This is a genomic window from Streptomyces sp. NPDC032198, from assembly GCF_040636975.1.
Taxonomy (GTDB): domain Bacteria; phylum Actinomycetota; class Actinomycetes; order Streptomycetales; family Streptomycetaceae; genus Streptomyces.
The window spans coordinates 1-57671 of sequence record NZ_JBEZVL010000019.1 but is presented as its reverse complement, the minus strand read 5'-3'; the positions used below and the strand labels follow the sequence as shown (position 1 = coordinate 57671).

Genomic DNA, 57671 nt, shown 5'->3' with positions numbered 1-57671 from the left:
CGTCGAGCACCTGGGGCTCACCCAGGGCGGAGACCGGGATCTTCGCGTCGCCCGCGACGAGCGAGCCCGCCACCACGCGGATCCGGGGGGAGCCGTACGAACTGGTGACGACCGCGGCGACCGCCGTCCCGGCGACCAGGCCGCCGAGCAGCGGCAGGGTGCCGAAGGGGAGCATGATCAGCGCCATCGCGACGCCGACCAGGAGCGAGACAAGCCACCAGGAACGGGGCGCCGTCAGGCGTTCTTCGTAAGGCTGCATGTATGCAAGCTTGGCACGATGAGCTGTGTGCGCGGACTCGCGGGTAAGGTCTGCGGCTGTGAGTGGTACTTCAGCAGCTCTGACGCCCCCGGCCGACGCAATAGCGCCCGTCCGCCACCCCGACGCGCCCGCCCCCGGCGAGCTCATCGGAGCCCACTACGAGCACTGTTTCGGCTGTGGCGAAGGACAGGCCCACGGGCTGCACCTCGCGGCACGTGCCGGTGAAGGCGTGGGCGTCACCGCCGAGTTCACCGTCCGGGAGGCCCACCAGGGCGCTCCGGGCCTCGCCCACGGCGGGGTGCTCGCCACGGCGCTCGACGAGACGCTCGGCTCGCTGAACTGGCTGCTGCGGGTGATCGCCGTGACCGGCCGGCTCGAGACCGACTTCGTGCGGCCCGTTCCGCTGGGCACCGTGCTCTTCCTCGAGGCCGAGGTGACCGCCGTCGCCGGACGGAAGATCTACTCCCGGGCCACCGGGCGGATCGGCGGCCCCGAGGGGCCCGTGGCCGTCCGTGCCGAGGCCCTCTTCATCGAGGTCAAGGTCGACCACTTCATCGACAACGGCCGTCCGGAGGAGATCCGGGCCGCCATGGACGACCCGGACCAGCTCCGCCGCGCACGTGCCTTCGAGGTGAACCCGTGATCCCCGCAACCCGTCCGGAGCTCGACGTGCTGATCCGCCGCGTCGACCCCGAGGTACCGCTGCCCTCGTACGCGCAGCCCGGTGACGCCGGAGCGGATCTGCGGACCACCGAAGGGTGCGAACTCGCCCCGGGTGAACGGGCGGTACTGCCCACCGGCGTGTCTATCGCGCTGCCGGAGGGGTACGCGGCCTTCGTGCACCCGCGATCCGGTCTCGCCGCCCGCTGCGGTGTCGCCCTGGTGAATGCCCCAGGGACGGTGGATGCCGGGTACCGTGGAGAGATCAAGGTGATCGTGGTGAATCTCGACCCGCGCGAGCGCGTGCGGTTCGAGCGCTTCGACCGGATTGCCCAACTGGTCGTCCAGCAGGTCGAGAAGGTGCGCTTCCGCGAGGTGGCGGAGCTTCCCGGCTCGGCGCGGGCCGAGGGGGGCTTCGGGTCCACCGGCGGCCATGCCGCTGTGGGCGCAGGCTCGGGTGACAAAACGGGTGGGAATCGATACGCATCGGTCGTATCTGACCGGGAAGGACAGTGACGTGTTCGGACGTCGCAAGAAGGACAGTGCCGCCGAGGACGCGGCGGGCGAGGCCGAGCAGGGCGTCGAGGACCGTGACGGTGCAGGCACCGACGACTCGGCCGCGGCGCCGTCGCGCGTGAGGCTCGAGCCCGAGCCCCGTCCCGACGGTCCCTGGGACGTATCGGAAGTCCGCGAGCCCGGCGAGGGCCGTGTCGACCTGGGCGGCCTCTTCGTACCCGGCGTCGAGGGCATGGAACTGCGCGTGGAGGTCGCGGGTGACGCGATCGTCGCCGCGACGGTCGTGCTCCAGGACAGCGCCATCCAGCTCCAGGGCTTCGCCGCCCCCAAGAAGGCGGGCATCTGGGGCGAGGTCCGCGAGGAGATCGCCTCGGGCATCACCCAGCAGGGTGGTGTCATCGACGAGGTCGAGGGCCCCCTCGGCTGGGAGCTGCGTGCGCAGGTGCCGGTGCAGTTGCCGGACGGCACGGGCGGCGTGCAGGTCGTGCGCTTCATCGGTGTCGACGGTCCGCGGTGGTTCCTGCGCGGGGTCATCTCCGGCCAGGGCGCGGTGCAGCCGCAGGCAGCGGGTCTCCTGGAGCAGATCTTCCGGGACACCGTCATCGTGCGCGGCGATGGCCCGATGGCGCCCCGTGACCCGATCGTCCTGAAGCTGCCGGACGACGCGCAGATGGTCGCCGAGGGCACCGTCCAGCAGGAGCAGCAGGAGGGCTCGCGCTTCTCGGGCGGCATGGGCCAGCTCCAGCGCGGACCTGAGATCACCGAGGTGCGCTAGGCGCTTGCGGAACGTGCGCGGGCGCCTGAGGGTGCCCTGACCGCGAGGTGCGGGCCGGTGGGCCGTACTCCCTTCTGGGAGTGCGGCCCACCGGCGTTTTCGCAGGTCGGAGCGGTGCCGAGCGGACAGACGTAAGAGAGTCGTCAAGGGAGCACCGGCGGACGTCAGGGAGCCGTCAACGGCGGTCGTTTCCGGCCACGGAGGAGGTTTGCTCAAGAGGTCAGATCATTCGCATCTCATCTAGGAGCACACGATGGCCGACGTGGCCTTCGTCGTCACCACGATCGCGGTATTCGCGCTGGTGGCGTTCATCGCCAAGGGGGTGGCGAAGCTGTGACTGCCGAGAACATCGTCGGTCTCGTCGTGGCCGTCGCCCTGCTGGGCTATCTCGTCCTCGCTCTCGTGTTCCCGGAGAGGTTCTGAGTACGGATATGAGCCCTGTTCTTGCTGGTGCGCTCCAGTTCCTGGCGCTGTTCGTGGCGCTCGCCCTGGCCTACCGCCCGCTCGGCGACCACATGGCCAAGGTCTACTCCTCCGACAAGCATCTGCGCGTCGAGAAGTGGATCTACAAGGGCATCGGCGCCAACCCGGACGCCGAGATGCGCTGGCCCGCCTATCTGCGCGGGGTGCTCGCCTTCTCCGCCGTGAGCGTGCTGTTCCTGTACCTCCTGCAGCGGCTCCAGGGCTCGCTGCCCGGGTCGCTCGGCTTCAAGTCGATCGACCCGGACCAGGCCTTCAACACCGCCGCGTCGTTCGTGGCGAACACCAACTGGCAGTCGTACTACGGCGAGCAGGCCATGGGCCACGTCGTGCAGACCGGCGGCCTCGCGGTGCAGAACTTCGTGTCCGCGGCCGTGGGCATCGCCGTCGCGGTGGCCCTGGTGCGGGGCTTCGCCCGCTCGCGGACGGGGGAGTTGGGGAACTTCTGGTCCGACCTGGTGCGCGGTGTCGTCCGCATCCTCATCCCGATCTCGGTGATCGGCGCGCTCGTCCTCGTCGCCTGTGGTGCGATACAGAACTTCTCCGGCATCCACGGCGTCGGCCAGTTCCTCGGCGGCAGCCAGGAGTGGAACGGCGGGGCGGTGGCCTCCCAGGAGGTCATCAAGGAGCTGGGCACCAACGGAGGCGGCTACTTCAACGCCAACTCCGCCCACCCCTTCGAGAATCCGAACGGTCTCTCCAACCTGTTCGAGGTCTTCCTCATCCTGGTGATCCCGTTCGCCCTGACCCGCACCTTCGGCCGCATGGTCGGCAGCGTGCGGCAGGGCTACGCGATCCTGGCGACGATGGTGACGATCTGGGTCGGGTTGACCGCCCTGATGATGTGGACGGAGTTCCACCACGGGGCTCCCGCCTTCGATGTCGCGGGCGGCGCGATGGAGGGCAAGGAGACGCGGTTCGGGATCGCGGGGTCGGCGATCTTCTCGGTCGCCACGACGTTGACCTCGACGGGCGCGGTCAACTCCTTCCACTCCTCCAACACCGGTTTCGGCGGCGGACTCGACCTCCTGGGCATGCAGTTGGGCGAGATCGCACCCGGCGGTACGGGGTCGGGCCTGTACGGCATGCTGATCATGGCCATCATCGCGGTGTTCATCGCCGGGCTGATGGTGGGCCGTACGCCCGAGTACCTGGGCAAGAAGATCGGCACCCGCGAGATCAAGCTGGCGGCCTGCTACATCCTCATCACCCCCGCCCTGGTGCTCGGCTTCACGGCGGTGTCGATGGCGCTGCCGACGCCCAAGGACTCGATGCTCAACTCGGGGGCGCACGGCTTCTCCGAGATCCTCTACGCCTACACCTCGGGCGCCAACAACAACGGTTCGGCGTTCGCCGGACTGAGCGCGGACACGAACTGGTTCAACACCACGATCGGACTCGCGATGCTGCTCGGCCGCTTCCTGCCGATGGTCTTCGTCCTCGCGCTCGCGGGTTCGCTGGCGGAGCAGAAGCCGATCCCGGCGACGGCGGGCACCCTGCGCACCGAGAAGCCGCTGTTCACCGGCCTGCTGGTCGGCACCATCATGATCATCACCGGTCTGACCTACTTCCCCGCGCTCGCCCTCGGGCCGCTCGCGGAGGGGCTGGCGTCATGACCACCGACATAAAGAAGCCAGAGGAGCCCGGCTCCATGTCCACCGCCACTCCCACCCGTGCGCCGCACCAGGACGTGCCCGTGGGGCACCCGGACAGCGGCCGTGTCGGCGGGGGTCTGTTCGACCCCAAGCAACTCCTGAAGTCCTTCCCGGACGCCGTGCGGAAGCTCGATCCGCGGGTGATGGTCAAGTCGCCCGTGATGTTCGTGGTGCTCGTCGGTTCGGTGATCACCACCGTCCTCGCGGTCAAGGACCCGGGGGACTGGTTCGGCTGGGCGATCGCGGTCTGGCTCTGGCTGACCACGGTCTTCGCCAACCTGGCGGAGGCGGTGGCCGAGGGCCGCGGAAAGGCGCAGGCGGACACCCTGCGCAAGGCCAAGACCGACACGGTCGCGCGCCGGCTGAACGGCACGGCCGAGGAGCAGGTGCCCGGCACCGGCCTGCGCATCGGCGACCTCGTGGTCTGCGAGGCGGGCGATGTGATCCCCGGCGACGGAGACGTCGTCGAGGGGGTGGCGAGCGTCGACGAGTCGGCGATCACCGGCGAATCGGCCCCGGTCATCCGGGAGTCGGGCGGTGACAGGTCCGCCGTCACCGGCGGCACGAAGGTCCTCTCCGACCGCATCGTCATCAAGATCACGACCAAGCCGGGCGAGACGTTCATCGACCGGATGATCAACCTGGTCGAGGGCGCGGCCCGCCAGAAGACGCCCAACGAGATCGCGCTCAACATCCTGCTCGCGTCCCTCACCATCGTCTTCCTGCTCGCCGTCGTCACGCTCCAGCCGTTCGCCGTCTACGCCGGTGCCGAGCAGTCCATGATCGTGCTGGCCGCGCTCCTGGTGTGCCTGATCCCGACGACCATCGGTGCGCTGCTCTCCGCGATCGGCATCGCGGGCATGGACCGCCTGGTCCAGCGCAACGTCCTGGCGATGTCGGGGCGGGCCGTCGAGGCCGCGGGCGATGTCTCGACGCTGCTGCTCGACAAGACGGGCACCATCACGCTGGGCAATCGGCAGGCCGCCGAGTTCGTGCCGGTGCGCGGGACGACCGAGGCCGAGCTCGCGGATGCCGCCCAGCTCTCGTCGCTGGCCGACGAGACGCCGGAGGGCCGCTCCATCGTCGTACTGGCGAAGGCGAAGTACGGGCTTCGCGAGCGCCACCAGGGCGAGTTGGAGGGGGCCGAGTGGGTCGCCTTCACCGCGCAGACGCGGATGTCGGGCGTCGACCTCGTCGAGGGCGGCGGCGGACGCAAGGTCCGCAAGGGCGCGACCGGTTCGGTCGTCGACTGGGTCACCGGGAACGGCGGCACCGTCTCGGAGGACGCCCGGTCCCTGACCGACAGGATCTCGCAGGCCGGAGGCACGCCGCTGCTGGTCGCCGTCGAGGACGACAAGGGTGCGCGCGTACTGGGCGTCATCCACCTCAAGGACGTCGTCAAGGAAGGCATGCGGGAGCGGTTCGACGAGCTGCGGCGCATGGGCATCAAGACCGTCATGATCACGGGGGACAACCCGCTGACCGCCAAGGCGATCGCGGACGAGGCGGGCGTGGACGACTTCCTCGCCGAGGCCACGCCCGAGGACAAGATGGCGCTGATCAAGCGGGAGCAGGCCGGCGGCAAGCTCGTCGCGATGACCGGGGACGGCACCAACGACGCGCCCGCGCTCGCCCAGGCGGACGTGGGCGTGGCGATGAACACCGGCACCTCGGCCGCCAAGGAGGCCGGGAACATGGTGGACCTGGACTCCAACCCCACCAAGCTCATCGAGATCGTCGAGATCGGCAAGCAACTCCTGATCACCCGGGGCGCGTTGACGACCTTCTCGATCGCCAACGACGTCGCGAAGTACTTCGCGATCATCCCCGCCATGTTCGCGGTGGTCTATCCGGGCCTCGACAAGCTCAACATCATGAACCTGTCGTCCCCGGAGTCGGCGATCCTCTCCGCCGTCATCTTCAACGCGCTCATCATCATCGCCCTCGTGCCGCTGGCCCTGAAGGGGGTGCGCTACCGGCCGATGAGCGCCGACAAGATGCTGCGGCGCAACCTCGGGATCTACGGGCTCGGCGGTCTCGTCGCGCCGTTCATCGGCATCAAGATCATCGACCTGGTCATCTCCCTCATCCCCGGGCTGTAATTTCTGGAAAGCGTGCTGATCGTCATGAACAACTCCGTTTCAAGCACGGCACGGTTGCTGGGCGCGGGCCTGCGTGCCCTGCTCGTGCTGACCGTGATCTGCGGTGTCCTCTATCCGCTCGCCGTGACGGGCATCGCCCAGGGGCTCTTCAACAGCAAGGCCAACGGGTCCGAGATCACGAGCGAGGGCAAGGTCGTCGGCTCCGAGCTCATCGGGCAGCGGTACGACCTGCCGCTGAAGAAGGGCCAGGAGGCGGCGGCGCCCGACCTGAAGTGGTTCCAGCCCCGGCCGTCCAACGGCCTCGGCTCCAACCAGGACGCGGGCGTGAACACCCAGTACAGCCTGATCCTGTCCGGGGCGACGAACCTGTCCGGCGACAACGAGGACCTGATCGCGAACGTCAGGGCCGCCAAGGCCGCCGTGGTCAAGGACAACTCCACGGCCGGCTTCAAGGTCAGGCCCTCGGACGTGCCGGCGGAGGCCGTCACCTCGTCCGGCTCGGGCCTCGACCCGCACATCTCCCCGGCGTACGCGGACCTGCAGGCGCACCGGGTGGCCGCGAAGAACGGCCTCGCCGTGAACAAGGTCGTGAAACTGGTCGACGAGCACACCGACGGCCGGATCCTCGGCTTCGTGGGCGAGCCCCGCGTCAACGTCCTCCAGCTCAACATCGCGCTGAAGGAGCTCGTGGCGCGAAGCCGCTGACGAAGCCCCTCCGCCGCCCCCTTCGTCGACTCTCTGAGCAGGGCCTCTGCCTTTCCCGGCAGAGGCCCCGCGTTTTCGCGTGCACGGCACCGGCAACTTCACGCCTTGACGGAAGCCTGGTCCGTACTTATGGTCTCGGCCCAACACGCGTGTTCAGAAAGGTACTTGAAGTTCACATACGAGAACTTACGAGAATGGATGGCCCTTCGCATGGCTGACACCCCCACACCCGTGCGCCACCGCCGCAGATCCCGCACGGCAGTCCTCGCGACCCTCGCCTCCGTGGTGACCACCCTGGTCGCCGCCCTCCTCGCCTGGCCCGGCGCCGAGCGCGCGGACGCCGCGCCCGGCACCTTCGCGCACCCCGGAGTCACCGTCTCGCGCGGACAGCTGGACTTCACCCGGGAGAAGGTCAACGCCGGCGCCCAGCCCTGGAAGGGCGCCTACGACCAGATGATGGGAAGCAAGTACGCCTCCCTGTCCCGCACGCCCGAGCCCCGCGCGGTCGTCGAGTGCGGCTCCTACTCCGACCCCAACTACGGGTGCACCGACGAGCGCGAGGACGCGATAGCCGCGTACACCACGGCACTCGCCTGGTACATCACCCGTGACGAGCGCTACGCCAAGAAGTCCATCGAGCTGATGGACGCCTGGTCCGGCACCATCAAGGACCACACCAACAGCAACGCGCCCCTGCAGACCGGCTGGGCGGGCTCCTCCTGGCCCAGGGCCGCCGAGATCATCAAGCACACGTACACCGGGGGCTGGGGCAACTCGGGCCGCTTCGCGACGATGCTGCGCACCGTCTACCTGCCCGAGATCATCAACGGCTCCAACTCCAACGGCAACTGGGAGCTGTCGATGATGGAGGCCGCCATCGGCATCTCCGTCTTCATCGAGGACAAGGGGTCGTACGACAAGGCGATGGCGAAGTTCCGTACGCGCACCGCCGCGTACGTCTATCTCGCCTCCGACGGCGACCTGCCGAAGACCGTGCCCAGCCAGAACCTGGACACCCGCGCGAAGATCGTCAAGTACTGGCAGGGGCAGGGCACCTTCACCACCGGGCTCACCCAGGAGACGTGCCGCGACTTCACCCACACCGGGTACGGACTCTCCGCGATCTCCCATGTCGCCGAGACGAGCCGCATCCAGGGCGAGGACCTCTACAAGACCGACGTCGGCGAGCGGCTGCGCCAGGGCCTCGGCTTCCAGGCCAAGTATGAGCTGGGCGAGGCCCCGCCGAGCTCGCTCTGCGGCGGCTCGCTCGACCGGGGCCTCGGGCCCGTCACCGAGGTCGGCTACAACGCGCTCCACAGCCGCCTCGGCCAGGCCATGAGCAACACCCAGAAGCTCACCGAGAAGAACCGCCCCGCGGGCTCCAACAACCTGTTCGTCGCCTGGGAGACCCTGACCCACGCCGACAACCCCAGCTGATCCACACCTTTCGGCCGGGCGCCCGGTGACGACACCGGCGCCCGGCCTCTGCCCCATCAGGGTTGTGTCAAGGAGCGCACCCGGACGCCCCCTGGTCCGTTTTGTCGGAATTGCTGGCCGTAAGGTCGACACTGCGTACAGAGCGGATTCGGGAAGACAATGGGGCCATGGCACGCGGCAAGCTTCGGATATACCTCGGTTCGGCACCGGGCGTCGGCAAGACGTACGCCATGCTGTCCGAGGCGCACCGCCGCATCGAGCGCGGCACCGACTGCGTCGTGGCCTTCGTGGAGCACCACGACAGGCCCCGCACCGAGGTGATGCTGCACGGCCTGGAGCAGGTGCCCCGCAAGGACCTGGACTACCGCGGCACCCTCTTCACCGAGATGGACGTCGACGCCGTCCTGGAGCGCGCCCCCGCCGTCGCCCTCGTGGACGAACTGGCGCACACGAACGTCCCCGGCTCCCGCAACGCCAAGCGCTGGCAGGACGTCGAGGAACTCCTCGCCGCGGGCATCGACGTCGTCTCGACCGTGAACATCCAGCACCTGGAGTCCCTCGGCGACGTCGTCGAGTCGATCACCGGCGTACGGCAGCGCGAGACCGTGCCGGACGAGGTGGTGCGGCGCGCGGACCAGATCGAGCTCGTCGACATGTCGCCCCAGGCGCTGCGCCGCCGCATGGCGCACGGCAACATCTACAAGCCCGACCGGGTCGACGCGGCCCTGTCCAACTACTTCCGGCCCGGCAACCTCACCGCCCTGCGCGAACTCGCTCTGCTCTGGGTCGCCGACCGGGTCGACGAATACCTCCAGCAGTACCGCGGCGAGCACGGCATCCGCTCCACCTGGCAGGCCCGCGAGCGCATCGCCGTCGGCCTCACCGGCGGTCCCGAGGGCCGCACGCTGATCCGCCGCGCATCCCGGATGGCCGCCAAGGGCTCGGGCAGCGAGATCCTCGCCGTCTACATCGCCCGCAGCGACGGCCTCACCGCGGCCTCGCCCAAGGAACTCGCGGTCCAGCGCACGCTCGTCGAGGACCTGGGCGGCACCTTCCACCACGTCATCGGCGACGACATACCGGCCGCGCTCCTCGACTTCGCCCGTGGCGTGAACGCCACCCAGATCGTCCTCGGCTCCTCGCGCCGCAAGACCTGGCAGTACATCTTCGGACCCGGCGTCGGCGCCACGGTGGCCCGCGACTCGGGCCCCGACCTGGACGTCCACATCGTCACGCACGGCGAGGTCGCCAAGGGCCGCGGCCTGCCCGTGGCGCGCGGGGCCCGGCTCGGGCGCTCCCGCAGCATCTGGGGCTGGCTGGTGGGCGTGGGCGGCCCGGCGCTCCTGACGCTGCTCCTGACCCATGTGGACGCGAACCTGGGCCTCGCCAACGACATGCTGCTGTTCCTGACGCTCACGGTCGCCGCCGCACTGCTCGGCGGGCTCCTGCCGGCCCTGGCGTCGGCGGCGTTCGGCTCGCTGCTCCTGAACTACTACTTCACGCCGCCGCAGCACCTGTGGACGATCTCCGACTCCAAGAACATCGTCGCGATCATCGTCTTCGTGGGCGTCGCGATCTCCGTGGCCTCCGTCGTGGACCTCGCAGCCCGCCGCACCCACCAGGCCGCCAGGCTCCGCGCGGAGTCGGAGATACTCTCCTTCCTCGCGGGCAGCGTGCTGCGCGGCGAGACCTCGCTGGACGCCCTCCTCGAACGCGTACGCGAGACCTTCAGCATGGACTCGGTGGCCCTCCTGGAGCGCGCGAGCGACGTCGCCCCCTGGACCTGCGCGGGCCGGGTCGGTGAGGGCCGCATGCTCGACCGCCCCGAGGACGCCGACGTGGACATGCCGGTGGGCGACCACATGGCGCTCGCCCTGTCCGGCAGGGTGCTGCCCGCCGAGGACCGCAGGGTGCTCGCCGCGTTCGCCGCGCAGGCCGCCGTCGTCCTGGACCGCCAGCGCCTGAAGTCCGAGGCGGACCAGGCCCGCACCCTCGCCGAGGGCAACCGCATCCGCACGGCGCTGCTCGCCGCCGTCAGCCATGACCTGCGGACGCCCCTGGCGGGCATCAAGGCCGCCGTCTCGTCCCTGCGCTCCGACGACGTGGCCTGGTCCGAGGAGGACCAGGCCGAGCTCCTCGAAGGCATCGAGGACGGCGCCGACCGCCTGGACCACCTGGTCGGCAACCTCCTGGACATGTCCCGCCTGCAGACCGGCACCGTCACCCCGCTGATCCGCGCGATCGACCTCGACGAGGTCGTCCCGATGGCGCTCGGCGGCGTCCCCGACGGCAGCGCGGACCTCGACATCCCCGAGACGCTGCCCATGGTCTCCGTCGACAAGGGCCTCCTGGAGCGCGCCGTCGCCAACATCGTCGAGAACGCGGTCAAGTACAGCCTCGACGCCGAGCCGGTCCTGGTCTCCGCGAGCACGCTCGGCGACCGCGTCGAGCTGCGCGTCGTGGACCGCGGCCCCGGCGTCCCGGATGCCGCCAAGGACCGCATCTTCGAGCCGTTCCAGCGCTACGGTGACGCTCCGCGCGGCGCGGGCGTCGGCCTGGGCCTCGCGGTCGCACGCGGCTTCGTCGAGTCCATGGGAGGCACGCTGGAGGCCGAGGACACCCCCGGAGGGGGTCTCACCATGGTTCTCACCCTGCGGGCGGCGGCGGGCGGACCACAGGCCCTGCCGGACCTCTCCGCGCACATGACCTCATGACCGCCACCACCGACAAGACCCAGAAGCCCGAAAGGCAGGTACGGATGACCCGGGTGCTCGTGGTCGACGACGAGCCGCAGATCGTACGCGCCCTCGTGATCAACCTGAAGGCGCGCAAGTACGACGTGGACGCGGCCCCGGACGGAGCCACCGCGCTCCAGCTCGCCGCCGCACGCCACCCCGACGTGATCGTGCTCGACCTCGGTCTGCCCGACATGGACGGGGTCGAGGTCATCAAGGGCCTGCGCGGCTGGACGCGCGTCCCGATCCTGGTGCTCTCCGCGCGGCACAGCTCGGACGAGAAGGTCGAGGCGCTCGACGCGGGCGCCGACGACTACGTCACCAAGCCCTTCGGCATGGACGAGCTCCTGGCCCGGCTGCGGGCCTCCATCCGCAGGGCGGAGCCCACCGGAGCGGGCGAGGACGACGTGATGGTGGACACCGAGGACTTCACGGTCGACCTGGCCGCCAAGAAGGTCCACCGCGACGGGCGGGACGTACGCCTGACGCCCACCGAGTGGCATCTCCTCGAAGTCCTGGTGCGCAACACCGGGCGCCTGGTCAGCCAGAAGCAGCTGCTCCAGGAGGTGTGGGGCCCTTCGTACGGTACGGAGACGAACTACTTGCGCGTCTACATGGCGCAGCTGCGCCGCAAGCTGGAGGCGGATCCCGCGCATCCGCGGCACTTCATCACCGAGCCGGGAATGGGTTACAGGTTCGAGCGATGAGTCAAGGGTCAAGGCGGTGCTGAGCGGGCATAAGCACAGATGAGCGCACCCATTGCGGCGCTGTCGGCGCCCCCCGGTACGCTTCCTGTATGAGTGCTGTTCCTGGTTCCGAGAAGCCGGCAGGCCGTTTCCGGCGCATGCTCGACCGGCTGTCCTCCTCCCAGGAGGATCTGGAGTCGGAGGAGCTGCGCGAGGATTCCGCGACGGCTGGATGCACCCGCATCGGAGACTGCCACGACCGCCAGATAGTCACGGTTACTGGTACCTTGCGCACGGTCACCCTGCGACCACGCGCCGGCGTCCCCGCCCTGGAGGCGGAGCTGTTCGACGGTTCCGCGGCTCTGGACGTGGTGTGGCTCGGCAGGCGCTCCATCGTGGGGATAGAGCCGGGGCGCAGGCTGATCGCGTCCGGCCGGGTCTCGATGAGCCGGGGCCGCCGGGTGCTCTTCAACCCGAAATACGAACTCAGACCCCTCGGACGGGAGTAGCCGGTGACGTCCCTCGACAAGCCTGCGGACCAAGGAAGCACGGATCAGGAAGCTGATTCCAGGGCCGTGACCGAGGCCGCGCTCTTCGAGGCCTTCGGCGGCTTGCGGGGCATGGTGGAGACCGTCGTCCCGGGCCTCCTCTTCGTGACGATCTTCACGATCAACAAGGACCTGCACATGTCGGCCATCGCGGCCCTCGCGGTGTCCCTGGTCCTCGTGGCGGTCCGTCTGATCACGAAGGACACCGTCAAGCACGCCTTCAGCGGTGTCTTCGGTGTCGCCTTCGGCGTGGTCTTCGCGATGATGACCGGCAATGCCAAGGACTTCTATCTGCCGGGCATGCTCTACACCCTGGGCCTCGCCCTCGCCTACATCGTCACGGCCATCGCGGGTGTCCCGCTGATCGGCCTGATCCTCGGCCCGGTGTTCAAGGAGAACCTCTCCTGGCGGACCCGCAACCCGGGCCGCAAGAAGGCGTACACGAAGGCCAGTTGGGCCTGGGGCCTGATCCTGCTCGCCAAGTGCGCGATCCTCTTCCCGCTCTACTGGTGGGCGGACACCACCCAGTTCGGCTGGGTCCTGATCGCCCTGAAGATCCCGCCCTTCCTGCTCGCCGTCTGGCTGACCTGGGTCTTCCTCGCGAAGGCACCCGCGCCGATCGACGTCTTCGCCGAGATGGAAGCAGCGGAGAAGGCGGAGAAGGAGCGCGAGGCGGAGCGCCGCGAGGTCTGAGAGCAGCAGATGTACGAGATGGGGGGCGCCCGGTAGACACCGGGCGCCCCCCATCCGCGTAGAAGCGCGGAGTCAGCTCGCCGCGTCCTCCCGGCGTACCGACAGGAGGTCCTCCAACTGCTCCTCGCGGGCCTGGGCGGCCACGAAGAGGAGCTCGTCGCCCGCCTCCAGGGAATCGTCCGGGGTGGGCGCGAGGACGCGCGTGCCGCGGATGATCGTGACCAGCGAGGTGTCCTCGGGCCACTGCACGTCGCCGACCGTCGTGCCGGCGAGCGCCGACTCGGGCGGCAGCGTCAGCTCGACGAGGTTCGCGTCGCCGTGGCTGAAGCGCAGCAGCCGGACGAGATCACCGACGCTCACCGCCTCCTCGACGAGCGCGGACATCAGGCGCGGGGTCGAGACGGCGACGTCGACGCCCCAGGACTCGTTGAAGAGCCATTCGTTCTTGGGGTTGTTCACGCGGGCCACGACCCGCGGGACGCCGTACTCGGTCTTGGCGAGCAGCGAGACGACGAGGTTGACCTTGTCGTCGCCGGTCGCGGCGATCACCACGTTGCAGCGCTGGAGCGCCGCCTCGTCGAGGGAGGTGATCTCGCAGGCGTCGGCGAGCAGCCACTCCGCCTGCGGGACGCGCTCGACCGAGATGGCGGTCGGCGCCTTGTCGATGAGCAGGATCTCGTGCCCGTTCTCCAGGAGCTCACCGGCGATGGAACGTCCCACCGCGCCTGCTCCGGCAATGGCGACCCTCATCACTGACCGCCTTCCTCGGGGCCTTCGGCGAACGCCGCTTCGACCTTCTCGACCTCGTCGGTGCGCATCATCACGTGCACCAGGTCACCCTCCTGGAGCACCGTCTGCGAGGTCGGCAGGACCGCCTCGCCCAGCCGGGTGAGGAAGGCCACGCGTACGCCGGTCTCCTCCTGGAGCTCACTGATCTTGTGGCCGATCCAGGACGTGGACGTGTGTACCTCGGCGAGCTGCACGCCGCCCGTGGGGTCGCGCCACAGCGGCTCGGACCCGGAGGGCAGCAGCCTGCGCAGCATCTGGTCGGCGGTCCAGCGGACCGTGGCGACGGTGGGGATGCCCAGGCGCTGGTAGACCTCGGCTCGCCGGGGGTCGTAGATGCGGGCCGCGACGTTCTCGATGCCGAACATCTCGCGGGCCACGCGGGCAGCGATGATGTTCGAGTTGTCGCCGCTGCTGACCGCGGCGAAGGCGCCCGCCTCCTCGATGCCGGCCTCGCGCAGGGTGTCCTGGTCGAAGCCGATGCCGGTGACGCGACGGCCGCCGAAGCCGGAGCCCAGACGGCGGAAGGCGGTGGGGTCCTGGTCGATCACGGCGACCGTGTGCCCCTGTTGTTCCAGGGTTTGCGCGAGAGCCGATCCGACTCTCCCGCAGCCCATGATGACGATGTGCACGCCCGTCCTTCCGGCTGTGTCAATACTCTTTGCTCAGGCTGAACGGTAAAAGCGTCTCAGACCGACGCCCAAGCTACACACGCACGGTCCGCCGATGGCACCCCCGTGCACCTGTCGGTGCTCGGTCCCCGCCGCATTCTCAGTCCACGCTGCGCAGCAGGCTCTCGACGGACTTGAGCCGGTAGCCCATCTCGACGAGCTGCAGCCGGGCGGCCTCCTGCTCGGACCTGGCGCGCTCGACGACCTCGCGGTACTGCTCCATCGCCTCGGCGTACTGCCGGTCGCGCTCGCGGTTGCGCTGCGTCTGGAAGTAGGCGACGGCCACGATCGCGCCGGCGAGTATCAGGAAGAAGGCGACCGGGATGATCACGTCGTCCATTAAGACCCCTCAGGTGAGTGCTGTCCGTCCTCGTCCGACGCGTCCTGCCGGACGGCCGCGAGGATCGTGTCCACGTTCAATCGCACGTCGAACGGCGCCAGTTCGAAGTACTTGAGCGCCTTGCCGTCGTCGGAGAGCTCCAGGCGGCCGACGACGAGACCGGCCTTCTCCAGACGTTCGAGGTGCATGTAGAGCAGGGGGCGGGAGACGCCGAGCCGCCGCGCCAGTTCGCTGACGTACAGCTGCCCCGGGGCGAGCTCGGTGATGATCCTGATCCGCTGGGCGTGGCCGACGGCGGAGAGGAAGGCGAGCAGCTCTTCGCTGTCCATGGCCCGCCTTCTCGCTGGTCTGCCAGCTGGTCTTCCCGCTGGTCCCGAAACCTGTCAGCCAAGGCTTACGCATGACGGGATCCACTGTCAATCCGCCTTTTCGCATCCTCGAATGACAGTTGACGGTTCGCTCCTTCACCTGTCAGTCTCGACTTACACATGAAGGACTGGGGATCGTGAAGGGGTGGGGATGGTCATGAGGAAGCGATCGGTCACGGTGCGCGTGGCCAGATGGAGCGCGCTGCATCCAGGACGGGCGATCGTCGGCTGGCTGGTGTTCGTGGTGCTCTGCCTGGGAGGCGGCATCGCCGCCGGCATGAACAGCGCGACCTCGGAGGACTTCCGCGTCGGCGAGGCCGGCCGGGCCGAGGCCCTGGCGACCGAGGGCGGTGTCCAGCTGCGGCCCACCGAACAGGTGCTGATCCGCGCCGAGTCGGGGGCGCTCGACAAGAAGGCCGCCGCTGCCGCCGTCAAGGACGTCACCGCCCGGATGAAGTCGCTGCCCGAGGTCGCATCGGTGGCGCCGCCGGTGCCGTCGGCCGATGGGCGGATCCTGCGGGTCCAGGTGGAGCTGAACGGCTCCGAGCAGGAGGACCAGGAGTCGGTCCCGCCGCTCCAGGCCCAGACCGAGGAGGCCGCGAAAGCGCACCCGGGACTGGTGATCGAGGAGACCGGTGACGCCTCCGTGAGCAAGGGCGTCGATGACCAGCGAGACGAGGACCTGCAGTTCTCCGAGGCCATCACGCTGCCCGTCACGCTGATCACGCTCGCCCTGGTGTTCGGCTCGGTGATCATGGTCGGCGTACCGCTGCTGCTCGCCGTCACCTCGATCATGGCGACGATGGGCCTGGCCATGCTGGCCTCGCACCTGCTGCCCGACACCGGCGTCGGCATGAGCATGATCCTGCTCATCGGCATGGCCGTCGGGGTCGACTACACGCTCTTCTACCTCAAGCGCGAACGCGAGGAACGGGCCCGCGCGGGCGGCCGCCTCACCTCGGAGGCCCTGGTCGAGGCCGCCGCCGCGACGGCGGGCCGCGCGATCGTGGTCTCCGGGCTCGCGGTGATCGTCTCCACCACCGCGCTCTTCCTGGCACGTGACGTCATCTTCGACTCCCTCGCCACCGGCACCATCCTGGTGGTCGCCGTCGCCGTGGTCAGCTCCGTGACGGTGCTGCCCGCCCTCCTGGTCAAGCTCGGCCGGCGCACCGAGCGCCGCGCCGCCAAGCGCCTCGCCCAGGGCAAGTCCGTCCGGACGTACGGCGAGAAGAAGCCGGGACGGGCCTGGAGCGCCCTGCTCACGCCCGCCCGCAAGCACCCCGCGCTCACCCTGTGCCTGTCGGTCCTTGTCATGCTGGGGCTCGCGCTGCCCGCCCTGGACATGAAGCTCAAGAACCCGGCCCGCGACAGCTTCTCGCGCGACATCGAGGCCATGAAGGGGTACGACAGGCTGCTCGAAGCCTTCCCCGAGCAGCGCGTCCGGCACCTGGTCGTGGTGCGGGCCGATGCGGCGCAGGCCGCCGACGTACGCGAGGCGCTCACGCGGCTGGACCGCAGGGCGCAGACCGACCCGCTGTTCTCGCACCCCTCCGGCGCGCCGATCCTGCGCGCCTCGAAGGACCGCAGGACCACCACCCTGGAGCTGAACACCGCCCACCCGACGTACTCCGAGAAGGCCGAGGCCTCGCTCGACCACCTCCGCCACGACCATCTCCCCGCGACCGTCGGCACACTGCCCGGCGTCGAGACGGCCGTCACCGGCGAGGTGCCGCGCGGCACGGACTACGTGGACCACCAGAACCAGAAGCTGCCGCTCGTCCTCGGCTTCCTGCTCCTGATGACCTTCGCCATGACGGTCTTCGCGTTCCGCTCGGTCGTCCTCGGACTGCTCGGCATCGTGCTCAACCTGCTCTCCGCCGCGTCCGCGCTCGGGCTCCTCGTCCTGGTCTTCCAGGGGGAGTGGGCCGAGGAACTGCTCTCGTTCATCTCGCTCGGCGGGATCTCCTCGCGGGTGCCGCTCTTCCTCTTCGTGATCCTCTTCGGGCTCTCGATGGACTACCAGGTGTTCGTGGTCAGCCGGATCCGGGAGGCCGCACTGAACGGCGTACCCACCCGGCAGGCCGTCATCGAGGGCATCGGCTCCTCCGCCAAGGTCGTCACCAGCGCCGCGATCGTCATGGTCACCGTCTTCGCGAGCTTCGTCATGCTGCACATCCTGGAGATGAAGCAGATGGGCTTCGTCCTCGCGGCGGCCGTCCTGCTCGACGCGTTCGTGATCCGCATCATGATCCTGCCGGCGGCGCTGCTCCTCCTCGGGCGCGCCACCTGGTGGCCGTCCCGCGCGATCCGCCGCGCCGAGCAGCGGACGGCCGAGCGGTACGGGGCGCGGGAGGTGCCGCAGGCACCGCAGGGCGCCGAACAGCGTCCGCTTTCCGGGCATTGGGCGGAGTCCCCGGCGGCGCGTCGTGGCTAACCGGCGCCGTTAGGGGGTGGTGGGTGGGCGGGCACCCATTCGAACGCTTACGATCCTCTGCGTGTCCAAACTGACCGACGTGCCCAAACGGATCCTCATCGGGCGCGCACTGCGCAGCGACCGGCTCGGAGAAACCCTCCTGCCGAAGCGCATCGCTCTACCCGTGTTCGCGTCCGACCCGCTCTCCTCCGTGGCCTATGCACCGGGCGAAGTGCTCCTAGTCCTCTCGATCGCGGGTGTGTCGGCGTACCACTTCAGCCCCTGGATCGCTGTCGCGGTCGTCGTGCTGATGTTCACCGTCGTCGCGTCGTACCGGCAGAACGTGCACGCCTACCCGAGCGGTGGCGGCGACTACGAGGTCGCCAACACCAACCTCGGGCCCAAGGCGGGACTCACCGTCGCGAGCGCACTGCTCGTCGACTACGTCCTGACCGTGGCGGTGTCGATCTCCTCGGGCATCGAGAACCTCGGCTCGGCGGTCCCGTTCGTCGTCGAGCACAAGGTCCTCTGCGCCGTCGCCGTCATCGTGCTCCTCACGGTGATGAACCTGCGCGGCGTGAAGGAGTCCGGGAAGCTCTTCGCCATCCCGACGTACGTCTTCGTGGCCGGCGTCTTCATCATGATCGCGTGGGGTGCCTTCCGGGGCATCGTCCTCGACGAGACGATGAAGGCGCCCACCGCGGACTACGAGATCAAGCCCGAGCACGGCGGCCTCGCGGGCTTCGCCCTGGTCTTCCTGCTCCTGCGGGCCTTCTCCTCCGGCTGTGCCGCGCTCACCGGCGTCGAGGCGATCAGCAACGGCGTCCCGGCCTTCCGCAAGCCCAAGAGCAAGAACGCGGCGAGCACCCTGGCACTGATGGGCGCCCTCGCCGTCACCATGTTCTGCGGCATCATCGCGCTCGCCATGACGACCAAGGTCCGCATGGCCGAGTACCCGGGCAAGGACCTCTTCCACAACGGGGTGCCGGTCGGCTCCGACTACGTCCAGAACCCGGTGATCTCCCAGGTCGCCGAGGCCGTCTTCGGCAACGGCAGCTTCCTGTTCATCGTGCTCGCGGCCGCCACCGCGCTGGTCCTCTTCCTCGCGGCCAACACGGCGTACAACGGCTTCCCGCTGCTCGGCTCGATCCTCGCCCAGGACCGCTACCTGCCGCGTCAGCTGCACACCCGCGGCGACCGGCTCGCGTTCTCCAACGGCATCGTGCTCCTCGCGGGGGCCGCGGCGCTCCTCGTCGTGATCTATGGCGCGGACTCGACCCGCCTGATCCAGCTCTACATCGTCGGCGTCTTCGTCTCCTTCACGCTCAGTCAGATCGGCATGGTCCGGCACTGGAACCGCCATCTGCGCGCCGAGCGGGACCAGGCCAAGCGGCGCCACATGATCCGCTCGCGGGCGATCAACACCTTCGGCGCCTTCTTCACCGGCATGGTCCTGATCGTCGTGCTCGTCACGAAGTTCACGCACGGCGCGTGGGTCGCGCTGCTCGGCATGGTGATCTTCTACGCGACGATGTCCGCGATCCGCCGGCACTACGACCGCGTCGCCGAGGAGATCGCCGCCCCGGACACCCCGTCCGAGGACAGCGTGCGCCCCTCGCGCGTGCACTCCATCGTCCTGGTCTCCAAGATCCACCGCCCGACGCTGCGCGCCCTGGCCTACGCCAAGCTGATGCGCTCGGACACGCTCGAAGCGCTGAGCATCAACGTCGACCCGGTGGAGACCAAGGCCCTCAGGACCGAGTGGGAGCGGCGCGGCATCCACGTCCCGCTGAAGATCCTCGACTCGCCCTACCGCGAGATCACCCGGCCGATCATCGAGTACGTCAAGGGCCTCCGCAAGGAGAGCCCGCGCGACGTGGTCAGCGTGATCATCCCGGAGTACGTGGTGGGCCACTGGTACGAGCACCTGCTGCACAACCAGAGCGCGCTCCGGCTCAAGGGCCGCCTGCTCTTCACCCCCGGCGTGATGGTCACCTCCGTCCCCTACCAGCTCGACTCCTCCGAGGCCGCCAAGAAGCGGGCCAGGAAGCGGTCGGAGTGGAACGCGCCGGGTGCGGTGCGGCGGGGACCGGTGGAGAAGCGCGCGAAGGAGCCGAGCAACGGGAACGGCGCACGGAACGGCGGCGGGAACGGCGCACGGAACGGTGGCGGGAACGGCAAGAAGTCCTGACCGTCACGGTTCCTGACCCTCTGCTGTTGGTGAGCGGCCGGACAACACCCACGTAGACTGGTGGGCTGTTGTCCGGCCGTTTCTCTCGGCCGATACCCCCTTACGTAGTGGAGTCACCCCGCCATGCAGGCAGAACCGAAGAAATCGCAGGCGGGGAACTCGAAGGAGGACTCGCAGGCGGCCTCGCTCATCGGGCAGGAGTACGAGGTCGAGGTGGGCCCGGTCGCGCACGGCGGTCACTGCGTAGCCCGCACAGCGGAGGGACGCGTTCTTTTCGTCCGGCACACGCTCCCCGGCGAGAAGGTCGTCGCGCGCGTGACCGACGGTGACGAGGAGTCCCGCTTCCTGCGCGCGGACGCCGTGACCGTCATCGAGGCGTCGAAGGACCGCGTCGAGGCCCCCTGCCCCTACGCGGGCCCCGGCCGCTGCGGAGGCTGCGACTGGCAGCACGCGAAGCCGGGCGCGCAGCGCCGACTCAAGGGTGAGGTCATCACCGAGCAGCTCCAGCGCCTCGCGGGTCTCACCCCCGAGGAGGCCGGCTGGGACGGCACGGTCGTACCGGCCGAGGGCGACAAGCTGCCCCAGGGCGAGGTCCCGGCCTGGCGCACGCGCGTCCAGTACGCGGTCGACCCCGACGGCAACGCGGGCCTGCGCCGCCACCGCTCGCACGAGGTCGAGCCGATCGAGCACTGCATGATCGCGGCGCCCGGGGTCTCCGAGCTGGGCATCGAGAAGCACGACTGGTCCGGCATGGAGTCGGTCGAGGCCATCGCCGCCACGGGCTCCCAGGACCGCCAGGTCATCCTGGAACCGAAGCCGGGCGCGCGCCTGCCCCTCGTGGAGCTGGACAAGCCGGTCTCGGTCCTGCGCATCGCCGAACAGGACGGCGGCGTCCACCGCGTCCACGGCCGCCCCTTCGTCCGCGAGCGCGCCGACAACCGCACGTACCGCGTCGGCAACGGCGGCTTCTGGCAGGTCCACCCGAAGGCCGCCGAGACGCTGATGCTCGCGGTCATGCAGGGCCTCACGCCCCGCAAGGGCGACACGGCCCTCGACCTCTACTGCGGCGTCGGCCTCTTCGCGGGCGCGATCGCAGACCGGGTCGGCGACAAGGGCGCGGTCCTCGGCATCGAGTCCGGCAAGCGAGCCGTCGAGGACGCCCGCCACAACCTGGCCGCCTTCGACCGCGTCCGCATCGAACAGGGCAAGGTCGAGGCCACCCTGCCGCGCACCGGCATCACCGAGGTCGACCTGATCGTCCTCGACCCGCCGCGCGCGGGCGCGGGCAAGCAGACGGTGAAGCACCTGACGAAGCTGGGCGCCCGCCGAATTGCCTACGTGGCCTGCGACCCGGCCGCACTGGCCCGCGACCTGGGGTACTTCCGCGACGGCGGATACCGCGTGCGGTCGCTGCGGGCGTTCGATCTGTTCCCGATGACGCATCACGTGGAGTGCGTGGCGATTCTTGAGCCGGTGAAGAAGGACGCCTGACCTGCGGGTTCGGGTGATGTGCGTTATGTGCACTGTGGGCGTTACGGGCGATATCTTGACGCTGAAATGACGCTCGTGACGCCCAAATGACGCTCATTCTGATGGAGCGTCAGGTGGTTGATCGTGCACGTCACGCTGGGCGGTAGGTGCAGTTTTCGAGGTCTGGCTTTGCGGAAACTTGACGAGAATCGGTTGACGCTCGTTCAAGTGACGCGGCACTCGATTCCTACTGTGCGATGTTGCTCATTGATGCCTCGCGGGTGCGTTGCCAAGATTGGCGCAACGCCGCCAGGGCTGTATCGCGGCGACGTCGCAGCCGAGGGTAATTCTCCTACGCACACCGCAAATAGAGCAGGAGGTTCAGGCTTACCGAATGACCAGGCCTCCCCAATATCCCAGCTAAGAATGCTCAGCTTCGGTCGTCGGTGAACGTCTCGCTGCCGGTGCCGGGGCGCGTGCAGAGTCGTGCCGTGTGTCGGTTCCCCGCGAGCGTTTTGGGTGGCCGTATGCCCAACTCTCTTTCGCGGCCAGCGGTGTTGGGGGTGCGGGCAGGGGTGGCGCTGGCCTCGGCTGCGTCAGACCTTCTCCGTCGCGATCCGGGAGTGGTCGGCGCTGAGCATGGCGATGTCTTCGACGTCTGAGGTCAGGATCGTGACGCGCCCAGGCTGGGCTAGGGCGGTGGCGCAGAGCATGGCGTCGATGGCGTACTTGTGGCCGTGCAGTCCGGCCGTGCGCAGTAGTGTCGCCGCCGACTGGGCGATGGCCTGGGTGACCGGCTCGACCCGCAGCCGGGACAGAGTCCATTTCAGCGCAGCGTCGTTGATCTTCGGGTGGATCACTTCGACAAGCACCGCGGCCGAGGTGATGACGGGTAGGTCGGCGTCACGGGCGGCGGTGAGCCACTCATGGACCTCTCGGTCGCGTTGAACGGCCTTGGCCAGGCCCTCACTGTCGAGGACGAGGGCGCCGCTCACGCAGCAGCACCGGTGTTGGAAGCGGGGGTGGTTCCCGTGAGCTTGGCCCGCTTGGCGGCTACAGCCTCCGGGTCGGCCGGACCGTTGGCCTGGTCGAAGTCAGCGATCAGCTCGTCCAGGTTGTCGCGCTCGATCTGGCGTTGGGCAGCCTTCTCCAGGTACGCGGATACGCCGCGCTTGCCTACCCGCTCGCGAATGGCCTGCAGGGTGCCGGCGGTGAGGGAGACGGAGATCCCGCTGCTGGGGCCATCGCCGGGGAAGAAGCCGCTGTCGTCGTCAGCCATGATTCGAGTATGGCATTTCTAATGCCATAAGGCGACCTCCTGGGCCGGCACGTGCGTCAAGAGATCACACGTAGTGCCCATAGTGCACGCAATGCATGTTGACCATGAGCTCAAGTTGCCCCTGATGTGCCGCTGACCTGCAGTTTTCTTTCACCTGTTTTTGATTCACATGTTCCCGATGACGCATCACGTGGAGTGCGTGGCGATCCTGGAGCCCGCTGAGAAGGGGCGCTGATTCGCGGTCGCCGGGCTGCGTCGTTCTTCGGGTAGCGAGATGTGCGGCGGGCCGTGTGCCGCCGCACATCTGGGGGTTCTTGGTGGGGGATGGGTGGGGGGACAGGTGGTGGGGGGTCAGGTCCAGGAGGGGTGGGTTTCGGGGAGGAAGCCGTAGCCGCTGTCCTGGAGCATCGGCAGGGCGTCCAGGAAACCGGTGGGCAGGTCGAACGCGTCGGCGAGGGTGCTCATGTGGGGGGCGAGTTCGGACGTGACGGTCTCTGCGGTCTCGGGCAGGGCCGTGACGTGGTCGGCGGTCAGGCGGCCGGCGGCCAGCAGATCGCCGGTGTAGCGGTCGAGCTGCCGCAGCATGAAGAGCCGGCACGTCTGCGCGAGCAGTTCCCGTGCCACCGGGTCGGCCGTGCGGTCCACGGCGTTCAGGAAGGCGTCGGCCGCCCGTCCGACGGCGTGTACGCCGACCGTGGTCAGGGCGGCGGACGAGGCGGTGTTCCAGCGGCCCAGCGGATCACCGGCCGGGCCGCGGCGCAGCGCCGCTCCGGCCCGTGTCCGCCAGAGCTTCTCGGCGTCGGCGAGCAGGTCGCGCAGGAACTGAAGGTCCGTCAATGAGCGTGCGGCCAGGGGGAGTTCCTCCTCCTCGCGGCTTTCGGTGCTGGGCTGGAACAGCAGCTCGCCCGCCGCCTTCAGCCAGATGACAAGGTTGTCGCCCTCGGCGGTGATCGTGCCCTCGGTGTACTGCGGGAAGTCCGCGAGGCCGTTCGCGGAGAACAGGGCCTGTGCCCCGCACCGCTCCCGGCACTCGGTCGTGATGGCGCGTGCCTGCCAGGTGATCCAGCCCTTCATGACGGCCACCTGACGCTCCACGCCCTCCCGCTCCTCGGGGGAGTGCCCGATGAAGCGCGTGACCGTCTCGCGGTGCGCGAACGTCATCGCGTACGCCGTGGCCAGTGAGTCGAGGAGCCGCCCGTGGTGGCTGCGGTGGGCCTGCAGCGGAACCTGCTGGCCGGCCCGCGCCCCGCTGATGTGCCGGTGCTCGGCGTAGCGCACGGCGATGGCAAGAGCGGCCCGGGACGCGCCGACGGCCGCCCCGCTCATGCACAGCTTGCCTGCGGTGACGCGCCCGATCGAGTGCAGGAACCGCTTGCGCCGGTTGCCCAGGTTGCTGAAAAGCCGCCCGTCCTCGTCGATGCGGCCGTGCTCCGACTCGACGAGGGCTTCGCGCGGCAGCCGCACCTGGTCGAAGCGGGTCAGGCAGTGGTCGACGGGAGCGCCCGAACGGAACGGCAGCAGCTGGACCTCGACCCCCGGCAGCGTCCCCTGCTCGTCGCTCAGCGGCGTGAGGAAGAGGAAGACGCCCTCGTCCTGGCCCTCGACGATGAGCCGTGCGGCCACGAGCGCGCTCTTCGGCCCGCCGATGGGGCTGGTGTTGGGCATGAACTTCTGCGCGCCCGGAGTCGGGGTGTGGAGTATGAAGCCGTCGCTCTCGTGGTCGTACTCGGCCGTGGTCTCCAGGGCGCTGGCATCGTTGCCATGCTTGAGCTCGGTGCAGAGGAACGTTCCTGTGCGGCGCATCGACGTGAAGTCCGAGAGGTCGCGTGCGCCGGTCCCCCCGTGGTCGAGCAGGCTGCCGAGGAACAGGTTGTAGTGGATGCTGGCCACGGTGCACAGCCCGCCGCCACCGTCCACGATCGCGGCCCACTCGTGCAGGCTTGCCAGCATCCGGGGGTCCCGGGCGAGGCTCTCGACCCCGCCGACAAGGGAGTTGACCTCGCGCAGCCGGTCGTAGGCGAGGGCCGCGCGAGCGGAGGGGTCGGCGCCGTCGCGGTAGCGGAACGACTCGGTGGAGAAGAACTCGCGCCAGGTGCCGTGCACGCGCTCGCGGTCGCCGGAGCCGTCGTCGAAGAGCATGTGGCTCAGTTCCTCGGACGTTTCGGCGGGGCCCGCGCTGCGGTGTGGTGCGGACGGTGCGCCCTGCCCCGGAGATTCCGGGAAGAGCGGACTCTCGGAAGACAGTGGTTCCAGAAGCTCTGACGTCGGGTTTTTGTGGCAGGTGACCACGGACATTCTTCTCCCCCAGTTGTTGTCACAGATCCGGTTGGAAGGACGACTTGACTCGCAAGATACATACCAACCGGTTTTGTTTTCAAGGTCTCTTGGGCTCGATGGAGACGCCCTCGCAAGTGGAATGCTGCATTCGGAAATTCCGTTGGGGCGTATGAGGTCTGGATGGCCTGATGGGGGACCTGCGGGGGGCGGATCGGCGCCTGAGGGGGCTCGGTGAGGTCTCGTCGCGTGTGGTCGGTGCGGATCTCGGCGGACCGGGGCATTGAAAAACCGGCTGTATGGTTTTATTCTCCCTTCATCCGCAATCTTGTAAGAGTCGCCGTTGCGCACCGTGAGGAGTGAAGGCGTGTTACGGGGGCGTTTGGCCCGCAAACACGCTGCGGTGTCCGTGTGGTGACTACGGAGGGTGATGCCGATAAGATACGTACCGCCCGGTCTTGAAATTCCAGTGTGGGTCGGCGCGGCGAGGAGGTAGTGGTGGCGAAGCAGGAACGAGCGGTGCGGACGCGTGATGCGATTCTCGTTGCGGCGGCAGAGGTGTTCGACGAGGTCGGATACGAGGCGGCCGCCGTCTCGGAGATCCTCAAGCGGGCCGGGGTGACCAAGGGCGCGCTCTACTTCCACTTCGCGTCCAAGAAGCAACTGGCGCAGGCAGTCCTCGCGCACCAGGTTTTCGCGGTCCCGGAGGTCCCGGAGCGTGACCTGAAGCTTCAGCAGGGCGTGGATGAGTCCTTGGTGCTCGCCTACATGCTCAGCGTCGGCGACCCCATGGTGCGCGGCAGTGTCCGACTGACCGTGGACCAGGGCTCGTTGCACGACGGGCTCGACCGGAGGGTGCCGATGAGCGCGTGGGTGAGGCGCAACGCCGAGGTGCTGACCGGGGCGAAGGAGAACGGAGAGCTCCTTCCTCAGGTGGACGTGGAAACCGCCGCGATGCTCTTCGCGGGGAGTTTCACCGGAGTTCAGGTGCTCTCGAAGATCATGACGGACCATGCGGATCTGACGGACCGCGTGGCGGACCTGCAGCGGCATCTCATGTCGAGCATCGCGGTGCCCCCGGTGCTCATGCGCCTCGACATCTCGCCGGGCCGTGCGCTGCGGGTGTACGAGGAGGCCGTCGCGAGCCGGCGGAACGCGAAGGCGGTCGCCGCGGAGGTGGCCGGCTGATTCCTGGGGGGCGGTGTCCCACTCGGGGGAGCGGCAGTGCCCGCCAGCGGCAGCACACCAACGGTGCGAAGAGCACCAAGAGCACGAAGAGTACGAAGGTACGAACAGCACGGGCGACAGGAACGGCCGGTACCGGTGCGCGCTGAGGCACGGCATGCGCAGTGGTGCGGAGTGAAGCGCACGACTCAGTGGATATCGAGCTCAGGGGTGAAGATGACGGACGTTACTGCTTGCCCGTACGCGCTGGACGTCACGGGGCGCGACCTCGTCGGTGAGGCGGCGAAACTGCGGGCCCAAGGCCCCGCGGTCAAGGTGCAGTTGCCGGGCGAGGTCTCCGCCTGGGCGGTCGTGGGCCAGCGCCATGTGGAGCAGTTGCTGATCGACCCGCGCGTGTCCAAGGACGCCCGGCAGCACTGGCCCGACCTGAGGTCCGGCCGCATCACGGAGAACTGGCCCCTCTACCCGTGGGTGGCCAACGAGAACATGCTCTTCTCCTACGGCGACCAGCACGCGCGGCTCCGGCGCCTGGTGGCGGGCGCGTTCACGGCGCGCGGCTCCGAGGCGCTGCGCCCCCGGGTCGAGGAGATCACGCAGGAGCTGGTCGACGATCTGGCGGCGCTGCCGTCCGGGGTCGTCGACCTGCGCACGGCGTTCGCCGAAGTGCTGCCCATGCGCGTCATCTGTGAACTCTTCGGGGTGCCGCAGGGCGCTGCCACGGCCGCCCTGTGCGCCGCGCTGCACACGGTGTTCAGCACCACGGTGCCGGCCGAGGAGATGGAAGCGGCGCGCATGGAGGCCTTCGGGCTGCTCGCCGCGCATGTGGCGGCCAAGCGCGCCGAGCCCGGCAGCGACCTCACGTCCTTGCTGATCCAGGCCCGGGACGAGGGCGACCGGCTCTCCGAATCCGAGCTCCTCGGCACCCTCTTCCTGATGATCGCGGGCGGCCAGGACACCACTGCCACGCTGATAACCAACGCCGTCGGAGCGCTCCTGACCCACCCGGAGCAGCTCGAGCACGTCCGCGCGGGCCGCGCCACGTGGGACGACGTCGCAGCCGAGACCATGCGTGTGCACACTCCCGGGGCCTACTCGCCGATGCGCTTCGCGGTGGAGGACATCGACCTGGACGGCGTCGAGATCAAGAAGGGCGACCCGATCCTGGTCTCCTTCGCCGCGGGCGGTCACGACACCGAGCGGTACGGGGAGGACGCGGCCGAGTTCGATCTGCTGCGCACCGACCGCGACACCTTCGGGTACGGGCACGGCGCGCACCGCTGCATGGGGGTCCCGCTGGCCCGCGTGGAGTCCTCCACCGCCTTCGCGACCCTCTTCGCGCGCTTCCCGGACCTGCGTCTCGCCTGCGCCGCGGACGAACTCGAGCCCATGCAGACCTTCCTGATGAACGGTCACGCGTCCCTGCCCGTGCTGCTCGGCACGCCGGCGCGCTGACCCAGCCGCTCCCTCCCCGGCGGCCCTGGAGCTCCGCGGTCCCGACACGGGCGCGGAGCTCTTCGCCGTGGGCGGCCCGCTCGAGCCGGAGTCGATGTGATGACCAGCGGGATGCGAGTGACGCTGCTCAAAACCGCTCATGCGGTTTGTTAATCTGAGGCCAACCTGCCGTCGCGCGAGCACGGCAACCCACCTCAGCAACCCGCGAGCGAGGGGCGCGACGCAGGGCCGGCCCGACGCCTGCCGCCGTCGGGGGCCCCAGGAGACAAGTGATGGTCAAGCAGGAGCGTGCGCTACGTACGCGCAGGTCATTGATCCGTGCTGCGGCCGAAGTGTTCGCGGAGGAAGGGTACGCACCTGCCTCGCTCACCACGATCAGCAAGCGGGCGGGCGTCAGCAACGGCGCCCTGCACTTCCACTTCGCGAGCAAGCAGGCGCTGGCCCGGGCCGTCGAGGAAGAGGCGTCCGAGTCGCTGCGCCGGATCACCGGGCCGGTCGCCGAGACCGAGGGCGGCATGCTCCAGGTGCTCGTCGACGCGACGTACGGGCTGATGAACCGGCTCGCGGGTGACGTCGTGGTGCGGGCCGGGTTCGAGCTCGGCGGGGACCGCTGCCGTGGGGGCGCCGACTCCCGCCTCCGGCGGGACTGGCAGCAGTGGGTCGAGGAGGCGCTGCGCCGCGTGCAGCGGGAGGGCCGTCTCGCGGAAGGGGTGTCGCCGGACACCGCCGCCGCCGTGATCGTGGCCGTGACCGTGGGCTTCGAGGTGCTCGGCGCCGGGAACCCGGGGTGGCTCACCGAGCGGAGCTTCGGCGGGTTCTGGGAGCTGCTGCTGCCCGGCCTGGCGCAGGAGCCGGGCCAGGTCTCGGCCTGTCCGGGCGAGGGTCTGGGTGGGGGTGCGGGCGGGGGCTCGGGTGGGGGTCGGCCCGGGTCCTGAGAGGCCCTTGGGCGGGCTCTGCGGGGGCGCTCTCGACGTTAAAATAAAACAGCACGGACGGTTTGGTATTGACAAACCGTCCGTCCCGTTTTTAACTCGTTGCGTACCGGGAAACGACTCTGGACGAGGGCCTCGGGCGACCGACAACGCATGCAGGAAGAGGGGAACGGCATGGATATCGAAGTGCTGGGCGCATTGGTCGTCAGGGAGAACGGGACCTCGGTGACCCCCAGGGCGCCGAAGCCACGTCAGGTGCTCGCGCTGCTCGCCCTGCATGCGGACCAGGTCGTACCCATCGCGTCCCTCATCGAGGAACTCTGGGGTGACACCCCTCCGCGCAGCGCGCGGACCACGCTGCAGACCTATGTGCTGCAGCTCCGTGAGCTGATCGCCGCGGCCCTTGAGCACGACCCCGAGGGCGCCCCTCCGCGCAGCCCCAAGGACGTGCTCGTCACCGCTCCGGGCGGCTATGTCCTGCGCACCTCCGGCGGCTCGAGCGACGTCCGGGAGTTCGACCGGCTCGCCGGGCTCGGCTACCGGGCCATGGACGCCGACGACTTCCCGCACGCGGCCCGCGAGTTGCGCGACGCCCTCGCGCTGTGGGCCGGGGCGGCCTTCGCCGACGTACAGGCCGGGCCCCAGCTGGAGATGCAGGCCCGGCGCCTCGAGGAGACCCGACTGTGTGCGCTCGATCAGCGCATCGAGGCGGACCTCCGGCTCGGGCGGCACCGCGAACTGCTGGGTGAGCTGACGGTCCTGGTCAACCGGTACCGCACGCACGAGAACCTGCACGGCCAGTTCATGCTGGCGCTCTACCGATCGGGACGCCGCAGCGAGGCGCTCGACGCGTACCAGAGGCTGCGCGCAACTCTCGTACGGGAGCTGGGACTTGAGCCGTCGGCCGGGCTGCGCAGGCTGCAGCGCTCCATCCTGATGGCCGGCCCGGAGAACGCGGCCGATCAGGGTGCCGACGGCGCCCGGCTCGCGCAGGTGGGCTGACGACGTGCCGGGCGGTCTCGGCAGGGAGACTCGGGAGACGGGTGAGGCACCGATGCAGGCCAGGTCGGAACGGACGCGGCACAGGCTGATCCAGGCGGGTGCGGAGGTGTTCGACAGGCAGGGGTACGCCCACGCCACACTGGGAGAGATCGCCGCGACCGCGGGCATGACCAAGGGGGCACTGTACTTCCACTTCGCCTCCAAGGACGGCCTTGCCGACGCGGTGCAGCAGGAGAGCCGCACGCTGCTGGACGAGTTCGCCCGGCGGCAGGGGGAGTCGGACGTGGCGCCCGTGCAGACGCTCATCGACATGACGCACCGGCTGGTACGGGCTCCGCGGGAGGAGCCCCTCGTCAGCGCCGGGTTCCGCATCACCAACGAATGCGTCGGCCGGCAGCCTCCGGTCGCCGACCTGTACCAGGTGTGGACCGCCGAGGCGCTGCGGCTGCTCCAACAGGCGGACGAGGCCGGTGAGTTGCATCCCGGCGCCCGCGGGGACGGCGCGAGGACCCTGCTCTCCGCGCTGCTGAGCGGGCTCGGCGCCCTGGCCGGTACGGGCCTTCCGTGCGACGAACTCGCCCACAGGGTCGGCGCGTTGTGGGACCTGATCCTGACGGTGCTCGTGCCGAAGGGCCAGGCGGACCGGTACCGCACCGGTGCGCCCGGCGCCCCGGAAGGGGCCCGCCGGCCCCCGGACCGGGAAGTCGAGACCACCCCCGCCGGCCGGACCGGACGAGGGGGCCGCCCCCGCGACCACCAGGACGCATTGGAGCCGACGCATGCCCAGTGAACAGCAGATCACCCTCACCGCGCCCCCCGCGCCGTTCGCCGATGTGCTGGCCGGGGTCGTGGACATGCTCGCCGATGTCCTGCGGCTCAGGCCCGAGAAGATCGACCCGGCGCAGCGGTTTTGGACCTTCGGCGTCGACTCGCTCATCTCCGTGGAGTACATGGCCGCGGTGAACGCCCACTACGGCACCTCGATCGACGCCGACACGCTCACCGAGCACCCCACGCCGCTGGCCTTCGCGCAGTTCGTGGCGGGGGAGGGGGCCAGGGAGCCGCACTCGGATCCGGCGACCGCGGAGCTGCCCGCGCCCGCGGCGACGTCCGTGACCGGGGCGCCGTCCGTGACCGCACAGGCCCCGCTGCCCGACCCCGCGCCCACCGGGCAGGAACCCCCCGTCCTGGACGTCCTGCGCGAGGAGATCGCCCGCATCCTGGGCGCCGACCCGTGGGAGATCGGCACCACGGTGACGTTCCCCGCCCTCGGTGTGGGATCCGTGCTGGCCACGGAGTTCATCCGGGTCGTCAACCACGTGTACGGGCTGCACGAGCAGGCCGCCTCGCTGTACGAGCACCAGAACCTCGCCGCGCTCGCCGACCACATCACCTCGCTCCTGCCCGCGGGCGGGACCCCGCCCGCCGTGGCGCAGGAAGCGGAACCGGCCCTGGGGACGATGCCGCTGGAGGACCTGCTCGACGCGGTGCGCGTCGGCCGGGTCACCGTGGGCCAGGCCCTCGCGGTGCTGCCCCGGCAGGGCTGAAGCGGCCGGGACGACATGGTCGAGCGAGACACACCCACCCGGTCCCAGGGAAGGAGCCGGCCGGATGACCACCCCCGTGTCGGCTGAACCCCTCGGTCCGCCGCAGTGCGCGGTCGCGCCCGTCAAGCTCTGGTTCTGCCCCAACGACGAACTCGACCCGGGTATCGCCGCCACCCTGGCGAGCCACTGGCTCGACGAGCAGGAACAGGACATCGCCAGGCACTTCCTCTTCGAGCGCGACCGGCGCCAGTACCTCGTCGCGCACGCGCTCGTGCGGCGCGTCCTCGCCCTGGAGAGTGGCATTCCCGAGGCGGAGGCCGTGATCTGGCGCTCCTCACGGGGCCGCCCGTTCCTGCAGAAGCCCGCGGAAGGGCTGCCGCGCGGCGGCCGCGAACTGGACTTCAACCTGTCGCACGCCCACGGGCACAACCTGCTGGGCGTGGTGCGCAGACACCGCATCGGCGTCGACATCGAGCGGCTCGACCGCGGGGGCCGGAGCCTCGACGCCATCGTCGAGACCTTCGCGCGCCAGGAGCGGGAGTGGGTGGCGCTGGCCGCGGCGGGCGTCGAGCGCGACCGTCGGGCGCTACGGCTGTGGACACTCAAGGAGGCGTACTCCAAGGGGCGGGGCCTCGGCCTCGGACTGCCCTTCGACTCCTTCGCGTTCACACTCGCCGACGACCGGGGCGTGCTCTCCTTCCGGCCGCCCGACGACGCCCCTGCCGGGCGAGGGTGCTGGCGCTTCGCCGAGCTGGAACCGGAACCCGGCGTGCTCGCGGCCGTCGCCGTACTGACCGGACCCCATGAGGAGCCCGTCCTGCACCTGCACCACGGCTTCCCCTGGGGCCGTGCGGTGCCACGGGAGCTGGCCCTGCCGCGGCCCGTCGAGCAACGCGTCTAGTCCGTCGCTCGAGCGGGCCTCCGGTCCGCTACCAGCGATCCTGCCGCACGCCCGTGCAGAGTGCCCGGATGGAATGAGGCGGCCGCCATGACGGCCCGACGACGTGGGGGTTGTCCGTGGAGCTGCAGCGCAGGGAAGCCGAAGTCGACCCGCTGGAGGGCCTGTTGGCCGCCGCCCTGCGGGGCGAGGTGCGGGCCGCGCGCCTCACCGGCGGCTCCGGGACCGGCAAGAGCACGCTCCTGGACGGGCTGGCCCGAAAGGCCGGGCACCGCGGCGCCCTGGTCCTGAGCGCCCGCGCGTCCCCCGCTGAGTCCCGGATTCCGCTCGGCGTGGTGGGGCAACTGCTCAGCGCCGCCGGGGCGGACGCCTTCCAGGAGGCGTACGAGGACGTGGTGACAGGACCTGCCGCATTCCACGCCGCGCTGCGAGGGATCGCCGCCGACCGCACGGTCGTCGTCCTCGTCGACGACGCGCAGTACATGGACGAGGCATCCGCGCGGTGCCTGCTCCACCTGTGCGGCCGCCTCGTGGGCCGCGGCGTCCTGCTGGTCCTGTCCGGCGCCGGAGGCACCCCGCTCGCCCTGCCCCTCGCCGAACTCCTGCGTCATCCGCGCTGCGTTCCCGTCGCGGCGGCTCCCCTGGACGAGGGCGGGGTCGCCGCGCTCCTGGGCGCGACGGGTGTGCTGGACGGTGACGCGACACGGCGGTGCGCACCGCCGTGGCACCGCTTCACCGGCGGCAACCCCCGGCTGCTGCGGGCGCTGGTGGACGATCACCGTGCCTGCGCACCGGTGCGGACCGCCCGGCCGGTGGCCGGAACGGCCTTCCGGCGGGCCGTCCTGGACTGTCTGCGCGGCGCGGGCGCGCAAGCCACGGCCGCCTCGCACGCTCTGGCGGTCCTCGACGAAGCCGCGACGCTCACCCTGCTCGCCCAGCTCCTCGGCATCCATGAACGGGCGGTCGTGCCGCAGCTCGACGCGCTGGCCGCGGCCGGACTGCTCGACGGCGGCAGGCTCCGCCACGCGGGTGTGCGCGCGGCGGTCCTGGAGGCGCTGCCCGGCCCCGACACGGTCGCCCTGCACCTCAGGGCCGCCGAGCTGCTGTACGAGAGCGGCGCCGAACCCCATCTGGTGGCGGACCACTTGGCGGCCGCCGGAGTGTCCGCGAGCGGGCGCCCCGGCCCCGAATGGGCCGCCCCGCTGCTCGCGGACGCGGCCCGGCGCGAGCTGCGGTCCGGCAGACCCCGCGAAGCCGTCCGGCTGCTGCGGACGGCGACAGGCTGCGCGGGCGGAGAACGGCGGCTCCGGGCGGAGGTCCGGCAACTGCTCGCGCGCGCCGAGTGGGAGACCGGCCCCGTCGCCGTCCCCCGCTTCCTGGGCGCATCGGAAGGGCAGCCGGCGGCGGGGGCGCAGACGGCGGAGCTGCTGCTGTGGCACGGCAGGCCCGCCGAGGCCGCGGACGCCCTCCTCCAGGACCCGGAGGCCGACGGGCAAGGAACGCCCGGGACACCGGAAGTCGCACCCGGGCGACGGGAGTTGGAGCGGATTCTCGGCCACGTCTATCCAGGAGCAGCCGTCCGGCCGCCCGGTTCGAAGGCCGACGGAGCGGCACCACCGCGTGGCGCCCTGCCGGTGCTGCCCCGAGCAGCCCCGCACGACGGCGTACCGGAGGCGGCCGAGCGCACCCTGCAGGCACTCGTCTACGACCATGCCCCCGCGCCAGGCGTCGCCGCCGTGCTGTGTACCGTGCTGCACGCGGGGGAGACGGACCGCACCATCCGATGGGCCGAACTGACGGAAGGCGTACGGGCGTTGCGCAGCACGCCCGCCCGTCTTGCCGCCATGGCTGCCGTCGCCGCCGTGGTGCGGGCGCGGACCGGCGCCTTCGCCGACGCGGCTCGGCACGCCCGGCGGGCCCTTGACCTGCTCGCACCCGAGGCGTGGGGCGTGGCCGTCGGTGTGCCGCTGGCCGCGGCCGTCACGGCGGCCGCCGAACGGGGCGAACCCGACGAGGCGGAGCGGTACTTGGCGGTGCCCGTGCCGGAAGCGATGTTCACGAGCCGGGCAGGACCGCAGTACGTGCTGGCCAGAGGCCGCCACCAGCTGGCCGCCGGCCGTCCGCGCGCGGCGCTCGGCGACTTCCACGCCTGTCGTGACCTGCTGGCCTCCTGGGGCGTGCACCCCACCGGTGCGCTCGACTGGCGCCCCTGGGCGGCCGAGGCCCTGCGGTCGGCCCAGAAGCGCGGAGAGGGCGAGGGCGACCCGGCGGGGCGGCTCAGCGACGCGGAACGGCGCGTCGCCGTGCTCGCCGCCCAGGGCAGCACGAACCGTGCGATCGCGGCCCGCCTGTACGTCACGCCCAGCACCGTCGAGCAGCACCTGACGCGGATCTACCGCAAGCTGCGGGTCACGTCGCGGGCGGGCCTTGCCGACCTGGGACTCGAATGTCACGGAAGCGGTTGATCGCGTCGATGTGCCGGGCGCGGGTCTCGTGGTCCCGCACGCCGAGACCCTGACGCGGCGCGAGCGCGAGCACACCGACCTTGCCCCGGTGGAGATTGCGGCGCACGTCGTACGCGGCCTGCCCGGTCTCCGCCAGGGGGTACACCGTCGAGAGCGTCGGGTGGATCCGGCCCTTGACCAGCAGCCGGTTGGCCTCCCACGCCTCGCGGCGGTCCGCGAACCCGGGGGCGATGACGCGCTTGTGGGCCAGCGGGACCGCCGACGGGCAGTGGTCGTCGTACATCCGGCCGTCGTCCGCCGGAGAGGCGCTGGCGACGACGGTGCCGCCTTTGCGCGTGACATGCGCCGACGCACCGAAGGTCTCGCGCCCCGGGTGGGCGAGGACGATGTCGATGTCCTCACCGCCGGTCAGCTCCCGGACGTGCTCCCCGAACCGCTGCCACGCGCGCGGGTCCTGGGCGTGCCCGTCCGTCCGGAAGCGGTAGCCCTCGGCGCTGCGGTCGATGACCGCGGCCGCGCCCGCCGCACGGCAGATCTCCGCCTTCCGCGGACCGCTCACGACACAGATCGGTGTCGCACCGCCCGCGAGCGCCAACTGGGTGGCGTACGAGCCGATGCCGCCGCCCGCCCCCCAGATGAGAACGTTGTCGCCCTGCTTCATGCGGGCGCCGTTCGCCGAGACCAGCCGGCGGTACGCGGTGGAGTGGGCCAGGCCAGGCGCGGCGGCCTCCTCCCACGTCAGATGCTCCGGCTTGGGCATGAGCTGGCCGGATCCGACCAGGGCCAGCTCGGCGAGGCCGCCGAAGTTCGTCTCGTGGCCCCACAGGCGCTGCCCGGAGCCGGGCCGCGCGTCGTCGCGGGCGTCCGCGGGCTCCGGTCCTTCCGACAGACAGTGCGCGACCACCCGGTCGCCCGCTTTCCAGCGGTGGACACCGGGGCCGGTGCGCAGGACGACGCCCGCGAGGTCGGAGCCGATGACGTGGCACGGAAGCGCGTGCCGGGCGGTGGCGGGGGAGAGCTCCGCGTACTGCTCCAGGAGGCCGAAGGCGGACCGTGGTTCGAAGAGCGAGGCCGCCACGGAGTGGGAGTTCATCGAGGAGGCGAGCACGGCCACCAGAACCTCCCCCGGGGAGGGCAGCGGGAGCGGGATCTCCCGCAGGTGGAGCGACTTGCGCGGGTCCTTGTCCGCGGCGGCCATGCCCTCGAACATGTCCTCGTCCTCGCGGCGCACCACGACACCGCGGTAGCTCTCCGGCAGGGGCAGGCCCGCGATGTCCTGAGGGGTCGCGTCCTCGCAGAGCAGGGCGCTGATGATCTCCGTCACGTGAGTTCCCGGAATTCTCTAGAGAGCCGAGGGTGGGAGTCGAGAGGGTGCACGGTGCACACGGTGCACGTCCCTTCAGGCTGGCGCGACCCGCGCCGGTGCGGGCACCCCTGGCCATCCCCTTTCCCCGCCCCGCCCGGAAATAGGGGACGGTTAGGGGAGTCGGGGCCGGCGTCCGGGCGTCCATGGTGGGCCGAGATGTGCTCGCGATCGGCTAGGAGAACTCATGACCGGCACCCTTGCCGCTTCCCTCTGGTTCCGGAACTACCAGCCCGCTCCCGAGGCGCCCGTGCGCCTGGTGTGCCTGCCCCACGCGGGAGGTTCGGCCAGCTTCTACTTCCCGGTGGCCAAGGCCCTCTCGCCCCATGTCGAGGTCCTGGCCGTGCAGTACCCGGGCCGCCAGGACCGGCGCTACGAGCAGCCGGCGGCGGACATCGAGACGCTCGCCGACGCGGTCGCCGAGCAGCTCGAGCCGCTCGACGACCGGCCGTACGCGCTGTTCGGGCACAGCATGGGCGCCATCGTCGGCTTCGAGGCCGCGCGCCGCCTGGAGGCCGCGGGACGCGGGCCAACGGAGCTGTTCGTCTCCGGCCGCAGGGCGCCCGCGCACGACCGGCACGGCGACCGCCAGCCGCGTACTGACGAGCAAGTCATCGCGGAGATACGGTCGTTGAACGGCACGGGTGACGGGCTCCTCGACGACCCCGAGGTGCTGGAGATGATCCTGCCCGCGCTGCGCGCCGACTACGGGGCGGTACGGCGCTACCGCTTCCGCCCCGGGGCGGCCCTCACCTGCCCGGTGACCGCCTTCACCGGCGACAGCGACGCCAAGGCGCCCGTCGACGAGGTCCGCGGCTGGGAGCAGCACACGGTGAGCTCCTTCGAGCTGAACGTCCTGCCCGGCGGCCACTTCTTCCTCGTGGACCGTGCCGACGACGTGGTGTCCGTCATCGGGGAGCATCTGGCGAGGACGTCGGCCATGACTCCGTGACGGTGCGCCCGCCCGGCTGGAAGGTCGCTTGAGCACGGTTCGAGATCCCGGTGCCGGTGGCGCGAACGGGGCTACGGTGCGATGCGCCGATAGCTTTCCGTCATCGGTGGAACTCGATCGGCTATGGGAGGAAACCGTGCAGATAAAGGTTCTGGGCCCGTTGAGCGCCGACGTCAACGGTGTATCCATCGTTCCGACGGCGGGCAAGCCGAGGCAGCTCCTCGCGCTGCTCGCCTCCTACCCCGGCCGGGTGGTTCCCGTGCCCACCCTCATGGAGGAGGTCTGGGGCACCGACATGCCCCAGAGCGCCATGACGACGCTGCAGACGTACATCCTGCAACTGCGCCGGCGCCTGGGCACGGCGATGGGTCCTGACGCGCCGGGCAACGCCAAGGAGGTACTCGCCACCCGACACGGCGGCTATCTGCTGCAGATTCCGCCCGCATTCGTCGACGTGTACCGCTACGAGGAACTGGTGGCCGCGGGCCAGGCGTCCCTGGACGCCTGTGAGGACGAGCGGGCGGCGACCCTGTTCCGCGACGCCCTCGCGATGTGGCAGGGTCCGGCCCTGGTCGACGTCAGGGTCGGACCGATCCTGGAGATCGAGGTCATGCGCCTGGAGGAGAGCCGCGTGGTCACCGTCGAGCGCCGTATCGACGCCGATCTGCGCCTGGGCCGGCACACCGAGGTCATCGCCGAACTCACCGACCTGATCGCCCGCCACCCCCAGCACGAAGGGCTGCACTCACAGGCGATGGTGGCCATGTACCGCTCGGGACGGCAGGCCACGGCACTGGACGTCTACCGCAGGCTGCGTGTCCGGCTCATCGAGGACCTCGGCGTGGAACCCGCGCCTCAACTGCAGCGCCTGCACCAGGCGATGCTGGCGGTCGACCCCGCCCTCGACATCGCCAGTGGGCCGCGCCGCAGCTCCACCTTCGACCTGTACACGGCCTGAGCCCGGCGAAGGGACGCAGCCATGTCCGACGCTCGGCGACCGCCCCCGCGGGTCCACTGTTTCGCCCACGCAGGTGCCGGCGTCTCCTCCTTCTCCGGCTGGCAAGACGCTCTCGGCACCGGCGCCGAGAGCGTGCCGCATCTGCTGCCCGGCCGCGACAGCAGGCGCGACGAACCCCGGATCACGGGACGCGAGGCCCTGCTCGCCGAGGTGATGGAGCACTTCGCGCACGATGACGGCACCCCCTACGTGCTGTACGGGCACAGCCTCGGCGCGATGGTCGCCTACACCGTGGCCCGCGCCCTGCACGAGACGGGCCTGCCGGGGCCCGCGCTGCTCGTGGTCGGCGCCTGCCCACCGCCCGACGCGCCCTGCGCCCTCGCGGACGCCTGTCGGAGCCCCGAACCGGAACTGCTCGGCCTGCTCGGCGAACTGGGTGCGGTACCCGAGGGCGCGCGACCGGGCGGGCTCTGGCACCGCTCGGTCCTGCCGGTGCTGCGCGACGACCTCGTCCTCGCGCACGCCCTGCGCGGCGCCGCTCGCCTGCCGTCCGCCGCCGGGCGGCTGCGGGTGCCCGTGCTCGCCGTGGCCGGCGCGGACGACCCGCACGCCGGGGCCCGCGCGCTGACCGGCTGGCGGTGGTGGACCACCGGGCCGTTCGCGCTGCACACGGTGCCCGGTGACCACTACTTCGTGAACGGCCCCGAACTTCCCCGGCTGATCGGGCGCGCGAGCCGTGTCGTGCGGCGGACGGCCCCGGCGCGGCGCCGGACGGCGCCGGTGCCCGCTCCGTCCGCCCGCTGAACGCGCTGGATCAGCACCGCGGGGGAGTACTCAGCACATCCCGCCCCGCACCCCACCCGCGCGCCCCGGCCGTCCGGCGCCCGAGGGTCGGCCGCCCGGCGCCCGAGGGTCGGCCGTCCGTCAAGCCGCCCTGCCCGCAAGTCCGTCGACGCCGCCGGTGACCTCGCCCAGGCCGAGATCGTCGCGGGTCACCAGGCGCGAGCGGGTGCGCCACTTGCCGCGTGAGCGGACCAGCACATCCTCCAGGACACACACCCGGGACACCCGCGGCCCGCCGCCGTGCGGCGTCGCGTACACCAGGGTGTAGGCCCGTACGCGCAGGGTGCCGTCGGGCTGCGGCTGCACGTCGAGCATGCCGAGCCAGTGCCTCAACTGCTCCTTTCCGCGCTCCTGTTGAGCCCTGTTGCGGTGCACGCTCGCGGCGAGCGCGGCCCGCCCGCGCAGCGGCTCGTCCAGCGTCGGCACGGCGAAGACCGCGTCCTCGGTGAACGTCCCGGCCCAGCGCTCGGCGTCGTGCGCGTCGAAGAGTTGCATCTGGTGCGCGTAGAACTGCTGGACTCGGGCGTAAAGCGTGCCGAACTCCTGCTGTTTGACGGCGAGTTCAGAGGGGGCGGCTATCTCGGCTCTCATGGCTGTGTCCTTTTCCGTCGCTGGGTCCCGACGTTCGAGCGGATGCCGACACTCTCCGAGCCACGGATTGAGCGCGCTTCGAAGATTCCTCAAGCGGCAGGGCGGACGGTGGGGGTCATACCGGGGTGCACACCGAGGAAATGAGGACGAAGTGTTCATAGTGTCGGGTGGGCGCGTGCACCATACTTCGCACTCCGTCGAGGTGGACGCGGGGGCCGGGGTGGTCTACGGGCTGATCGCGGACGCGGTGCGCCTGCCGCTGTTCTCCCCGCCGCATGTGCACGTGGAGCGGCTGGAGTTCGACGGGACCCGCGAGCGGCTGCGGATGTGGGCGACGGCCAACGGCGAGGTCCGCTCGTGGATCTCGGAGCGGGTGCAGGACCCGCGGGCGCGCCGCATCGAGTTCTGCCAGACCCTGCCCCAGGCGCCGGTGGAATCGATGAGCGGTGCCTGGATCGTCGAGGAGCGGCCCGGCGGCACCAGCCGGCTGACCCTGCTGCACGACTTCACGGTCGTCGGCGACCACCCGGGGGACGTGGCGTGGGCCGAGCTGGCCTGCGAGACCAACTCCCGTGCCGAACTGGCCGGTCTGCAGCGGCTCGCCGCGTGCTGGACCCGGCTCGACGACCTCGTCCTGTCCTTCGAGAGCTCCGTGCGGGTCAGGGGCGGGGCCGAACTGGTCTACGACTTCCTCTACCAGGCGGACGACTGGCCCCATCTGATTCCGCACGTGACCCGGCTCGACCTGACCGAGGACAGTCCCGGCGTCCAGGTCATGTCCATGGAAACCATGGACGTGGCAGGCGGCACCCGCGCCACCGAGTCGGTGCGCATCTGCTTTCCGCACGCCGAACGCATCGTCCATAAACAGACCGTCCCGCACCCGCTGCTCGCGGGCCACACCGGCGAGTGGTCGGTGGTGCCCGACGAGACCGGGGCGACGGTCGTCTCGCAGCACAGCGTCGTGCTGCGGGAGGAGGCCGTCGAGCGGATCCTCGGTCCCGGCACCCGGCTCGCCACGGCCCGTCGCCTGGTGCGCGAGGAGATCGGCCGCGGCTCCAGGGCCACCCTCGAACTGGCCAAGAACTACGCGGAGTCCGCCATTCGCGTCCTGTGAACCCCTTGCGAGGCGCCCGCGGGCACCTGCGTACAGCTTCCGGCACGGTGGAGCGTCCACCGCAGCTCCGGCCCCGCTCTAGGCGCCGCCAGCAGGATTCCCTGATGACGGACACCTCGGAGGGGCGTGGGGCGGCAGCGGACGCTCGGTCCTTTCCGGCCGGCCGATACCTCTAGGAGAGGCATGAGCCCCAACACCACCACAGCCGAGGCGAGGCGCGAAGCAGCGGCTGCCTCCTCCAGCCCGGTCCTCTGGCATCTCGCCCTGGTCGGCGGGGACAGCGGCAGCACGCTCGACGCCGGCCTCGCCGGGCTCAAGGCCCGGTTCACCGGCGCCGACGGCCACGAGGACGTGCCGGTACGCATCCGCACGCTCGGCGACGGCGCCCACCGGGGGGCCGTACTCGCCGGAGACGGCGTCGCCACGGAGCTCGGCGCGAAGGTGCCGGAGCGGGGCGCCCCGGACGGCAACGCGCCGATCGCCTTCATGTTCCCGGGCCTCGGCGACCACTACCTCGGCATGGGCCGCGACCTGTACCGCGACTTCCCCGTCTTCCGGGACGCCCTCGACGAGTGCGCGCAGACGCTGCTCCCCGAGCTCGGCCTGGACATCCGCGAGGCCGTCTTCCCCGGCCCGGCGGCGCAGGACCAGGACAGCGCCGAGCAGGCCCCCGTCATCGACCTGCGCCGCATGCTCGGCCGTGACACCGGGCCGAGCAGCGAGAACGAGCGGCGCCTGAACGCCACGCGCCTGGCCCAGCCCGCGCTCTTCGCCATCGAGTACGCGCTGGCCCGGCTCTGGGAGTCCTGGGGCACCCGGCCGTCGGTCATGATCGGATACAGCCTCGGCGAGTACGTCGCGGCCACCCTCGCCGGAGTGCTCTCCCTCGGGGACGCGCTGACGCTCGTCGCCCGCCGCGCGGCGCTCATCGACGCGCTGCCGCACGGCGCCATGCTCGCCGTCATGCTCCCCGAGGAGCAGATCCGCCCGCTGCTCGGCGCGGACGTCTCACTCTCCGCGGTCAACGGCCCCGAGTTCTGCGTGGCCGCCGGACCCATCGGCGCGGTCGAGGCGCTGGAGCGCACCCTGAAGGACCGCGGTGTGGTCAACCGCCGCGTCCAGTCCACGCACGCCTTCCACTCGTCGATGATGGCGCCCGTCGTCGACGAGCTCACCGCGCTCGCGCGCACCTTCACCCTGAACGCCCCGGCGATCCCCTACGTCTCGAACGTCACCGGCCGGCTCATCACCGACGCCGAGGCCACCGATCCGGCGTACTGGGCCCGGCACATGGTCAGCCCGGTCCGCTTCCACGAGGGACTGCAGGTCCTCGCCGGCACGCCGCTGCTCCTGGAGGCCGGCCCCGGCCAGACCCTGTGCAGCATGGCCACCGAGGCGCGCGGCACCGCGGCGGGCACCGTCGTCGCCTCCATGCGCCACCCGCTGGAACGGCTGTCCGACTCGGCGGTCGCGCTCAAGGCGCTCGGCCGCCTGTGGCTCGCGGGCGCCGACATCGACTGGACCGGCTTCCCGGCCGCCGGGCTCGACATCGTCGCCGAGGGTGCCACCGCCGCACGCGCCGACGAACCGCACGAGAGCACCGGCACCGAGCAGGAGCTGTACGGCCTGTGGGCCAGGCTGCTCAAGCAGGACCAACTCCCGCACGACATCAGCTTCTTCGAGCTCGGCGGCAATTCGCTGCTCGCCAGTCGGCTCATCCTGCGCGTCAAGCGCACCTTCGACATCGACCTGACACTGCGCCAGGTGTACGAGTGGTCCACCCTGACCCGCATGGCGCACGCCATCGACGTCCTGCGCTCCGGCGGCGAGCCGGCCGATGACGGGGGCACCTCCTTCACCGGCAACTCGCGGGCCACCATCCAGCTGCCCAACGGCCTGACGGTGCACCACCAGAACGACGCGGAGACCCTCCACTTCTACGAGGACATCTTCGACCACCGCACGTACGCCAAGAACGGCATATCCATCCCCGACGGCGCCACCGTCGTCGACGTCGGCGGCAACATCGGCCTGTTCACGCTCTTCGCGCACTACGAGGCCAAGGACGTCCGCGTCTTCACCTTCGAGCCGGCCCCGCCGATGTTCGAGCTGCTGAGCCAGAACGTCGCCGAACACGGCGTGCGGGCCGAACTCTTCAGGATCGGTGTCTCCGACGCGGAGACCACCGCCGACTTCACCTTCTACCCGCGCAGCACGGGCATGTCCTCCTTCCACCCCGACGAGGCGGAGGAGAAGCACAACCTGCGCACCATCATCGCCAACCAGCAGCAGGCGCAGGGCGACGCGGACGTCGCCGAGCTGGTCTCCGACGACGAACTGATCGACGTCCGCTTCGAGGCCGTCGAGTTCACCGCCACGCTGCGCCCGCTGAGCGCGATCATCCGCGAGCAGGGCATCGAGCGCATCGACCTCATCAAGATCGACGTACAGAAGAGCGAACGCCAGGTCATCGACGGCATCGACGACGAGGACTGGCCGAAGATCCAGCAGATGGTGCTGGAGGTGCACGACGCCGACGGTGAGGTCGCCCGTCTCGTGGAACTGCTCCGCGGCCACGGCTTCACGGTCACCGCCGAGCAGGACGACCTCTACGTCGGCACCGACATCCACAACATCTACGCCGTGCGCGGCGCTCACTGACGGAGTCGTACCAGCCATGGAATACACGACCGTAGGGGTTGTCGGTGCCGGCGTCATGGGCGTCGGTGTCGCACAGAACCTCGCACAGACCGGCCACCGGGTGGTCCTCGTCGACATCAACGACGAGGTGCTCGACGGCGCCCGCCGCGAACTGCGCACCAGCCTGCGCGCGTACGCCATGTTCAACCGGGGCGCGGGCATCGATCAAGCAGACATCTTCGACAAGATCGAGTTCACCACCGACTACGAACTCCTCGCCAAGGCCGACTTCGTGGTCGAGAACGTCACCGAGGACTGGAACATCAAGAAGGAGGTGTACGAGCGGATCGACCGCATCGTGCGCCCCGATGTGATCTTCGCCGTGAACACCTCGGCGATCTCCATCACCCGTGTCGGCTCGGCCACCTCGCGCCCCGAGCGCGTCGTCGGGATGCACTTCATGAACCCGGTGCCGATGAAGCCGATGGTCGAGGTGATCCGCGGCTACCACACCACGGAGGAGACCCTCGACGCCGCCCGCCGCTTCCTCGCCGAACTGGGCAAGGAGTGCGTCGTCGTCCAGGACGTGCCGGGCTTCGTCTCCAACCGCGTCCTGATGCTCACCATCAACGAGGCCGCCTTCCTCGTCCAGGACGGCGTCGCCCCCGCGGCCGACGTCGACCGGATCTTCAAGACGTGCTTCGACCACAAGATGGGCCCGCTGGAGACGGCCGACCTCATCGGTCTGGACACCATCCTCAAGTCGGTCGAGGTGCTCTACGAGAGCTTCAACGACGACAAGTACCGCCCCGCCCCCCTGCTGAAGAAGATGGTCGCCGCCGGTCTGCACGGCCGCAAGAGCGGCGAGGGCTTCCACAAGTACCGCTGAAACCCCGTACCGCACCCACCAGACGAGACAGGACGGATCCAGACATGAGCACGGACACCACGGGAACCGCGGACGCCACGGCCACCCGGGCCCGCATCGCGGCCTACCTCTCCCGCTTCTTCCCGGTGCAGGACCTCAAGGACGACGACGACATCTTCGAACTCGGCTTCGTGAGCTCGATGTTCGCGATGCAGCTCGTCTCCTTCGTCGAGCACGAATTCGGCATCACCGTCGAGAACGAGGACCTGGAACTGGAGTACTTCCGCTCCATCAGCGCCCTCGACGCCTTCGTCACGCGCAAGCTGGCCGTCCCGGCCGCCGGCTGAGGCGCGGGGCGACGGCGGGAGAGACACGACGATGACCGGTTCCCTCAGCGCTCAACAGGCGCAATCCCTCAAGGAGTTCAGGGCGTTCGCCGACGATGCGATCGCCCCGCACGCCGATGCCTGGCACCGCGCACAACGCACGCCCGAGCACGTCGTGCGGCTCCTGGCGGACGAAGGGCTGCTCGGCCTGCCCGTGCCGCGCCAGTACGGCGGCGGGGGCTGCGACGCGGTGACCCTCGGCCTGCTCGCCGGGGAACTCGGCCGCGCCTGTTCCTCCATACGCAGCCTGCTCACCGTCCACACGATGGTGGCGCACGCCGTCGCACGCTGGGGCAGCCGCGCCCAGAAGGAGACCTGGCTGCCCCGCCTCGCCCGCGGCGAGACCATCGGCGCACTCGCCGTCTCCGAACCGGGCGCGGGCAGCGACGCCTCCTCGGTCACCACCCGGCTGACGCGCGACGGCGCGGACTGGATCGTCGACGGCCACAAGAAGTGGACGACGTACGGGCACACCGCGGACCTGTTCCTCGTCGTGGGCCGCGGCGAGCAGGGTCCCACCGCCCTGCTCGTGGAACGCGATACGCCCGGCCTGCGCACCGAGCTGATCGAGGACCTCGTCGGCATCCGCGCCTCGATGACCGCGCACGTGTACCTGGAGAGCTGCCGGGTGCCGGACGCCAACCTCCTCGCCCGCCCGGGGCTCGGCGTCTCGCACGTCGTCGGCGCGGCCCTCGACCTCGGCCGCTACACGGTCGGATGGGGCTGCGTCGGTATCCTCGACGCCTGCCTCACGGCGAGCGTCGACTACGCGGGCGAGCGCGAGCAGTTCGGCTCCCCCATCAAGGAGCACCAGCTGGTCCGCCGCATGATCAGCAACATGTACACGGACGCCCGTGCCGCGCGCCTGCTGTGCCTGGAGGCCGGACGGCTGCGCGACGAGCGCGACCCCGGCGCGCTGGCGGCCACCTCCACCGCCAAGTACTTCGCGGCCACCGCCGCGGGCCGCGCCGCCCTGGACGCCGTACAGATCCACGGCGCCAACGGCTGCGGTGCCGACTACCCCGTCCAGCGCCACCTCGGTGACTCCCGGGTCATGGAGATCATCGAGGGCAGCGCACAGCTCCACCAAGTGGGCCTTGCCGAGTACGCGTTCCAAGAGCGCGGAGCGCGAAGGAGCGAACGATGACCGCGACGACCGTCACCACCGTCAAGTGCGTGGTGTGGGACCTCGACAACACCGTGTGGGACGGCGTGCTCCTGGAGGACGGTGATGTCACGCTGCGCCCCGGCGTCGTCGACGTCATCCGTACGCTCGACGAGCGCGGCATCCTGCACTCCATCGCCAGCCGCAACGACCACGACGCGGCCATGGCGAAGCTGGAGGAGCTCGGCATCGCCGAGTACTTCCTGTACCCGCAGATCAACTGGGGCAACAAGTCCGATTCGCTGCGGACCGTCGCCGAGACGATCAACATCGGCATCGACACGCTCGCCTTCGTCGACGACCAGCCCTTCGAGCGTGACGAGGTCCGCTTCGCTCACGAGCAGGTCCTCACCATCGACGCCCTCGACGTGGCCGGCATCCCCGCGCTCGCGCGGATGCAGCCCCGGTTCGTCACCGCCGACTCGCGCGAGCGCCGCCACCTCTACCGCGCCGACGCCCGCCGCAAGCAGGCCGAGGACACCCACCACGGCACCGACGAGGAGTTCCTGGCCTCGCTCGGCATGCGCTTCACCATCGAGCCCGCCCAGGAGCGCGACCTGCAGCGCGCCGAGGAGCTCACGGTGCGCACCAACCAGCTCAACGCCACCGGCTACACGTACGCGTACGAGGAACTGGACGCCTTCCGCCGCTCGCCCGACCACGACCTCCTGGTCGCGGGCCTGGAGGACAGGTACGGGACGTACGGCAAGATCGGTCTCGCCCTGGTGGAGCGCGGCGACGGCGTCCGCACGGTCAAGCTGCTGCTGATGTCGTGCCGCGTCATGTCGCGAGGCGTCGGCTCCGTGCTGCTCCGCCACCTGATCGCCGAGGCCCACGGCGCGGGCGAGAGACTGCGGGCGGAGTTCGTGCCCACCAGCCGCAACCGGACCATGTTCGTCACCTACAAGTTCGCCGGCTTCCGCGAGGTCGAGAAGCACGGCGAGGTGTCGGTGCTCGAGCACGACGGCACCCACCTGCAGGGCTTCCCCCCGTACATGGACGTCACGGTCGGGCGGTGAACCACCCGCCGGCCACCCTCTGGACGGATGGTCGAGTGTTCCTCCAGACCCCCCGGCCATACTGGTCGGCGTCGAGGAGCGAGGAGGACAGACGTGGGAACCCAGTCACTGTGCCAGGCGGCGGACTGCCTCAAGGACCGGCACTCCGGCGCGCAGCAGGTGCGCACGGCAGCCCCCGGCCTGCGGCTGTGCGCCGTCTGCCGGGACCGGCTGCGGGACAACCTGCGCAGCCTTCCCGACCTCTACGCGAACTGCGGGGCGGAACTGACGCCCAGCCGCCCCGGACTGACCGAACGGGTCAGCTCGGGGCGCTCGCGGCAGGGGATCCGGCTCAATGAAGCGGCCCTCGAGGCCCGTGGCGACCTGCTGCCCGTGCTCGCCTCCTGGGCCGGGGTGGTCGTGGCCGAACGCCACGTCGCGGGCCCCCGCCGACGCGAGGTCGGGCCGCTCGCCGCTTTCCTGCGGCTGCACCTGGACTGGCTGGCCGCCCATCCGGCGGCCGCCGACTGCGTGGCGGAGATCCGCCGGGTCACCAACATGGCGCGGGCCGCCGTCCTGCCGCGGCCCGTCGTCCACCAGGAGCTCGGCCCCTGCCCCGTCGACGACTGCGGCGAGGAGGTCCGGGCCCGCCTGCGCACGGACGACCCCGCGGCGACCCACGTCCTGCGGTGCGGCGCGGGCCATGTCGTACCGCCGCACCAATGGCTGCTGTTGAGCGGCCGCACCGCCTGAGGCAGGCCGCCCCGCCCCCCACCCCACCACCGGATCACGGAAGGCGCCCCATGTCCGTCGCACACCGACCGCGTATTCGTACGATCCCCACTCAGCTCGCCGCCATGGCCGCCGGTGTTCCCGAGGCCACCATCCGCAAGTGGGCCAGCAGGGGAAAGCTCACCCGCTACGGCCGCCCCGGACGTGCCGAGTACTCCGTCCAGGAGCTGATCGAGCTCGTCGCCAAGCGAGCCGCGGCCTGAGCCGCACGCTCCGCCGCTGCCGACACGACTGCCCGCCAGGCCCCAGGCCTCGCGGGCAGTCGTTCGTTCACCAGGTGACCGGGAGCCGGTGCACCCCGTAGATGCTCATGTCGCTGCGCATCGGCACCTCGTCAGCCGGCACGGCGAGCCGCAGCCCCGGGAACTCCCGCAGCAGCCCCTTGTACGCGATGCGCATCTCGATGCGGGCCAGCTGCTGACCCAGGCACTGGTGGATGCCGTGCCCGAACGCCAGATGCCCGTTCGCGGGCGTGGTGATGCTGAGCTCTTCCGGCAGGTCGAACTTCTGGGGGTCGCGGTTGGCGGCGGAGACGGACACGGTGACGACCTCGCCCGCCTTGACCGTGCGCCCGCCGAGCTCGACGTCCTCCAGGGCGGCCCGTACCAGACCGACGTGCATGATGCTCAGGTACCGCAGCAGCTCCTCCACCGCGTTGTCCATCAATGACGGGTCGTCGCGCAGGAGTTGGAGCTGTTCGGGATGACGGAGCAGGGCGAAGGTGCCGAGGGCGATCATGTTCGCCGTCGTCTCGTGCCCGGCCACCAGGAGCAGCAGCGCCACCCCGATCAGTTCCTCGTCGTTCAGGTCGCTGCCCGCGGCCAGATTGCTCAGCAGGTCGTCGGTCGGCCGGGCGCGCTTGCGGCCGAGCAGTTCGGCGAGGTACCCCACCAGGGCGCCGAACGCCTGCTGGATCTCCTCCACGCTCTGCCCCAGGTCGAAGATCGACGAGGAGTTGCGCTGGAAGAAGTCGTGGTCCTCGTAAGGCACGCCGAGCAGTTCGCAGATCACCAGCGAGGGAATGGGCAGCGCGAAATCGCCCACCAGCTCCGCCGTCGGCCCGTTCTTCCGCATCGCCGCCAGCCGCTGGTCGGTGATCTCCTCGATCCTGGCCTCCAGGACCTTCATGCGCCGGACCGTGAACTGGCCGGTGAGGTGCTTGCGGTAGCGGGTGTGGTCCGGCGGGTCCATGAAGATGAACCCGCCGGGCCTGGCCGGCTCGGGCTCGGCGAGACCGTAGGGGACCGGCGAGCGCTGCAGCTCGCCGCGGGCGCTGAACCGCCCGTCGGTGAGCACCGCCTTGGCCAGGGTGTGGTCCGTGACCAGCCAGCCGACCGAACCGTCCGGGTAGGCCAGCGGGCTCACGGGCTCCTCCGCGCGGAGCCGGCCCAGCTCGGCCGGGGGAGTGAAGGGGCACTCATGGCTCATCGGCAGCGAGCGCGCGTCCGCCGCCTCCTGCCGGGAGGCCGTGCCGGTGTCGATCGTCATTCAGGACTCCGATGTTCGTAGGGGGAGTGTGCGGAGCGAGGGGTGGGGGGTGAGAGGGAGAAGCGGTGCAACGGGAGGGGCCCGGGGCAAAGAAAAAGGGCCGCCCGGAGGAACACTCCGGGCGGCCCTTTCGAAGGCCGGACACCGCTGGAAGAACACACAGCGGTGGCACCACAGAAGTGTGACAGTCCGTTTCGCTCGACGTCAACCGGTACTCAGCCGGCCAGGGTGAGCGCCCCCGAAGGGCAGTCGGCCACCGCGTCCCGTACCGCCTCCTCCTGCTCCGGTGAGACCAAGTCGCCGCCCACCAGCAGCACTTCACCGCTCTCGTCGCTCTGGTCGAACACCGCGCCCGCGGCGAGGACGCACTGCCCCGCTCCCATGCAGCGCCCCGGGTCGATCTCGATCCGCATGTCACTTCTCCTTCTCGATCGTTTCTGAGGCTGTGCTGAAGCTGTGATGAGGTACGGCCGTGGTCTCAACGGGCCTGGAGCTGGAGCGTCCCGGCGGCCGCCCCGGCCACCTCGGCGTGGCTGGGGCCGGTCGGCACGGCGGGCCGCCAGCCCGAACTCCGCAGCAGCCGCAGCCGCTCCCTGGTCTCCGGCGTGTCCAGGGTCTCCAGCGGAGCCAGCAGGTTCGCGCAGCGCTGCGCCGTCTCCCACAGGACCGGATCGTGCTCGCCCGCCTCCATCAGCGTGAACGCGTTCGCCGCGGGGCTGCCGGGCCCCAGCGGAAGATCCACGCCGGTCAGGGCCGCCTCCCACAGCTTCGTGCGCCCGATGTCCGCCTGTACGGAGTCCTCGAACAGCGGCCGCACCCAGCGCAGCACCTCCTCGGTGACCTGCCCTGCCAGGCCGGGCGCCTCGTCCGGCGCCTGTGCGAACGCCTGCGTGAGCTGCACCGCCTGGTGCATCGCCACCGACGCGCCGCGCCCGAAGGCGGGGTCGGTGGTGCACAGCGCGTCGCCAAGGACGAAGTACCCGGCCGGGGCCTGCGGTGCGAGGGAGCGCAGCGTGTTGCGCAGGCCTGCCATCGGCACCACCTCGGTCAACGGCTCGCTCACCTCCTCCGCCAGCCACGGCGCGAACTCGGGGAACAGCCGGGTGACCCGGTCGAAGGCGTCGGTGTCGCGCAGCGCCTTGAGAGCGTCGTCGTCCGGCAGCCTGCCAAGGCCGATCGCGAACGTCCGGTTGTCGTGGTAGAAGAGCCCGGCTCCGAAGCCGATCCCGGCGACCATCGTGGTGATGCCGCGCTGCAGCGCGGGCCGGGCAGCTCCGTCACGCAGTCGGAAGAAGCGGGTGTTGTAGACGACCCCGCACTCCACCTCCTGCTCCAGCACCGTGAAGTCGTCCCGCAGCGGCGAACGCCGGCCTGCGGCGTCGATCAGCACATCCGTCTCGACGAGCCCGCCGCGCACCTGGACCCCGCGAACACGCCCGCCCGACACCTCGGCCCGGCGCACCGAAGTGCCGTACCGAAGCTGGACGTCGGGCTCCTTGAGCAGGGCCCGGTGCAGTGCCCACTCCACGGTCGGGCGGCGCGACGCGAGGACCGCGAGGTCCGGGTCACCGCCGCCGGTGCCCGACGGCGTGCCGACCGCGATGTCCTCCACGCCGTTCGCCAGCAGGTCCTCGTAGACATCGGGCAGGTGCGTGAGCAGGTCCCGGCGGAACAGGCCCAGGAACGTGTGGAGTTGACGCATCTGAGGGGCGCCGGGGCGGTTCCAGTCCCAGATGTCCGCCAGCTCCTCCGGCGGCGCCGCGTCGCGTTCCAGCACGGTCACGGTGAAACCTTGCCGGGCCAGCAGCAGCGCCGCCGAGAGTCCGGCGATGCCACCGCCCATCACCACGGCGGTCCGAGCACTCATCGCATGTCTCCTTCTGTGTTCACGGGGGCTGTGCGCGTTCGCGGGCACGCCCGGTCAGGCGGCGATGTCACCGAGCACCGCGTCCAGGGCCTGGTCGATCTCGGAGTCGGTCAGCTCACCGGCCAGCTGCAACGCCTCCTCGGTGCCACCCTGTTGCGTGGCACCGCCGCGCCGGGCCAGCTCGATCAGCTGGGCCAGCAGCCCGCTCTCGCGCAGCAGTACCGGATCGACCTGGGCGAGCGCCCACTGAGCGGCCGCCGCCGGGTCCTGCGGCGGGCCGTCCTGCGCCGCCCCGCCCCGTGCGGCGCCGCCGAAGTCGAGCCTGCGGTGCAGGTATGCGGCGATCGCCTTCGGCGTCGGATAGTCGAAGGCCAGCGTGCTCGGCATCTCGGTGCCCGTCTGCCGGGAGATGCGGTTCTTCAGCTCGACCGACATCAGCGAGTCGAGCCCCAGCTCCTTGAGCGGCTTCTCCGCGGTCACGGAAGCGGTGCCCGCCAGCCCCGCTGCTGCCGCCGCCTCCACGCGTACGAACTCCGTCAGCGTCGTGAGGCGCTCCTCGTCGCCCAGTGCGGCGAGCCGCTCCATGAACTCCGAACCCCGCTCGGCCGCGGCCGCCGCCTGGCGCAGCTTCGGACGCACCAACACCCCGTACAGCGGCGGCAGTTCCGACTGCTGCTGCAGAGCGGCAAGATCCAGTTTCACGGGGGTGAGTTGTGGTTCGGGGCGGGTGAGTGCGGTGTCGAGGAGGTCGAGGCCTTCGGTGGTGGTGAGTGCTGCGGCGCCGCCGCGTCGCATGCGGGCGAGGTCGGCGTCGGTGAGGTGGGCGGTCATGCCGGTGCCGTTTTGTTCCCATAGGCCCCAGGCGAGGCTGAGGGCGGGTTGTCCGTGGGCGCGGCGGTGGGCGGCGAGGGCGTCGAGGTAGGCGTTGGCGGCGCCGTAGGTGCTCTGTCCGGGGGAGCCGAGTGTGCCGGCGGCGGAGGAGAAGAGGACGAAGGTGGTGAGGTCGAGATTCTTGGTGAGTTCGTGGAGGTGGGTGGCGCCGGTGGCTTTGGGGGCGAAGACGGTGGCCAGGCGTTGGGGGTTCTGGCCGGTGAGGAGGCCGTCGTCGATGATTCCGGCGAGGTGGATGACGGCGGTGAGGGGGCGGTCCAGGGTGGTGAGGAGGTGGGTGGACTGGTCGGGGTCGGCGATGTCGCAGGCGCGGACGTCGACCGATTCGGCGCCCATCTGGCGTAGTTGGTCGCGCAGTTCGGTGGTTCCGGGGGTGTTGGGTCCTCGGCGTGAGGTGAGCAGGAGGTGGCGTGCGCCGTGTTCTTGTACGAGGCGTTGGGCGACCTGTTGGCCGAGTTCTCCGGTGCCGCCGGTGATCAGGATCGTGCCTTGGGGGTCCAGGGGGCGGGGGACGGTGAGCACGATCTTGCCCGTGTGCCGGCCCTGTGCCATGAAACGGAAGGCACTGGGCGCCTCCCGGACGTCGTACGCGTGGAACGGCAGCGGCTCCACCGCGCCCGCCTCGAAGAGCGCGGTCAGTTCCTGGAGGAGTTCCTGGATGCGCTCCGGTCCCGCGTCCATCAGGTCGAAGGCCTGGTAGTGGACGCCGGGGCGGGTGGTGGCGACGTCGGTGGCGTCGCGGATGTCGGTCTTGCCCATTTCCAGGAAGCGGCCGCCTTCGGGGAGGAGGCGCAGGGAGGCGTCGACGAATTCGTGGGCCAGGGAGTTGAGGACGACGTCGAGTTGCTGGTCGGCCCATTTGGTCTCGAAGTGGGTGTTGCGGGAGTGGGCGATGTGGGTGTCGTCCAGGCCCATGCGGTGCAGGGTGTCCCACTTGCCGGGGCTGGCGGTTCCGTAGACCTCGGCGCCCAGGTGCTGGGCGAGTTGGACGGCGGCCATGCCGACGCCGCCTGCTGCGGCGTGCACGAGCACCTTCTCGCCCGTCCGCAGCCCACCCAGATCGACCAGACCCCGGTACGCCGTCAGGAACGTCAGCGGCACGGTCGCCGCCTGGGCGAACGTCAGGGAGTCCGGAATCCGCACCATCACCCGGGCGTCGGCCCGCACCTCGGTGCCGAACGAACCTACCGCCAGACCCATCACACGGTCCCCGACCCGCAGGTGCGACACGCCGGGGCCCGCCTCAAGGACGACCCCCGCACACTCCAGGCCGAGCTTCGGCGCATGCACCATGTCCAGGGCGTTGAGCACGTCCCGGAAGTTGAGCCCGGCGGCCCGCACCTGGACGCGCACCTCCTGCGGGCCCAACGGCCCGCCCTGCTCCACCGGCACGCAGGTGAAGGTGTCGAGGCGGCCCTTCTCCCGCACGTCCAGGGCCCACGCGCCGTCCTGCGGGCGCGGTACGGGCACCGAGTCACCGGCCGCCGCCCGCGTCAGACGGGCGGCGAGCACGGTGTCCCCGCGCAGCGCCAGCTCCGGCTCGTCCGTGTCCGCGACCGCCGCGGCGATCAGCTCCGGGTGCCGGGCGTCGGCGCCGACGTCGAGCAGCCGCAGCACCCGCTCCGGGTACTCCGCCCGCGCCGTACGGACCAGACCCCATACGGTCGCCAGCTCAGGGGCCACGACCACGTCATCGGGCCGGACGCCGATCGCGTCGCCCGTCACCCACACGAACTCGGTGTCCGCGAGTGCGGGGTCCGCCAACAGGCCCTGCAAAAGCTCCAGTTCGTACTGCGCCGCTGTCAGGACGCGGTCCGCCGACGGACCGTCGACGGCCCCCGGCACGCAGCGGTCCACCACTACACGGCGCGGTACGGGCGTCATGCGGGCCAGGTCGGCGGCACCCGCCACGACCTCGGCCCCGAGCGCGGCCGCCAGGAAGCCGTCCGCCCCCAGGACCACGGGGGCATCCGCACCGGACCCGGCGACGGCCGGCTCGGTCGGCGCGACGGGCTGGAACTCGACGCGGTACAGGTGATCGGACTCGCTCCGCCCCGCCCCGCGCAACTGCTCGGCCGTCGCGCGCTGAAGATCCAGGCCGTGGGCCAGCGCCACCGGCGCACCCGTCGCGTCGGCCAGCAGCACCGAGGCACGGCCCGGCCCGCCGTCCGCCGATTCCGTGAGCTCGACCCGGACCCGGAGCTCCGTGCTCCCGGTCGCGTACAGCTCGACGTCCGTCCACGCGAAGGGCAGCAGCACGGAGGCCGCGTCGTCGTCCGCATCCTCCGGCCCAGTGCCCGCGAGGGCGTGCAGCGCCGCGTCGAACAGGGCCGGGTGCACACCAAAACCGGCGACGTCCAGTCCGTCCGCCACGGCCTGCGGCAGCACGATCCGGCCGTACGCCACCCGGCCGCGCCGCGACAGCTCGGCGAGCCCCCGGAACTCGGGCCCGTACCGTACGCCCCGGTCCGCCATCCGGTCATAGAAGTCGGTGAGCCCGACGGGCTCCGCCCCCGGCACCGGCCAGCTGCTCAGCTCCGTGAACGCCCCGTCGGCCGCTGACCGGGCGTCGTCCAGCTCGCCCTCGGCATGCAGGGTCCACGTCTGCTGGTCGGTCGTGTCCTCGGGCTGGCTGTGGATCGCGACCGGGCGCCGGCCATCGGCCGACACACCGCCGACCCGCACCTGGAGCCGCACCGGGACATCGTCCCTGAGGACCAGCGGGCGAGCGAGGGTGAGCCCGGCCACCCGCGCGGCGCCCACCGTACGGGCAGCGGCGAAGGCCAGATCGAGCAGTCCCGTGCCCGGCAGCAGCACCGAGTCGAACACCGCGTGCCCGGCCAGCCAGGGATGGTCGGCCGACGACAGCCTGCCGGACAGCAGGTGCCCGTCGCCGCCCGCCAGCGTCGCCGTCGCGGTCAGCCACGGGTGGTCGGCCGACTGCAGGCCCGCACCGCGCACATCCCCACCGCGCGTGCTCTCCAGCCAGTAACGCTCGTGCTGGAAGGCGTACGTCGGCAGGCCGTCGGCGCGCGCCGCGCCGGTACCGGCCGCACGGGTCCAGTCGACCGCGTGCCCGGCCACGTGCAGGCGCCCCAGGGCGGACCGCAGCGACCGCGCCTCGCCCTCGCCCTTGCGCCGCGCCGCCACGAAGACGGCGTCGCCGACGCACTCCGTCCCCATCGCGGACAGCACGCCCGCGGGACCGCACTCCAGGAACCGCCGGAAGCCGCGCTCGCGCAGGGTGGCCACCACATCGGTGAACCGCACCGCCTCGCGCACCTGCCGCACCCAGTGCTCCGGGCTGCGGATGCCCTCGCCCGCCGCCGTGTCGGTGCCGGACCACCGGCCCGACACGGCGTCGACCACGGGAATGCGCGGCGCGTCGAACCGGCAGCGGGCCGCGACCTCGGCGAACGCCTCCAGCATGGCGTCCATGTGGCCGCTGTGGAACGCGTGCGAGACGGTCAGCTCGCGGGTGCGCCGGCCCCGGTCCGCGAAGACCGCGGCGACGGCACGCACCGCGTCGGAGTCCCCGCTCAGCACCGTCTGGGACGGCGAGTTGAGCGCGGCGACGCAGACGTGTCCCTCGGCGTCCGCGAGCACGGCACGGACCTCGTCCTCGGCCGCCTCCACCGAGACCATCGCGCCTCCGGTCCGGCACCCCTGCATCAGCCGTCCGCGCGCCACGACCAGCCGCGCCGCGTCCTCAAGTCCGATGACGCCCGCGACGTGGATCGCGGCGAGCTCACCGATGGAGTGGCCGGAGACCGCGGACGCGGTCACGCCCCACGACTCCAGAAGCCGGTACAGGGCGACCTCATGAGCGAACAGACCGGGCTGCGTGAACTCTGTTCGATGGACGGCGGATTCAGCTCCGTCGCTGTGGCCATCGCCCTCGCTTCCGTTGTCCACGGCGAAGACCACGTCGGCAAGGGAGCGGCCAAGGTGCGGATCGACCGCGGCGCAGACCTCGTCGAACGCCTGGCGGAACACAGGAAACGTCTCGTACAACTCCGCGCCCATACCCGGGTATTGACTGCCCTGCCCGGTGAACAGGATCGCGGTGCCGCCGTCCACGGCCTGTCCCTCGACGAGGTCCGGATGCGCACTGTCGGACGCGAGGGCGCGCAGCGCCTGCGTGGCTTCCTCGGCCGATGAGGCCAGGATGGCGGCCCGTACGTCGAAGTGGGTGCGGTGCAGTGCCGACGTCGCCGCCACGGCGGGCAGCCCGGCGGCGTCCGGGCCCGCGAGCCAGGCGGCCCACTGACCGGCCTGGGCACGGAGGGCGTCGGGTGTGCGGGCGGAGACGAGGAGGGGGAGCGGGAACGCACCGTCGGGGGCGGTCTCATCCGCCACCGGGGTGCTCTCCGGGGCCTCTTCGAGGATGACGTGGGCGTTGGTGCCGCTCAGGCCGAAGGACGAGATGCCTGCCCGGCGTATGCGCCCTGTGCCGCGCTGCCAGGGCCGGTTGTCCTGGAGGAGTTCCAGGCCGCTGCCGTCCCATTCGATGTGGCTGCTGGGTGCCTCGGCGTGCAGTGTCTTGGGGAGGGTCTGATGCTGGAGGGCGAGAATCATTTTGATCACGCCCGTGACACCGGCGGCGGCTTGTGCGTGCCCGATGTTGGACTTGGAGGACCCGAGGTAGAGGGGCCGGTCGGCAGCCCGGCCGGGGCCGAAGATTTCGGTCAGGGCGCCGGCTTCGATGGGGTCGCCGAGGGGAGTGCCGGTGCCGTGGGCTTCGACGGCGTCGATGTCGGCGGGGGTGAGGCGAGCGGAGCTCAGGGCGTCGTGGACGACGCGCTGCTGAGCGGGCCCGTTGGGAGCGGTCAGCCCCTGGCTGCGGCCGTCCTGGTTCACTGCCGAACCCTTGATCACCGCGAGTACGTTGTCGCCGTCGCGCTGGGCGTCGGAGAGCCGCTTGAGGGCGAGGATGCCGACCCCCTCGGACCAGCCCGCACCGTCCGCGTCGTCGGAGAAGCTCTTGCACCGTCCGTCTGTGGCCATGCCCTTGAGGCGGGAGAACTCGACGAAGAGGGTGGGGGTGGACATGACGGTGACGCCGCCCGCAAGGGCGAGTTCGCATTCGCCGGTGCGCAGGGCGTTGATGGCCAGGTGCATCGCGACGAGCGAGGAGGAGCAGGCGGTGTCGACGGTGAGCGCTGGGCCTTGGAGGCCGAGGGTGTAGGAGAGGCGTCCGGAGATGATGCTGCTGGCGTTGCCGGTGCCGAGGTAGCCGTCGAGTGCGTCGAGGTCGTGGTTGTGCTGGTTGTCGTAGTCGGAGCCCATGGTGCCGAGGTAGACGCCGGTGCGGCTTTCGGTGAGGGTGTCGGGTCGGATGCCTGCCCGCTCCAGGGCTTCCCAGGAGGTCTCCAGGACCAGCCGTTGTTGGGGGTCCATGGCGATCGCTTCGCGGGGGGAGATGCCGAAGAACTCGGCGTCGAAGCCTTCGATGTCGGTGAGGAAGCCGCCTTCGCGGGCGTAGCTTTTGCCGGCTGCTTCGGGGTCGGGGTCGTAGATGCCGAGGTTTTCCCAGCGTTTGGGGAAGCCGCTGATGGCGTCGCCGCCCTCGGAGAGGAGGTTCCAGAAGGCTTCGGGGGTGTGGATGCCGCCGGGCAGGCGGCAGGCCATGGAGACGATGGCGATGGGTTCGTCGGCCTGGGTGAGGGTGCGTGCGGTTTTGCGGGCCTTCTTCGGTTTGGCCGTGAGTTCGAGGCGTTGCAGGAGGAGTTGGGTGATGGCGGTGGGGGTGGGGTGGTCGAAGGCGAGGGTGGCGGGGAGCGCGACGCCGGTCGTGGTGGAGAGGCGTCGGCGCAGCTCGACGGCCATGAGGGAGTCCATGCCGAGGTCCTTCAGGACCTGATCGGCCCCGAGCACTGTGGCGTGGGGGATCCCAAGGACGGTGGCGGCCTCGCCACGGACCAGGTTCATCAGCTCCTCGCGGCGCTCACTCTCGCCGAGCGCCGAAAGCCGGTCCCGCAAGGTGCCGCTTCCGGACGCGCCGGACGCCCGCCGACGACCGGCGCGCAGGAGCCCCCGCAGCAGGGCCGGAGCCTCGCCGGTGCGGTCGAACTCCCGCTGGATCGCCGTGGTTTCCAGCTTGAGTGGCGTGAGGTGGGCATGCGGCTGGGCGATCGCGGTGTCGAGGAGGGTGAGTGCTTGGGTGGTGGTGAGGGCGGTGATGCCTTGGCGGCGCATGCGGTTGAGTTCGGGGGTGCCGAGGTGGGC

48 protein-coding genes (1 of these 48 running past the window's edge) are annotated in these 57671 nt (G+C 70.7%); 34 read left to right on the top strand and 14 right to left on the bottom strand.

Annotation, left to right across the window (positions count from 1 at the left end; genetic code table 11):
- A protein-coding gene (locus tag AB0E78_RS37795; RefSeq protein WP_361842964.1) for a DUF3093 domain-containing protein crosses the window boundary here: on the bottom strand, positions 1–259 show its 5' portion. The gene continues 188 nt to the left of window position 1, outside the view; only the first 259 of its 447 coding nucleotides appear in the window; its start codon is at positions 257–259; the stop codon falls past the left edge of the window.
- A 58-nt stretch (positions 260–317) separates the two neighbouring features.
- On the opposite strand from AB0E78_RS37795, the gene AB0E78_RS37790 reads away from it, so the two are divergent.
- The 12 genes from AB0E78_RS37790 to AB0E78_RS37735 all read left to right on the top strand — a co-directional run bounded on the left by AB0E78_RS37790 (position 318) and on the right by AB0E78_RS37735 (position 13251).
- Positions 318–902, top strand: a complete 585-nt coding sequence (locus AB0E78_RS37790) for a PaaI family thioesterase (RefSeq protein ID WP_361842962.1) — start codon at positions 318–320, stop codon at positions 900–902.
- 26 nt (positions 903–928) lie between these two features.
- Positions 929–1435 carry a dUTP diphosphatase gene (gene dut / locus AB0E78_RS37785; protein WP_361843189.1) on the top strand — a complete coding sequence of 169 codons (507 nt, stop codon included), beginning with the start codon at positions 929–931 and terminating at the stop codon, positions 1433–1435.
- A 1-nt stretch (position 1436) separates the two neighbouring features.
- Complete coding sequence (locus AB0E78_RS37780) at positions 1437–2210, top strand: DUF3710 domain-containing protein (protein WP_361842960.1); 774 nt, start codon at positions 1437–1439, stop codon at positions 2208–2210.
- Between the two features lie 333 nt (positions 2211–2543).
- Positions 2544–2633: a K(+)-transporting ATPase subunit F gene (gene kdpF / locus AB0E78_RS37775; RefSeq protein WP_033264828.1), complete on the top strand. Its 90-nt coding sequence runs from the start codon at positions 2544–2546 to the stop codon at positions 2631–2633.
- 8 nt (positions 2634–2641) lie between these two features.
- Entirely contained in the window at positions 2642–4306 is a 1665-nt protein-coding gene (gene kdpA / locus AB0E78_RS37770; RefSeq protein ID WP_361842957.1) for a potassium-transporting ATPase subunit KdpA, read from the top strand.
- A complete protein-coding gene (kdpB, locus tag AB0E78_RS37765; protein WP_361842953.1) occupies positions 4303–6447 on the top strand; it encodes a potassium-transporting ATPase subunit KdpB in 2145 nt (714 codons plus the stop codon). The genes kdpA and kdpB overlap by 4 nt, the downstream gene beginning before the upstream one ends.
- Before the next feature lie 24 nt (positions 6448–6471).
- Positions 6472–7152 carry a potassium-transporting ATPase subunit C gene (locus AB0E78_RS37760; RefSeq protein ID WP_361842951.1) on the top strand — a complete coding sequence of 227 codons (681 nt, stop codon included), beginning with the start codon at positions 6472–6474 and terminating at the stop codon, positions 7150–7152.
- A gap of 210 nt (positions 7153–7362) precedes the next feature.
- Positions 7363–8589: an alginate lyase family protein gene (locus AB0E78_RS37755; protein WP_361842948.1), complete on the top strand. Its 1227-nt coding sequence runs from the start codon at positions 7363–7365 to the stop codon at positions 8587–8589.
- 167 nt (positions 8590–8756) lie between these two features.
- Entirely contained in the window at positions 8757–11303 is a 2547-nt protein-coding gene (locus AB0E78_RS37750) for a sensor histidine kinase KdpD (RefSeq protein ID WP_361842946.1), read from the top strand.
- Positions 11304–11347: 44 nt separating this feature from the next.
- Positions 11348–12031: a response regulator gene (locus tag AB0E78_RS37745; RefSeq protein WP_361843186.1), complete on the top strand. Its 684-nt coding sequence runs from the start codon at positions 11348–11350 to the stop codon at positions 12029–12031.
- A gap of 89 nt (positions 12032–12120) precedes the next feature.
- A complete protein-coding gene (locus AB0E78_RS37740; protein WP_361842943.1) occupies positions 12121–12519 on the top strand; it encodes an OB-fold nucleic acid binding domain-containing protein in 399 nt (132 codons plus the stop codon).
- A gap of 3 nt (positions 12520–12522) precedes the next feature.
- Complete coding sequence (locus AB0E78_RS37735; RefSeq protein ID WP_361842940.1) at positions 12523–13251, top strand: DUF3159 domain-containing protein; 729 nt, start codon at positions 12523–12525, stop codon at positions 13249–13251.
- 72 nt (positions 13252–13323) lie between these two features.
- Here AB0E78_RS37735 and AB0E78_RS37730 read toward each other — a convergent pair whose 3' ends face one another.
- The 4 genes from AB0E78_RS37730 to AB0E78_RS37715 all read right to left on the bottom strand — a co-directional run bounded on the left by AB0E78_RS37730 (position 13324) and on the right by AB0E78_RS37715 (position 15377).
- A complete protein-coding gene (locus AB0E78_RS37730; protein ID WP_361842937.1) occupies positions 13324–14001 on the bottom strand; it encodes a TrkA family potassium uptake protein in 678 nt (225 codons plus the stop codon).
- The gene (locus tag AB0E78_RS37725) at positions 14001–14669 is read right to left on the bottom strand and encodes a TrkA family potassium uptake protein (protein ID WP_361842935.1); all 669 of its coding nucleotides are present in this window, start codon (positions 14667–14669) and stop codon (positions 14001–14003) included. The genes AB0E78_RS37730 and AB0E78_RS37725 overlap by 1 nt, the downstream gene beginning before the upstream one ends.
- Positions 14670–14808: 139 nt before the next feature.
- Positions 14809–15048 (bottom strand): hypothetical protein, encoded by a 240-nt coding sequence (locus tag AB0E78_RS37720; RefSeq protein ID WP_361842933.1) that lies wholly within the window; start codon positions 15046–15048, stop codon positions 14809–14811.
- On the bottom strand, positions 15048–15377 hold the full coding sequence (locus tag AB0E78_RS37715) for a winged helix-turn-helix domain-containing protein (protein WP_361842931.1): 330 nt from the start codon (positions 15375–15377) through the stop codon (positions 15048–15050). Before AB0E78_RS37715 ends, AB0E78_RS37720 begins: the two co-directional genes overlap by 1 nt.
- A 196-nt stretch (positions 15378–15573) precedes the next feature.
- On the opposite strand from AB0E78_RS37715, the gene AB0E78_RS37710 reads away from it, so the two are divergent.
- From AB0E78_RS37710 to AB0E78_RS37700, 3 genes are all read left to right on the top strand, one after another.
- A complete protein-coding gene (locus AB0E78_RS37710; protein ID WP_361842928.1) occupies positions 15574–17850 on the top strand; it encodes an MMPL family transporter in 2277 nt (758 codons plus the stop codon).
- Positions 17851–17911: 61 nt separating this feature from the next.
- Positions 17912–20020 carry an APC family permease gene (locus AB0E78_RS37705; RefSeq protein ID WP_361842926.1) on the top strand — a complete coding sequence of 703 codons (2109 nt, stop codon included), beginning with the start codon at positions 17912–17914 and terminating at the stop codon, positions 20018–20020.
- Positions 20021–20143: 123 nt separating this feature from the next.
- Entirely contained in the window at positions 20144–21511 is a 1368-nt protein-coding gene (locus AB0E78_RS37700) for a class I SAM-dependent RNA methyltransferase (protein ID WP_361842923.1), read from the top strand.
- A 575-nt stretch (positions 21512–22086) separates the two neighbouring features.
- Here the strand turns inward: AB0E78_RS37700 and AB0E78_RS37695 are convergent.
- The 3 genes from AB0E78_RS37695 to AB0E78_RS37685 all read right to left on the bottom strand — a co-directional run bounded on the left by AB0E78_RS37695 (position 22087) and on the right by AB0E78_RS37685 (position 24908).
- Positions 22087–22485: a PIN domain-containing protein gene (locus AB0E78_RS37695; protein WP_361842920.1), complete on the bottom strand. Its 399-nt coding sequence runs from the start codon at positions 22483–22485 to the stop codon at positions 22087–22089.
- A complete protein-coding gene (locus tag AB0E78_RS37690; RefSeq protein ID WP_361842918.1) occupies positions 22482–22769 on the bottom strand; it encodes a hypothetical protein in 288 nt (95 codons plus the stop codon). Before AB0E78_RS37690 ends, AB0E78_RS37695 begins: the two co-directional genes overlap by 4 nt.
- 351 nt (positions 22770–23120) lie before the next feature.
- A complete protein-coding gene (locus tag AB0E78_RS37685) occupies positions 23121–24908 on the bottom strand; it encodes an acyl-CoA dehydrogenase (RefSeq protein WP_361842915.1) in 1788 nt (595 codons plus the stop codon).
- Positions 24909–25541: 633 nt separating this feature from the next.
- Here AB0E78_RS37685 and AB0E78_RS37680 point away from each other — a divergent pair.
- The 8 genes from AB0E78_RS37680 to AB0E78_RS37645 all read left to right on the top strand — a co-directional run bounded on the left by AB0E78_RS37680 (position 25542) and on the right by AB0E78_RS37645 (position 34524).
- Positions 25542–26231, top strand: coding sequence for a ScbR family autoregulator-binding transcription factor (locus tag AB0E78_RS37680; protein WP_361842913.1), 690 nt, complete (start codon positions 25542–25544; stop codon positions 26229–26231).
- Positions 26232–26444: 213 nt separating this feature from the next.
- Positions 26445–27680 (top strand): cytochrome P450, encoded by a 1236-nt coding sequence (locus AB0E78_RS37675; RefSeq protein WP_361842911.1) that lies wholly within the window; start codon positions 26445–26447, stop codon positions 27678–27680.
- Positions 27681–27952: 272 nt separating this feature from the next.
- Entirely contained in the window at positions 27953–28615 is a 663-nt protein-coding gene (locus AB0E78_RS37670; protein ID WP_361842908.1) for a ScbR family autoregulator-binding transcription factor, read from the top strand.
- 171 nt (positions 28616–28786) lie between these two features.
- The gene (locus AB0E78_RS37665) at positions 28787–29614 is read left to right on the top strand and encodes an AfsR/SARP family transcriptional regulator (RefSeq protein WP_361842905.1); all 828 of its coding nucleotides are present in this window, start codon (positions 28787–28789) and stop codon (positions 29612–29614) included.
- A gap of 52 nt (positions 29615–29666) precedes the next feature.
- Complete coding sequence (locus AB0E78_RS37660) at positions 29667–30404, top strand: ScbR family autoregulator-binding transcription factor (protein WP_361842902.1); 738 nt, start codon at positions 29667–29669, stop codon at positions 30402–30404.
- Positions 30394–31161, top strand: a complete 768-nt coding sequence (locus tag AB0E78_RS37655; protein ID WP_361842900.1) for an acyl carrier protein — start codon at positions 30394–30396, stop codon at positions 31159–31161. Before AB0E78_RS37660 ends, AB0E78_RS37655 begins: the two co-directional genes overlap by 11 nt.
- 64 nt (positions 31162–31225) lie before the next feature.
- Positions 31226–32062, top strand: coding sequence for a 4'-phosphopantetheinyl transferase superfamily protein (locus AB0E78_RS37650; protein ID WP_361842897.1), 837 nt, complete (start codon positions 31226–31228; stop codon positions 32060–32062).
- A 116-nt stretch (positions 32063–32178) separates the two neighbouring features.
- Complete coding sequence (locus AB0E78_RS37645; protein WP_361842894.1) at positions 32179–34524, top strand: LuxR family transcriptional regulator; 2346 nt, start codon at positions 32179–32181, stop codon at positions 34522–34524.
- On the opposite strand, the gene ccrA is transcribed toward AB0E78_RS37645, so the two are convergent.
- Positions 34469–35848, bottom strand: coding sequence for a crotonyl-CoA carboxylase/reductase (ccrA, locus tag AB0E78_RS37640; protein ID WP_361842892.1), 1380 nt, complete (start codon positions 35846–35848; stop codon positions 34469–34471). The genes AB0E78_RS37645 and ccrA overlap by 56 nt on opposite strands.
- A gap of 226 nt (positions 35849–36074) precedes the next feature.
- On the opposite strand from ccrA, the gene AB0E78_RS37635 reads away from it, so the two are divergent.
- The 3 genes from AB0E78_RS37635 to AB0E78_RS37625 all read left to right on the top strand — a co-directional run bounded on the left by AB0E78_RS37635 (position 36075) and on the right by AB0E78_RS37625 (position 38601).
- The gene (locus tag AB0E78_RS37635) at positions 36075–36839 is read left to right on the top strand and encodes an alpha/beta fold hydrolase (RefSeq protein WP_361842889.1); all 765 of its coding nucleotides are present in this window, start codon (positions 36075–36077) and stop codon (positions 36837–36839) included.
- Between the two features lie 136 nt (positions 36840–36975).
- Positions 36976–37797 (top strand): AfsR/SARP family transcriptional regulator, encoded by an 822-nt coding sequence (locus AB0E78_RS37630; protein WP_361842887.1) that lies wholly within the window; start codon positions 36976–36978, stop codon positions 37795–37797.
- A gap of 21 nt (positions 37798–37818) precedes the next feature.
- Positions 37819–38601 (top strand): thioesterase domain-containing protein, encoded by a 783-nt coding sequence (locus AB0E78_RS37625; protein WP_361842884.1) that lies wholly within the window; start codon positions 37819–37821, stop codon positions 38599–38601.
- 120 nt (positions 38602–38721) lie between these two features.
- Here AB0E78_RS37625 and AB0E78_RS37620 read toward each other — a convergent pair whose 3' ends face one another.
- A complete protein-coding gene (locus tag AB0E78_RS37620; protein ID WP_361842881.1) occupies positions 38722–39231 on the bottom strand; it encodes a nuclear transport factor 2 family protein in 510 nt (169 codons plus the stop codon).
- A 175-nt stretch (positions 39232–39406) separates the two neighbouring features.
- On the opposite strand from AB0E78_RS37620, the gene AB0E78_RS37615 reads away from it, so the two are divergent.
- The 8 genes from AB0E78_RS37615 to AB0E78_RS37580 all read left to right on the top strand — a co-directional run bounded on the left by AB0E78_RS37615 (position 39407) and on the right by AB0E78_RS37580 (position 47400).
- Positions 39407–40348 carry an aromatase/cyclase gene (locus AB0E78_RS37615; RefSeq protein ID WP_361842879.1) on the top strand — a complete coding sequence of 314 codons (942 nt, stop codon included), beginning with the start codon at positions 39407–39409 and terminating at the stop codon, positions 40346–40348.
- Positions 40349–40531: 183 nt separating this feature from the next.
- On the top strand, positions 40532–43009 hold the full coding sequence (locus tag AB0E78_RS37610; RefSeq protein WP_361842876.1) for an FkbM family methyltransferase: 2478 nt from the start codon (positions 40532–40534) through the stop codon (positions 43007–43009).
- A gap of 16 nt (positions 43010–43025) precedes the next feature.
- Positions 43026–43877 carry a 3-hydroxyacyl-CoA dehydrogenase NAD-binding domain-containing protein gene (locus AB0E78_RS37605; protein WP_361842873.1) on the top strand — a complete coding sequence of 284 codons (852 nt, stop codon included), beginning with the start codon at positions 43026–43028 and terminating at the stop codon, positions 43875–43877.
- A gap of 44 nt (positions 43878–43921) precedes the next feature.
- Positions 43922–44203, top strand: a complete 282-nt coding sequence (locus AB0E78_RS37600) for a phosphopantetheine-binding protein (RefSeq protein ID WP_361842870.1) — start codon at positions 43922–43924, stop codon at positions 44201–44203.
- Positions 44204–44234: 31 nt separating this feature from the next.
- Positions 44235–45389, top strand: coding sequence for an acyl-CoA dehydrogenase family protein (locus tag AB0E78_RS37595; RefSeq protein ID WP_361842867.1), 1155 nt, complete (start codon positions 44235–44237; stop codon positions 45387–45389).
- Positions 45386–46426 carry an HAD-IIIC family phosphatase gene (locus tag AB0E78_RS37590; protein WP_361842864.1) on the top strand — a complete coding sequence of 347 codons (1041 nt, stop codon included), beginning with the start codon at positions 45386–45388 and terminating at the stop codon, positions 46424–46426. The genes AB0E78_RS37595 and AB0E78_RS37590 overlap by 4 nt, the downstream gene beginning before the upstream one ends.
- A 93-nt stretch (positions 46427–46519) precedes the next feature.
- Positions 46520–47158, top strand: a complete 639-nt coding sequence (locus tag AB0E78_RS37585; RefSeq protein WP_361842861.1) for a hypothetical protein — start codon at positions 46520–46522, stop codon at positions 47156–47158.
- Positions 47159–47208: 50 nt separating this feature from the next.
- Positions 47209–47400 carry a hypothetical protein gene (locus AB0E78_RS37580; protein ID WP_361842858.1) on the top strand — a complete coding sequence of 64 codons (192 nt, stop codon included), beginning with the start codon at positions 47209–47211 and terminating at the stop codon, positions 47398–47400.
- 67 nt (positions 47401–47467) lie between these two features.
- Here AB0E78_RS37580 and AB0E78_RS37575 read toward each other — a convergent pair whose 3' ends face one another.
- The 4 genes from AB0E78_RS37575 to AB0E78_RS37560 form a co-directional block, all read right to left on the bottom strand.
- On the bottom strand, positions 47468–48685 hold the full coding sequence (locus AB0E78_RS37575) for a cytochrome P450 (protein ID WP_361842855.1): 1218 nt from the start codon (positions 48683–48685) through the stop codon (positions 47468–47470).
- A gap of 215 nt (positions 48686–48900) precedes the next feature.
- Positions 48901–49098 (bottom strand): ferredoxin, encoded by a 198-nt coding sequence (locus tag AB0E78_RS37570; protein ID WP_361842852.1) that lies wholly within the window; start codon positions 49096–49098, stop codon positions 48901–48903.
- A 65-nt stretch (positions 49099–49163) separates the two neighbouring features.
- The gene (locus tag AB0E78_RS37565) at positions 49164–50552 is read right to left on the bottom strand and encodes an FAD-dependent oxidoreductase (protein ID WP_361842849.1); all 1389 of its coding nucleotides are present in this window, start codon (positions 50550–50552) and stop codon (positions 49164–49166) included.
- Positions 50553–50606: 54 nt separating this feature from the next.
- Positions 50607–57641 (bottom strand): SDR family NAD(P)-dependent oxidoreductase, encoded by a 7035-nt coding sequence (locus AB0E78_RS37560; RefSeq protein WP_361842846.1) that lies wholly within the window; start codon positions 57639–57641, stop codon positions 50607–50609.
- Positions 57642–57671 lie beyond the last annotated feature (30 nt).

What these genes read in the sequence shown, in the direction of transcription:
- AB0E78_RS37745 (WP_361843186.1), top strand. Translation starts at nt 11,348, where the DNA reads ATGACCCGGGTGCTCGTGGTCGACGACGAGCCGCAGATCGTACGCGCC.
- AB0E78_RS37660 (WP_361842902.1), top strand. Translation starts at nt 29,667, where the DNA reads ATGCAGGCCAGGTCGGAACGGACGCGGCACAGGCTGATCCAGGCGGGT.
- AB0E78_RS37675 (WP_361842911.1), top strand. Translation starts at nt 26,445, where the DNA reads ATGACGGACGTTACTGCTTGCCCGTACGCGCTGGACGTCACGGGGCGC.
- AB0E78_RS37635 (WP_361842889.1), top strand. Translation starts at nt 36,075, where the DNA reads ATGACCGGCACCCTTGCCGCTTCCCTCTGGTTCCGGAACTACCAGCCC.
- AB0E78_RS37715 (WP_361842931.1), bottom strand. Translation starts at nt 15,377, where the DNA reads ATGGACAGCGAAGAGCTGCTCGCCTTCCTCTCCGCCGTCGGCCACGCC.
- AB0E78_RS37565 (WP_361842849.1), bottom strand. Translation starts at nt 50,552, where the DNA reads ATGAGTGCTCGGACCGCCGTGGTGATGGGCGGTGGCATCGCCGGACTC.
- kdpB (WP_361842953.1), top strand. Translation starts at nt 4,303, where the DNA reads ATGACCACCGACATAAAGAAGCCAGAGGAGCCCGGCTCCATGTCCACC.
- AB0E78_RS37625 (WP_361842884.1), top strand. Translation starts at nt 37,819, where the DNA reads ATGTCCGACGCTCGGCGACCGCCCCCGCGGGTCCACTGTTTCGCCCAC.
- AB0E78_RS37570 (WP_361842852.1), bottom strand. Translation starts at nt 49,098, where the DNA reads ATGCGGATCGAGATCGACCCGGGGCGCTGCATGGGAGCGGGGCAGTGC.
- AB0E78_RS37610 (WP_361842876.1), top strand. Translation starts at nt 40,532, where the DNA reads ATGAGCCCCAACACCACCACAGCCGAGGCGAGGCGCGAAGCAGCGGCT.
- AB0E78_RS37575 (WP_361842855.1), bottom strand. Translation starts at nt 48,685, where the DNA reads ATGACGATCGACACCGGCACGGCCTCCCGGCAGGAGGCGGCGGACGCG.
- AB0E78_RS37620 (WP_361842881.1), bottom strand. Translation starts at nt 39,231, where the DNA reads ATGAGAGCCGAGATAGCCGCCCCCTCTGAACTCGCCGTCAAACAGCAG.
- AB0E78_RS37670 (WP_361842908.1), top strand. Translation starts at nt 27,953, where the DNA reads ATGGTCAAGCAGGAGCGTGCGCTACGTACGCGCAGGTCATTGATCCGT.
- AB0E78_RS37740 (WP_361842943.1), top strand. Translation starts at nt 12,121, where the DNA reads ATGAGTGCTGTTCCTGGTTCCGAGAAGCCGGCAGGCCGTTTCCGGCGC.
- AB0E78_RS37600 (WP_361842870.1), top strand. Translation starts at nt 43,922, where the DNA reads ATGAGCACGGACACCACGGGAACCGCGGACGCCACGGCCACCCGGGCC.
- AB0E78_RS37650 (WP_361842897.1), top strand. Translation starts at nt 31,226, where the DNA reads ATGACCACCCCCGTGTCGGCTGAACCCCTCGGTCCGCCGCAGTGCGCG.
- AB0E78_RS37590 (WP_361842864.1), top strand. Translation starts at nt 45,386, where the DNA reads ATGACCGCGACGACCGTCACCACCGTCAAGTGCGTGGTGTGGGACCTC.
- AB0E78_RS37730 (WP_361842937.1), bottom strand. Translation starts at nt 14,001, where the DNA reads ATGAGGGTCGCCATTGCCGGAGCAGGCGCGGTGGGACGTTCCATCGCC.
- AB0E78_RS37655 (WP_361842900.1), top strand. Translation starts at nt 30,394, where the DNA reads ATGCCCAGTGAACAGCAGATCACCCTCACCGCGCCCCCCGCGCCGTTC.
- AB0E78_RS37710 (WP_361842928.1), top strand. Translation starts at nt 15,574, where the DNA reads ATGAGGAAGCGATCGGTCACGGTGCGCGTGGCCAGATGGAGCGCGCTG.
- AB0E78_RS37700 (WP_361842923.1), top strand. Translation starts at nt 20,144, where the DNA reads ATGCAGGCAGAACCGAAGAAATCGCAGGCGGGGAACTCGAAGGAGGAC.
- AB0E78_RS37750 (WP_361842946.1), top strand. Translation starts at nt 8,757, where the DNA reads ATGGCACGCGGCAAGCTTCGGATATACCTCGGTTCGGCACCGGGCGTC.
- AB0E78_RS37755 (WP_361842948.1), top strand. Translation starts at nt 7,363, where the DNA reads ATGGCTGACACCCCCACACCCGTGCGCCACCGCCGCAGATCCCGCACG.
- AB0E78_RS37665 (WP_361842905.1), top strand. Translation starts at nt 28,787, where the DNA reads ATGGATATCGAAGTGCTGGGCGCATTGGTCGTCAGGGAGAACGGGACC.
- AB0E78_RS37580 (WP_361842858.1), top strand. Translation starts at nt 47,209, where the DNA reads ATGTCCGTCGCACACCGACCGCGTATTCGTACGATCCCCACTCAGCTC.
- AB0E78_RS37760 (WP_361842951.1), top strand. Translation starts at nt 6,472, where the DNA reads ATGAACAACTCCGTTTCAAGCACGGCACGGTTGCTGGGCGCGGGCCTG.
- AB0E78_RS37720 (WP_361842933.1), bottom strand. Translation starts at nt 15,048, where the DNA reads ATGGACGACGTGATCATCCCGGTCGCCTTCTTCCTGATACTCGCCGGC.
- AB0E78_RS37560 (WP_361842846.1), bottom strand. Translation starts at nt 57,641, where the DNA reads ATGCGCCGCCAAGGCATCACCGCCCTCACCACCACCCAAGCACTCACC.
- AB0E78_RS37690 (WP_361842918.1), bottom strand. Translation starts at nt 22,769, where the DNA reads ATGGCTGACGACGACAGCGGCTTCTTCCCCGGCGATGGCCCCAGCAGC.
- kdpA (WP_361842957.1), top strand. Translation starts at nt 2,642, where the DNA reads ATGAGCCCTGTTCTTGCTGGTGCGCTCCAGTTCCTGGCGCTGTTCGTG.
- AB0E78_RS37605 (WP_361842873.1), top strand. Translation starts at nt 43,026, where the DNA reads ATGGAATACACGACCGTAGGGGTTGTCGGTGCCGGCGTCATGGGCGTC.
- AB0E78_RS37685 (WP_361842915.1), bottom strand. Translation starts at nt 24,908, where the DNA reads ATGCTCTTCGACGACGGCTCCGGCGACCGCGAGCGCGTGCACGGCACC.
- AB0E78_RS37595 (WP_361842867.1), top strand. Translation starts at nt 44,235, where the DNA reads ATGACCGGTTCCCTCAGCGCTCAACAGGCGCAATCCCTCAAGGAGTTC.